Origin of the sequence: Pseudomonas anguilliseptica (assembly GCF_900105355.1) — a bacterium.
Lineage (GTDB): Bacteria > Pseudomonadota > Gammaproteobacteria > Pseudomonadales > Pseudomonadaceae > Aquipseudomonas > Aquipseudomonas anguilliseptica.
On sequence record NZ_FNSC01000001.1, the window covers coordinates 3511246 to 3567641 of the forward strand.

Consider the following 56396-nt stretch of genomic DNA (forward strand, 5'->3'; position numbering starts at 1 on the left):
AAAAAGGCCCAGCAGCGCGACAGTTTGATGCGCCTGACTGCGCCGGTAGACGGCACCGTGCAGCAATTGGCCATTCATACCAATGGCGGCGTAGTCACTGAAGCCCAGCCATTGATGGTCATTGTCCCCAGTGACCAGCCAGTGGAAGTGGAAGCCATGCTGGAGAACAAAGACATTGGCTTTGTAAGGCCAGGGCAAACCGTAGAGATCAAAGTCGAGACGTTTAGCTTTACCAAGTACGGCGTGGTGGACGGCACTGTGGTCAGCATTTCCAACGATGCCATCGAAGACGAACGCTTAGGGCTGGTTTACAGCGCGCGGATACAGCTTAAGAAGAACACGATCCAGGTGGGTGAGAATCTGATCGCGTTATCACCGGGCATGGCGGTTAGGGCGGAAGTGAAAACAGATAAGAGGAAGGTGATCGACTACTTCCTTAGCCCACTCCAACAGCACACGGCAGAAAGTTTAAGCGAGCGATGATTTTTCGAAAAATTCTAGGAGAGGTTATGAGCACAAATACTGGTCAGTATAAAAATAGTTATTATGTGGATTCGAACGGTCTGCATTTTACGGATACCCAAGGTTATAGCGCTCACTATGGAACTGATGGGGTTGTAAGATTTTTCGATAATAATGGTTTTTCAGTTGATGTAAGTAGTAATTCTGCATCTGCTACTTATGGTTTTGGTTCTTCTTCTGTTTCGGTTGATGCGAGTAATCAAATTGTTATGTCTACGGATGTAGGGGGTGGGGAGATAAGAACAATTTCACAAGTTGGTGCTGATGGTAATTTGTATGTAAAGGAAGTGTCTATAAGTGGGGCTGCTGTTCAGTATGGAACTAGATTGCTTTCAGTCGAAGTTGGGACTGAGCTTAAATGGACGCCGAATGGCTGGGCGAGCGGAGTTGATGGGCAGATTGCAGTTGCAGGAGTGACTATTACTGATATTGCAGAATTTGCTATTACTTCAGTCGAAAATTCTTCGGTCAGCGAGCTATTTAAGACTCGAAGAGAGTGGCAGGAATCGGGGGCTGGTGACTCTCATAAAGAGTGGTTGAGGAAGAGAAACATGCCTCGCATAGATCCTTCTTCTAATGACAAATTCAAAACTGCGCTGAGATTCGTACAGGTCTATGATCCGCTTGCTCTTGACCTTGATAGTGACGGTATAGAAACCGTATCCAGTGATGCCGGTATAACTTTCGACTTCGATGGCGACGGCCTGAAAACAGGCACCGGTTGGGTCAAGGGTGACGACGGCTTTCTGGTGCTGGACCGCAATGGCAACGGCAGCATCGATACCGGTGCCGAGCTGTTTGGCGTGGACACCGTCAAAGCCAATGGCCAAAAGGCCAGCAACGGCTTTGATGCCCTGCGCGATCTGGATGGCAATGCCGATGGCGTATTCGATGACCAAGATGAACAGTTCGCCAATGTCCGCGTTTGGCAGGACCTGAATCAGGATGGTGTCGCCCAAGTCAATGAGCTGAAAAGCCTGGCCGAGCACGATATTACCGCCGTCAACTTGGGCTCCACCGCCACTAACCAAAACTCCAACGGCAACTTGATCAGTGCTGTGGGCACTTTTGTACGTGGCGATGGCAGTGAGGGTTCGGTTAACGGCAACCAGAGCCTGGCCGCTAACCTGGATCTAGCGACTAACCCGTTCTACCGCGAGCACACCGATACCATTGCCCTTAGCGATAGCGTTAAGGCCTTGTCTGATATGAAAGGCTCCGGTGCTGTGCGTGACTTGCGAGAAGCCGCGATGCTTAGTAGCCAGCTTCAGTCGCAGTTGAGCCAGTATAATCAAGCCAGTCGACCGGATCAGGTTGGTATGCTTGATACGCTTCTACGTACTTGGGCTGCGACTGCGGACTATCGTACCTGGGATCAGCGTATTGGTGATCTGGGTAACGATATTGTCGAGGTCAGTTTTGCTTATTCTTGGGAGCGTGCCACAACCGATGGAATTGGCAGCGGAGCTAGCAGTAGCGGCAGTCAGGCTGAGATAGGCTCGGCTAAAGAAGATACTGGGCCGACGGCAGAACAACTCGAAAAACAGCAGTTGCTGGAGCGTGTTAAGATTTTAGAAATATTTAATGCGCAGAATTTCTTCAATTTTTCGCGTGACGAATCATCCACCGATTCTGGTGGCGATGCTTTAGTCGCTTTTTCTCTTTCCTCTGGGGCAAATACTCGATCGAGATCGATGTCTGCCGGTGGCCGAGAAGTTGTGCTGACCGAGGAAGATATTAGTATCAATGCCGGTCAGGCTGAGTTGTTGAATAAGTCCTACGAAAGTCTACTACATTCTTTATATAAGGGGTTGGTTGTACAGGCTCATCTGAAACCTTATCTCGATGTTATTGGGTTGGTGTTTAGTAATGCCGAACCTGTTTTGGATTTCTCAGCCACTCAGCAATTATTCCTGCAAAACGCCGAGCAGAACCCTGCAGAGACCATGCTGGATATAGCAGACTTTATGAGTTACATGAAGTTTACGGGCAAGGACATGCTCAATTGGGGCAGTTTTACTGACCGTATGTTGACCTCATTAAGTGAGGCTGATGCCGTGGAGTTCTATCGTCAAGTTTCTTTGCTTCCATTACCCGATGAAGATGAAAGTGTGCGATTCGGCACCCATAACAGCGATAGTTTCAAAGTAAGCGCTCCATAAACCTCATCTACAAATGATCCGCAGGCCAGGGCGGTTGCAGGAGCTGAGTGCAACACGGTTATTGAATTGACGCTGGCGCATCATGCCGCATAGCCATGGCTTCTTGCATTACTTCGCTCATGACTTCGATCGGGCACTTGAAGTCGAAGCGCTTACGCGGCCGCATATTCAGTTGCAGTGCAATGGCATCCAACTGTTCTTGGCTGTGTCCCGACAAGTCTGTGCCCTTGGGCAGGTACTGGCGAATGAGGCCGTTGATGTTTTCGTTGCTGCCGCGCTGCCAGGGGCTGTGTGGGTCGCAGAAGTAGATCGCTATGCCGGTTCTCTGGGTGATCTCGGCGTGCCGCGCCATCTCCCGGCCCTGGTCGTAGGTCATGCTCTTACGCATCGCCAGCGGCATACGATTGAGTGCGGCGCTGAAACCTTCCATCGCCGAGGTCGCCGTCGCATCGTTCATCTTGATCAGCATCAGGTAGCCACTGGTGCGTTCTACCAAGGTGCCGACCGACGAGGCGTTGGCCTTGCCCTTGATAAGGTCGCCCTCCCAGTGGCCCGGCATCAGGCGGTCTTCAATCTCCGGCGGGCGCACGTGAATACTGACCAGCTCCGGGAGCTGGCCACGTCGATCCACGCCGCCAGAGCGCGGCCTGCGCGTCGTCTTGCTTTGGCGCAGGCAGATAATCAGCTCCTTACGCAGCTCGCCGACCGGCAAGGCATAGATCGCGGTATAGATCGTCTCGCGACAGACGTAGGCATCTCTGAGGCTGGGTATGTTCATGCTGCGCAGCTTGCCGGCAATCTGCTCGGGAGACAAACGCTCACGCAGCATATGGGTCACCAACTCGAAGCGTTCACTACCGGGCAGCAGCTTTCGCTTGGGCCGGCAGACTTGGCGCCGGGCTCTCATCTGCTGCTGCGCCGCACGGGCCGAGTAACGACCGCAGACCTCTCGATTACGGCGCAACTCGCGACTGATAGTCGAGGGGGATCGGTTGATCAGGTGGGCAATCTTGCGCAGGCTAAAGCCTTGGGCATGACCGATTTGAATAGTGGCGCGCTCTTCAACGCTGAGTTCGGAATAAGACATAGGGGCAGCACCGTATCGGAAAGATCAGGTGTTGCACTCAGTTTTTGCCGCCGCCCAGCCAATGCTGAGCTCCAATTTCTTTCTGGAGCCAGCCGTCATGATGCGCCCCGACGCCAAAGTCGAAAAAGTCTATCTATACCCCAAGCCGGTGGATTTCCGAAAATCCATCGATGGCCTGGCCGCCCTGGTCGAGCTGGATATCAAGGTGGCGGTGTTCGACCCGGTGCTGTTCGTCTTCCTCAACCGCGCGCGCAGCCGGGTGAAGATTTTGTATTGGGAGCGCAACGGCTTTTGCCTGTGGCTCAAGCGATTGGAGGCTGAACGCTTCAAGTCGCATCCGGAACCTGGCGAAGATGCGATCGTGCTGACGGCCCAGGAGTTGAACTGGTTGTTGGACGGTATCGACCTGTGGCGCAACCGGCCGCACCAGGTTTTGACCCCTAGGTTCGTCACCTGAGCCGGTATAATCCACGGCATGATTTCTGTGCCCGAAACCCTTCCTGATGACCCCGCCGCGCTCAAGCAATTGCTCGCTGAGGTGTTGTCGTCGGCGCAGGAATTGGCCAAGGACAAGGATGGGCAGATCGAGCGCCTGCGCGAACAAAACGCGCTGTTGATCCAGCGCCTGTTCGGCCGTAAATCCGAGCAGAGCAGCGACCCGGATTCACCGCAGCTAGAGATGTTCAACGAAGCGGAAAGCCTGGCCGAAGCGGCGGCTGAAGCTCCGGCCGCTGAGGTCGAGGAAGAAGTCGTTGCGCCGACCAAGTGCCGCGGCAAGCGCAAGCCGTTACCGGCCGAACTACCGCGTGTCGAGGTCATCCACGAACTGCCCGAACACGAACTGACCTGCGAATGCGGTTGCCGCAAGCAGGCCATCGGCGAAGAAACCAGCGAGCAGCTGGAAATCATCCCGATGCAGGTTCAGGTGATCCGCCACGTTCGCAAGACCTATGCCTGCAAGGCCTGCGAAAGCGCGCCGGTCACCGCTGACAAACCGGCCCAACTGATCGAGAAAAGGCTGGCCAGCCCGAGCGTGCTGGCGATGCTGCTGACCAGCAAATACGCCGACGGCATCCCACTGTATCGCTTCGAAAAGATGCTCAGTCGCCATGGCATCGACATCCCCCGGCAGACCCTGGCGCGCTGGGTGATCCAGTGCGGCGAACTGCTACAACCGTTGCTCAACCTGATGCGCGACAGGCTGCTGGACAGTCCGGTGATCCACTGCGATGAAACCCGCGTGCAGGTGCTCAAGGAGCCTGGGCGCGATCCGAGCAGCCACTCCTGGATGTGGGTGCAGACCGGTGGCCCGCCTGGCAAACCGGTGATCCTCTTCGACTACACAACCAGCCGCGCGCAGGAGGTGCCGCTGCGCCTGCTCGACGGTTATCGCGGCTACCTGATGACCGACGATTACGCCGGCTACAACGCCGTGGCCGCACAACAAGGTGTTGAGCGCCTGGCCTGCTGGGCGCATGCGCGGCGCAAGTTCGTCGAAGCGCAAAAGGTGCAACCGAAGGGCAAAACCGGGCGTGCCGACATCGCGTTGGGGATGATCAACAAGCTCTACGGCATCGAGCGCGAACTTAAGGATGCCAGCGATGAACAGCGCTACCGGGGCCGCCAGCAGCACAGCCTACCGCTCCTCGATCAGCTCAAGACCTGGCTGGAGAAAACCCAGCCGCAGGTCACGGCGCAGAATGCCCTGGGCAAAGCAGTGAACTACCTGGCGAGCAACTGGAGCCGACTCGAACGCTACATCGAGGCTGGCCACCTGCCGATCGATAACAACGCTGCCGAGCGCGCGATCCGGCCCTTCGTCATAGGTCGCAAGAACTGGCTGTTCAGCGACACGCCGAAAGGCGCGACCGCCAGCGCCCAACTCTACAGCCTGGTGGAAACCGCCAAGACCAATGGCCAGGAGCCCTACGCCTGGCTGCGCCATGTCCTCGAACGCCTGCCGCTGGCCAACAGCGTTGAAGCCTACGAAGCGCTGCTGCCTTGGAACTGCCAACCAACGACGCCACTGTAAAACGCAAAACCTCTCCAGAGGGAGGTGGGGTCTATGGAGCGCTTACCATAGGACTCTATCTCGCCTTTAAACATCAGGGTCTTCGAGGCCCGCGTAAAGCGCTTGCTGCGCTCGCCGAAACAGTCTTCCTCAAGTATTTCCCGATAAAGAGCCTTGCGCTCCTCGGTATTTAGATTGGTTATATCCTGGTAAACCCGCACCGGCTCAGTCATCGTCGCACCCTATATAGTCCGCAAGTTTTTCATCCGCATAGTCGCGACCCTTCTCAAGAAGCTCATCTGGAATGTACTCGGTGATATCGATATCCAGACCAAGCTCTACATTAGGCATCTTTTCCGCCAACTTCTGAAACTGCTCGACGGCCGCCCCGGTATCGCGCATCAGCCGTTTAATATCAGCTCTATCGGCTGCTGAATACTTCAACGCCGTTAGCACTTGCTCGGCCATTGCTTCCTCATCGAATAGCCCTTCACCAAATAACGGGCTGATAAAGGCATTGCCGGTATAGTCGCCACTGACCGGGAAAGTCTTTTCCTTAACTTGGCTTGCCGCACTGAAACCAGGTGCCTTCTTTAGTCGCTTCTTGGCCGCGTCGAAGTAGGTCCCCTCATCATTGGGTATTTTCGTCCGGGTGGGTATGCCATTGCTGATGCGGGCACAAGGGTCAGGTCTTGCCTTTTGCCTTCGCTATTATTCTGCTTACACGCGAATAATGCAGACCAAAGTAATTGCCTATTTCCTTCATGGTGTAGCCGCCACTTGCGTAAGCTGACTTCACGGCATCATCACGTGTGGCGCCTGACTTTTCGTACCAATCCAGCGGCTTGGGCATCGGGCGCCTTTGCGATGAGGGTATTTCGCTGAGCTCTTGATCGGCCTCTATTTTTGCCTGCATTGTTGAGACAAATTGATCTGAACCTAAATAAATTTGATTTTTTAGCTGCTCCCATGGCGAAGGTTGCTCCTTCCCTTCTGCGATGAACAGCTTATAGCCCGTTACAGCATCAGATAAGTACGAGCCGAAGGCCGATAGCATCCAGTTAACGGTTAACCATCGCGGCGCCTCGAAAAAGCCGGCTGTTGCACGATAACTACTCCAGGGCCAGTCCTGAGCGGTGCGTACCATCCGGGCTCTGACGGGATTCAAGACGATATAACGCGACAGCTCCAGCAAATAACTATCTTTCTCAACCAGAATGGCTTTATAACGCCCTTGAAAGACGTGCCCTACCCGACTCTGCGCTTGGTTGAAACGCTGCGTATAAACACCATTAAGCTGACGCATACCTTGTGCAAGATTCGCATCTGGCGTTTCAATAAGTAGGTGGTAATGATTACTCATCAAACAGTAAGCATGGCAATGCCAATTAAACCGCTGGCACACCTCACCAAAAACAGACAAAAAAAGCTCTCTGTCATGATCAGACAAGTAAATATCTTCACGCCCATCTCCACGAGACGTTACGTGATAGAGCGCACCGGCAAATTCAATTCGTAGGGGACGGGCCAAAACTCGTATCCATCATCAACCAAACAAGAACAACCTCGCTTAGCCAAAGCCTAGTAAAGATAAAGCAAAAGGCAAGACCTGACCCCTATTTCTCCAACTGCGCCGCCACCTAACCCCAGTGGTTACCGGCTTAGTTCATCTGCCACGCACGAGTGATCGTGTTTGCAGCGCTACTCGAGTCTTGCGTAATTCGCGGGCAGCCCACTCTCCTACAATCCTTGCCTAGCCCAGATTAAATTCGTGAAGCGCTCGTTTAACATCCGACGAGAAACCAGGGGTGGCGGGATTCACGGGCAAGCCAACGCCAGCTCAGCATTCGAGCTAAGTAAGCGCTCCATAGACCCCACCTCCCTCTGGAGAGGTTTTGCGTTTTACAGTGGCGTCGTTGGTTGGCAGTTCCAAGGCAGCAGCGCTTCGTAGGCTTCAACGCTGTTGGCCAGCGGCAGGCGTTCGAGGACATGGCGCAGCCAGGCGTAGGGCTCCTGGCCATTGGTCTTGGCGGTTTCCACCAGGCTGTAGAGTTGGGCGCTGGCGGTCGCGCCTTTCGGCGTGTCGCTCAACAGCCAGTTCTTGCGACCTATGACGAAGGGCCGGATCGCGCGCTCGGCAGCGTTGTTATCGATCGGCAGGTGGCCAGCCTCGATGTAGCGTTCGAGTCGGCTCCAGTTGCTCGCCAGGTAGTTCACTGCTTTGCCCAGGGCATTCTGCGCCGTGACCTGCGGCTGGGTTTTCTCCAGCCAGGTCTTGAGCTGATCGAGGAGCGGTAGGCTGTGCTGCTGGCGGCCCCGGTAGCGCTGTTCATCGCTGGCATCCTTAAGTTCGCGCTCGATGCCGTAGAGCTTGTTGATCATCCCCAACGCGATGTCGGCACGCCCGGTTTTGCCCTTCGGTTGCACCTTTTGCGCTTCGACGAACTTGCGCCGCGCATGCGCCCAGCAGGCCAGGCGCTCAACACCTTGTTGTGCGGCCACGGCGTTGTAGCCGGCGTAATCGTCGGTCATCAGGTAGCCGCGATAACCGTCGAGCAGGCGCAGCGGCACCTCCTGCGCGCGGCTGGTTGTGTAGTCGAAGAGGATCACCGGTTTGCCAGGCGGGCCACCGGTCTGCACCCACATCCAGGAGTGGCTGCTCGGATCGCGCCCAGGCTCCTTGAGCACCTGCACGCGGGTTTCATCGCAGTGGATCACCGGACTGTCCAGCAGCCTGTCGCGCATCAGGTTGAGCAACGGTTGTAGCAGTTCGCCGCACTGGATCACCCAGCGCGCCAGGGTCTGCCGGGGGATGTCGATGCCATGGCGACTGAGCATCTTTTCGAAGCGATACAGTGGGATGCCGTCGGCGTATTTGCTGGTCAGCAGCATCGCCAGCACGCTCGGGCTGGCCAGGCTTTTCTCGATCAGTTGGGCCGGTTTGTCAGCGGTGACCGGCGCGCTTTCGCAGGCCTTGCAGGCATAGGTCTTGCGAATGTGGCGGATCACCTGAACCTGCATCGGGATGATTTCCAGCTGCTCGCTGGTTTCTTCGCCGATGGCCTGCTTGCGGCAACCGCATTCGCAGGTCAGTTCGTGTTCGGGCAGTTCGTGGATGACCTCGACACGCGGTAGTTCGGCCGGTAACGGCTTGCGCTTGCCGCGGCACTTGGTCGGCGCAACGACTTCTTCCTCGACCTCAGCGGCCGGAGCTTCAGCCGCCGCTTCGGCCAGGCTTTCCGCTTCGTTGAACATCTCTAGCTGCGGTGAATCCGGGTCGCTGCTCTGCTCGGATTTACGGCCGAACAGGCGCTGGATCAACAGCGCGTTTTGTTCGCGCAGGCGCTCGATCTGCCCATCCTTGTCCTTGGCCAATTCCTGCGCCGACGACAACACCTCAGCGAGCAATTGCTTGAGCGCGGCGGGGTCATCAGGAAGGGTTTCGGGCACAGAAATCATGCCGTGGATTATACCGGCTCAGGTGACGAACCTAGGGGTCAAAACCTGGTGCGGCCGGTTGCGCCACAGGTCGATACCGTCCAACAACCAGTTCAACTCCTGGGCCGTCAGCACGATCGCATCTTCGCCAGGTTCCGGATGCGACTTGAAGCGTTCAGCCTCCAATCGCTTGAGCCACAGGCAAAAGCCGTTGCGCTCCCAATACAAAATCTTCACCCGGCTGCGCGCGCGGTTGAGGAAGACGAACAGCACCGGGTCGAACACCGCCACCTTGATATCCAGCTCGACCAGGGCGGCCAGGCCATCGATGGATTTTCGGAAATCCACCGGCTTGGGGTATAGATAGACTTTTTCGACTTTGGCGTCGGGGCGCATCATGACGGCTGGCTCCAGAAAGAAATTGGAGCTCAGCATTGGCTGGCCTGCGGATCATTTGTAGATGAGGTTTATGGAGCGCTTACGTCCTATGAACAGGGGCTGGACGATGAGGCGGAACTGGGCGGCCGGCGCGAGAACGACCTGACCCATCTAGTGCCTGCCTATCTGTGTCTGGCATCGCCCGAGGTATCGGTGGATTTTTTTGCGCAGATACTCGGTCGCTACAATAAAGCTGTGCAAACGAGCGTAGCCGGCCAAATTGTCGTCTACCTAGATGGCGGTCCGAGCCTGAGTGAGGCGTACTTCTCTAGACTGCAACATATGCTCCTGGCTTTGGGGCGCCTGGCCCCCATTGATTCGCTGATTGGCGGCCTAAGCGAGGATCGAGTGATCAGAATGTTCAATCGATTCCTCTCTCGAGTCAGCTATGAGGCGAACAGCAGCCGTTGTTTATGGCCGCTGTTCTCTGATCAATTCGATAAGGAATTTGCCGCGCTACATAAGCAGTTTGGCAATCGTGAGGAGGATATTATTGTACTTATGCAAGGCCTGTTCGGCAGTGCACCCAATCACCCGGATGCCTATACCGATGCCGGTTTTATAAACTTCTGTCAGCGATATTTTTCCCGCACCTTTAGCCCTGAATTTCTGGCCTATCTGGACGGGCTGTATTTCTCGATCGCCGAAGATAAAAGGATTGTCTGGGGTGGAAGCAAGATTCTATCTGCTGCTGAGTGACCTGGATGCGGCGCTGCGCAGGGAAGTAGGGCTATATAGGGTGCGAGGATGATGACTGAGCCGGTGCGGGTTTACCAGGATATAACCAATCTCAATACCGAGGAGCGCAAGGCGCTCTACCGGGAGATACTCGAGGAAGACTGTTTCAGCGAGCGCGGCAAGCGCTTTGCGCGGGCCTTGAAGACCCTGGTGTTCAAGGGCGAAATAGAGTCCTATGAGCAATGGTTTAAGGATGAGGAGGAACTGAGCGGCCTGCGCGAGAACGATCTGACCTCCTTGTTACCTGTTTACCTGTGCCTGGCTTCGCTCGAGGTGTCGGTGGATTTTTTTGCACAGATACTCGGCCGCTATGATAAAGAATCGCAAACGAGTATAGCCGGCCTAATTGTTTCCTACCTAGATAGCAGCCCCGACCTGAGCGAGGCGTACTTCATAAGAGTGCAGCATATTATGTTGGCCTTGGAGCGCTTGGCACCCGTCGATTCACTGGTTTGCGGGCTAGTGGCCTGTCTGGTTAATCCAATAACTCATTCCGAATTACAGCCAGCTTTGCTCGATGCACGGAGCTGATAATCGACTCAGCCGTTTTGCTCCAGCGGAACGGCTTAGCCGAATGTTCGTTATGAGCCTCAATGAAGCGACGTATCGCCGCTCTCAGGTCAGCCACGCTGCTGAAGGCATCACGATAAAGCGCCCGTCTTTCCAGTTGCGCAAACCAGCCCTCCACGGCGTTCAGCCACGAGGCGCTGGTCGGTGTGAAGTGCAGCTTGAAACGGGGATGCTTCTCCAGCCATTCCCTGACGGCAGCGGTCTTGTGAGTCGAGCTGTTGTCCAGAATTACATGCAGGTCCAGCTCGGCGGGAGTGCTGCGGTCGATCTGTCGAAGGAACTCCAAAAACTCCTTGGCCCTGTGCCGCTGGGTGATACGGCCGATGACCTTACCCGTCAGGATGTCAAAGTCTGCGTACAGACTGGCCGTACCGTGGCGCTTATAGTCATGCGTCCGCCGCTCAATCTGCCCGGGCTTGAGCGGCAGCATGGGCTGTGTGCGGTCCAGCGCCTGGATCTGTGTTTTTTCGTCAACAGATAGCACCAGGGCGTTGTCGGGCGGATTCAAATAGAGCCCGACGACATCGACCACTTTGTCTGCAAAGTGCGGGTCGTTACTGATCTTGAAGGTTTTCAACCGGTGCGGCTTGAGGTCGGCAGCAGCCCACACCTGTGCGACCTGCCAGATGCTGCCCCCAGCGTACTTGGCCATCAACCGTAGGCTCCAGTGGGTAGCTTCGCGCGGGACTCGCTGGGTCGTCAGCGTCAGGATTTCCTTGATCTTCGCTTCGTTGAGCTTGCGAGGCGCTCCACTGCGCCGCAGGTCACTCAGCCCCTCCAGACCGGTCTCCTGGTAGCGTTTACGCCATTTGAAGACCACTGGCGCAGAGACTTGCAGCTGCTCGCTGATCTCCTTGGGCGTGAGACCGTTGGCCAGCAGCAACAGAATTCTGGCCCGCTGGCCGATGCTCTGAGGCAGCGATCCCATGCGTAACCAGCCTTGCAGCATGTCGGCATCACTGGGACTCAAGAAGAATGGGGCTGCTGGCCGGGCCATATGGGAGCTCAATTCATGACGATAGAGCGCGCAGTATACTGGCTCGGCATTGGATTAACGAATTTTACAGACAGTTCGCTAGGCGAGGACAACTTGATCAGAATGTTCAATCGATTCCTTTCCCGAGTCAGCTATGAAGCCAATAGCAGCCGTTGTTTATGGCCACTGTTCTCCGATCAGTTCGATAGGGGCTTTGCCGAAGTGCATAAGCAGTTTGGCAAGAATGATAAGTACATCCTTGCACTTATACAGGAATTGTTCGGCAGTGCACCCAATCACCCGGGTGCCTATGTCGATACCGGTTTTATAGACTTCTGTCAGCGTTATTTTTCCCGCACCTTTAGCCCTGAATTTCTGGCCTATCTGGACGGGCTGTATTTCTCGATCGCCGAAGATAAAAGGATTACCTGGGATGGAAGCAAGATTCTATCTGCTGCTGAGTGACCTGGATGCGGCGCTGCTCGCGGAAGTAATGCACAGCCTGAGTGCGGAGAAGGCAGTTTTCGTCGAGGAGGTGGCCGCCGAATGGCAGGCCTTATACCTGGCCCTCGAGTACATCGAACTGCCGTCCAGTATTATCCCGCTGGAACCGGACAAGCTGGTGCTCGGTTGGGACACCAACTTCGACCATGAGGAGCTGAGTGCCCTCGCACAGCCCTTCTCGGAGGCCAATTTGCAAGTGGCGCTGCTGCTACTGGTGCTTGAAGATGGCAGCAGCATGCGGGTGCTCTCCCTCGACCCCGAGGCCTGGGAGGATTACAGCGCGCTCAGCTCCTTAAGCGCGTCGTTGCTCAGTGAATCGGCCGTCACCGAGTGGCTGCAGGCGGCAGTAATCAGCGGGTGAGCGAGGTGTTGTGGCTGAATTGGCCTAAGCCGCGCGCTGGCCTTGTTCGCGGATAGGCGCGGGTTTGTGCAGTCTTGCTTGACTGATTGCAGCAGGCTGAGGGTTTACGCCACAACCTATTGAGCTGTTCGACTTATACTGCGCAGCAGCCTGCCAGCAGTGCGCTGGCAGGCCTTTTTTCATACCTCTAGTGAATTGCGCAATGGACCCCGTCAAGCTTTCCGCCATTACCCCTGACCTGCTTGATTCGCCCGGTGAGGCCGCTGATGCGCGGCGTTTGCCCTTTGCCTTCGCCAAGCGCCATGGCGTGCTGCTGATGGCCACGGCCAATGGCGTGCACCTGGCGTACCGGCCGGGCACTTCGGTTACTGCCTTGGCTGAGGCGCAGCGTTTTGCCGGGCAGGTGCAGGAGATCGTGCCACTGGAGTTGGAGGCCTTCGATCAGGCGCTTAGTGATGCCTACCAACACAACTCCTCGGCGGCGATGCAGATGATCGAGGAGCTGGGCGATGAGTTGGATCTGGAAAGCCTGGCCGAGCGCCTGCCGGAAACCGAAGATCTGATGGAGCAGGAGGGTGATGCGCTTATCATCCGCTTGATCAACGCCATCCTGTCCGAGGCGGTGAAAGAAAACGCCTCGGATATCCATGTAGAAACCTTCGAGAAGCGCCTGGTCGTGCGCTTTCGCATCGACGGTATTCTGCGCGAGGTGGTGCGCCCGCGTCGTGAGTTGGCCGGTTTGCTGGTTTCGCGAATCAAGGTGATGGCCAAGCTGGATATTGCCGAAAAGCGCATCCCCCAGGACGGGCGGATTTCCCTGCGTTTGGCCGGCCGTGAGGTGGATATCCGGGTTTCCACCCTGCCATCATCCAATGGCGAGCGGGTGGTGCTGCGTTTGCTCGATAAGCAAGCAGGTCGCTTGTCGCTTAAGCATTTGGGAATGTGCCGGCGCGATATGGCATTGATGCAGGAAACCCTCAGCAAGCCCCATGGCATCTTGCTTGTCACCGGCCCTACTGGTTCCGGTAAGACCACCACGCTGTATTCCAGCCTGGTCACTCTGAATGACGACACACGCAATATCCTCACCGTCGAAGATCCCATCGAATACAACCTCGAAGGCATCGGCCAGACCCAGGTCAACACCAAGGTCGATATGACCTTCGCTCGCGGCCTGCGCGCCATCCTGCGTCAGGACCCGGACGTGGTGATGGTCGGCGAGTCTTGAGTGGTTAATTGGCGCTTTGGCGTTTGAGAGCAATGGCGAGGCCAATACCAATAGAGTTGTGCGGGGGCTGTAACCCATCATGGCGCGCGATGATCAGCCGCTAGGGGTTAGCGCGGATACAACGGAGGTAATGCGCTGGTTTCAGGACTCGCAGGACTTTCCGGGTCTTCTGCAGTCGGTAGGCTGCGTATCGCTAGCCACAGGTTGCGTCCCTGCCAGTGTTGGCCGCTTTCGCTGTAGAGGGCGCCATTAAGGCCATCTAATGCATCTGACAGCGGGGTGAAGCGTGCAGCCATCTCAGCCAGGGTTTCTGGCTGTTGCCGTGCCCAGGCGTCGAGGGCGTGGCGAGTGGCTTGCGAGTCGTTGACCAGGCAGCTGCGCTTGAGGTCGTCAAGCAGGTCGCGCGGGCTGGGCCCCGTCTGCTGCGAGGGTATGACGGCAGGCTGACGGAGGGCGCGCCACCAGAGGGTGAAGCCGAGCAAGGTGGTCAGGCTCAGTACTGCGCTACTCAGCTGCCAGGGCCAGAGTCGTATAGTGGCGCTGTCGTTTGATGCTGCCTGCTCGGTTTCAATCGGTAGGCTCTCCAGGTTCGGGTTGGCGGCCACCTGCAGGTTACGCGCTGGCAAGCTGCTGCGTTCGAGTTGATCGGTCGTGGTGTTCCACCACAGTACTTCGATCGCCGGTAAGGCAATCATGCCCTCGCGACTGGCCACCAGTGCTTCGCGTTCTTCACGGCTGGCCACCAGCCCGTTATCGCTGGCCTGGTTGGCCAGTTGCGGTTGATCGGGATAACGGCGCAGGCCGGCAATCTGGGTGGCCGGCAAGGGCGGCAGTTGTGCACTGGCCAGCCCTTCAGCCTTGAGCAGCAGGCTGCGGGTCAGCGAGTCACCGACGCGGGCGGTTTCCGGCTGCGGGCTCCAGACTTCACTCAGGCTGAGGGCGCGCGCTGGCAGCCAGGGAGCGTCTGCCGGGTAGCTGGCAGGCTTGGCCTTTACCGTCAGCGGAATTTCCGGCGAGCGGACTCGCACCACCTTGCCCGGACGCGGACCGAACGGGTTGTAGGCATTGCTGGCGGAGCGATCAACCGCCGTGGCGGTAAAGGCCTGCGAGGGGATCAACAGTTCGCCACTTTCCTGAGGGAAGATCGCGTAACGCAGTTCAATCACGCCATGGCGCACGCCGTTGATGTCTTTCTCATAAGTGCGTGGCTTACCCAGGGCTTCAACGCGCGCCAGGGGCATGTCCAGTTGGGTCAGGCTGCTGTCGTCGTACAGTGAAACGGAGTGGTAGATGCGCAGTGTCAGCACGGTTTGCGCCTGCACGTAGACGCTTTCCTGGTCCAGACTGGTGTCGATGAACACTGGCGCCAAGCGGCTGTCATCGGCACTGACGGCCTGTTGTACGTGCAGGGTAATCGGATCGCTTTGCAGTTGGCCGAGGTTCAGCGGCGGTATCACCACATAGCCACTGTGCTTGGGCTGCAGAGTAACGATCCAGCGCGTGCTGGCCTGGGCGCCATTGCTGCCGCTGGTCAGGCGGTTGACCTGGCGGGTACCGAGCACCTCAAACAGTTCGTTGAGCGGCTGCAGATCGGGCTTGCCGAACAGTGTGGCGTCATTCGATTCCAGAGTCAGCTCAACGCTCTCACCGGCATCCAGGCGGGTGCGGTCGACGCTGGCGGTCAGGCTTTGCGCGCTGACATTCAGGGCCAGCAGGCCAAGCAGAAGGGTACAGAGCAGTCGGCTCATTGCAGTTGTTCCTGGCGCTGTTGTTCCAGCCTGAATTTACGCCGCAGCAGCTCGCCCGGATCATCGGGAATCTGCCGCAGCCATTGTTCCAATGCCTGACGCCGCTCGCCGTCGAGGGTCGGTTCGGCACTGGCGATCTGCTCTTCGCCGTTGTTGCTGTCGTCTTCTTCTGGCGTTTTAGGCGGTGTATCCGCGTCTTCTTCGGCACCAGGTTGTGCGGGTTTCTCGCTCTCAGCCTTGTCTTCAGACTCTGGCGGTTTGGCCGGCGATTGCTCGGCCTGCGGCTGGGCGTCTGGATCGGACTGGCCGGCTTGCGGCTGGCTGCTGGGCTGATTCTGCTGCTTGTTGGATTCTTGCGAGTTGTCGCTTTGATTCTGCTGTTGTTGCTGGTTCTGGCGGAGCAGTTCTTCGACCAGGGCTTTGTTCTTTTGCGCCTGGGACAAGTCGGGTTGCAGTTCCAGTGCCTGGGTGTAGGCGTCCACGGCGGCTTCCAGTTCATTGCTGCGCGCCAGGGCGTTGCCACGGTTGTAGTGGTCGCTGGCGCTTTCGCCATTGGCAAAACGTTCGGCGGCCGCGGCGTAATCGCCGGCCTGGTAGAGCGCCTGGCCTTGCCAGCGCGGATCCTTGAACCGTTGCGCGGCTTCCGCCGGTTGTTGCGCCTCCAGCAGGCGCTGCCCTTGCTGATCGGCACGCAGCCAGAGGTCATCGAAACTGAAGGCGTAGCTGTTCTGCGGCAGGCTCAGCAGCAACAGTGGTAAGCACAGCAGCCAGCCGCGGCGGGCGGCGCAGGCGGCCAGTAACAACAGCGGCAGAAGCAGCCAGTGGCTCTGATCTGCCCAGGCTTGCAGCTGGGTCAGCTCGCCGTCACGACGCAGCTGTTGCGGCGCATCGAGCAGGCCCAGGTTGCGCAGGTCGCGTTCATCCAGCGTCACCCCCTGATACTGACCACCTAGTTCATTGGCAAAACGCTTGAGGCCTTTGCTGTCCAGGCGCGGCAGCAAGATGGTGCCTTGGGCGTCCTTGAGAAATGAGCCATCCTCCTGAATGATCGGCGCGCCCTGGGTGCTGCCAATACCGAGAATGCGCAGGCGCTCGCTGCGGCGGCCTAGGGCCTGGCTGATCGCCTGGCGTTGGGTTTCATCGAGGCTGCTGGTCAGCAGCAGGAGGCGGCCATTGCCCTGGGCGCCCTGTTCGAGCAGTTGCAGGGCCTTGGCCACGGCCAGGTCGGCGCGCTTGCCAGGCTCGGGCATGATCTCTGGGCTCAACACATCGAGCAGGTTGCGGCTGGTGGCCAGGTCGTCGGACAGCGGCACCAGGGTATGTGCGCTGCCGGCATACACGACGATGGCGGTTTGCGCATCCTGGCGTGCCTCCAGCAGGTCGAGCAGCTTGCGCTTGGCCTGGGCCAGGCGATTGGGCGAGGCATCGCTGGCGAGCATCTCAGGGGTCAGTTCGAGGAGTACCACCAACGGGTCGGCTGGCTTGGGGTTCTGCTGCTCGATGCGTTGCCAGCTGGGGCCGAGCAGCGCCAACAGGGCCAGTAACCAGGCTAGGCCGAGGGCGAGCCAGGGCAGGCGACTGTTGCGCCCGCCTGTGGCGGTCAGCAGCGCGGTCTGGAACGCGGCCGGCAGCAACGCTTGCCAGCGGCCACTGCGTTTCTCCCGGTGCCAGAGCTGCCAGAGCAGAAAACCCAGCAGCGGTATCAGCAACAGCCAGAAGGGTCGCTGCCAGTGCGGCCAGAGGCTGGTCAATTCGTTCATGACTGTTTCCCCCGCAGCCGTGTCAGTTGATTGCGCCAGCGTTGTTGCAGGCTCGGCCAGAGTGTCTGGCTGACCAGCAGCAGGCTGAGCAGTAAGGCCAGGCCCAGTGGCCAGGGATAGAGTGGCAAGGTTGGCCGCGCTAGAGTTGGCTTCTGCGCCACCGGCTCGAGGCGGTCGAGGGTGGCCTCGATGGCTTGCAACTCTTCGCTGTCGCGGGCGCGGAAGTATTCACCGCCGGTGGCCTCGGCAATCGCACGCAGGCTCGGCTCGTCCAGATCGATGCCCGGGTTAAAGCCAAGCATGCCGAGCACGCCACCTTGCTCAGGGTCGGCACCGATGCCGATCGGGTAAATGGTAATGCCTTCCTCGGCGGCCAGGCGTGCGGCGGTCATGGGATCGATTTCACCGGCGTTGTTGGCACCATCGGTGACCAGTACCAGCACGCGGCTCTGCGCCGGACGCTCGCGCAGGCGTTTGACCGCCAGGCCAATGGCGTCGCCGATGGCGGTCTGTGGCCCGGCGATATTTTTCTGCGCCTCATCCAGCCAGGTGTGCACGGTCTGTCGGTCGAAGGTCAGTGGCGACTGCAGGTAGGCGCGGCTGCCGAACAGGATCAGGCCGACCCGGTCACCCTGGCGGCCGTCGATAAAGTCGCCGAGCAGGTGCTTGACCAGGCTCAGGCGACTGACTTCCTGGCCTTCCCAGAGCATGTCGGCGTAGTCCATGGAGCCGGACACATCTACCGCCAGCAGCAGGTCGCGGCCGCTGGCCGGCAACGGTAGCGGTTCACCCAGCCATTGCGGGCGCGCGCTGGCGAGTAGCAGTAACAGCCAGATCAGTGCAAACGGCGCCTGTTGCCGCAAGGCCGGCAGTCGTAAGCGGGCGCGGCGTCCGCTCAAGCCTTCGAGCTCCGCCAGAAGGCTGATTTTCAGCGCCGCTTCGCCGCTGTCCGCAGGCGGCAGCCAGGCGCGCAGCAGCCAGGGTAGGGGAGCGATCAGGAAGACCCAGGGCCAGGCAAACTCAAACATGTTTGCGAATCCAGATCGACACCGCCTGGTTGAGGCCGGCGATGGCCTTGTCATCCAGGCTACAGCGCGGGCGATAAGCACCCTCCACCAGGATCATCCAGCGGGTCAGACCGGCTGCTGGGCAACGGCTGTCGAGAAAGGCCAGCCAGGCACGGCTGCTCAGAATATGGCTGTTACTTTGTGGGTAACGCTCGCGGCACAGGCGTTTGAGAATGGCGTTGAGTTGCTGCAGCCAGGGGCCGGCATCGACGCCGTCATAAGGTTTGCTCAGAAGTTCGAGTTCGCTCAACGCGGCCTGGCGCAGAGGATCAAGCGGCGCTTCGGTCGACTGCCCAGCCGCTTTGCGCGGCAGGTGTTTAAGCAGCTTGAAAGCAGCCCACAGCAGCACGGGCAGCAGTAGGGCGAGTAGCCACCAGCCTGGTGCCGGCGGCCACCAGCTGATCGGCGCAGGAGCGATTAGGGGTTCGAGCTGGTCCAGCGGGTTCACAGGCTTTTCCTTGGCCGCTGAGCATTCAGGTGTTCACGCAGCTGCTCGATCATCTCGCTCTGGGTGTTCAGGGCCAGCAGCGGTACGCCGAGCTTCTGCGCCAGGCGTTGCCAGCGCGCCTGGCGGGCATCGGCCAGGCTGCGGTAGGCCTGGCGCAGTTCGGCGTCCTGGGTGTCCAGCTCCAGTTGCGCACCGTGCTCGGTAAAACGCAGCAGCCCGGCATTGGGCAGGGCGTGGTCGAGTGGGTCGGACAGCGGCAGCAACAGTAGGTCGGTATGCCGCGCGAGCAGCAGCAACTGCTGTTCGCTGCTGTCGTTCAAGGTGCGCTCATCACACAGAATCACCACCAGACTGCCGGGGCGCAGCACCTCGTGGGCACGGCGCAGAGCCAGGCCGAAGCTATCGCGGCCGCCCTGGCTGTCGTTGCTCAGCACCTGGTTGGCTTTGGCCAGACGGCTGAGCAGTTGCAGCAGGCTTTGCTTGCTACGCCGGGGTTTGATTTCGTGGTGTTCCAAATCACCAAATACCAGGCCGCCGATGCGGTCGTTGTGACCCAGAGCGGCCCAGCCGATCAGGCTGGCGGCCTGGGCGGCGAGCACCGATTTGAACATCAGCCCGGAGCCGAAGAACAGCCGTTTGCTCTGCTCGACCATGATGTAGATCGGCCGCTCGCGCTCTTCATGGAACAGCTTGGTGTGCGGTTCTTGAGTGCGTGCGGTCACTCGCCAATCGATGGTGCGCACGTCGTCGCCGGGCTGATACACGCGCACCTGGTCGAAGTCCACGCCGCGCCCGCGCAGCTTGGAGTGGTGCAGGCCAATCAGCGGGCTGCGCCGCGCCGGGGTGGAAAACAGCTGCACCTCACGCACACGATGGCGCATCTCGATCAGTTCACCGAGGCTGACGCGAATGCCGGGCTGCGTGGGTTGGTCGTGCATGGTGGTTAGGCGACCGCCACGACGTCGAGAATGCGCTGCACCACGCGGTCCTGGTCGATGCCGGCGGCTTCTGCCTCGAATGACAGAATGATGCGGTGGCGCAGCACGTCGAACAGCACCGCCTGGATATCTTCCGGGCTGACGAAATCCCGCCCGGCCAGCCAGGCGTGGGCCCGTGCGCAGCGGTCGAGGGCAATCGAGCCGCGCGGGCTGGCGCCGTAGGCAATCCACTCGGCCAGTTCCGGGTCGAACTTGGCCGGGGTGCGCGAGGCCATCACCAGTTGCACCAAATACTCTTCCACCGCATCGGCCATATACAGGCCGAGGATTTCCTGGCGCGCGGCAAAGATCGCCTGCTGGCTAACCAGCTGCTCTGGCTTGGTTTCGCCATTCAGCGCTTCACCACGGGCTTGGGCGAGGATCTTGCGTTCCACGCTGGCGTCGGGGAAACCGATCTTCACGTGCATCAGAAAACGGTCGAGCTGTGCTTCGGGCAGCGGGTAGGTGCCTTCCTGCTCAATCGGGTTCTGCGTGGCCATCACCAGAAACAGTGGCGACAGGTGATAGGTGCTGCGGCCCACGCTTACCTGGCGCTCGGCCATGGCTTCGAGCAGCGCCGATTGCACCTTGGCCGGAGCGCGATTGATCTCATCGGCCAGCACCAGGTTGTGGAAGATCGGTCCCTGCTGGAACACAAAGCTGCCGGTTTCCGGACGATAGATTTCGGTGCCGGTGATATCCGCTGGAAGCAGGTCAGGGGTGAACTGAATGCGGTGGAATTCGGCCTCAATGCCTTCGGCCAGCTCCTTGATCGCCTTGGTCTTGGCCAGGCCGGGAGCGCCTTCGACCAGCATGTGGCCATCAGCGAGCAAGGCAATCAGCAGCCTTTCGATGAGTTTTTCCTGGCCGAGGATCTGACTTGAAAGAAAATGTCGCAGCGCGACAAGCGCTTCACGGTGTTCCATCGTTAAGCTCATCCGGCAAATGTGACCAGCGAGTCTTGAATCTCGCCAGAGTTAAGTGGCAGCCACTTTAATGCAATCGCTGCCTCCTAGACTAACGTTGAACAACAAGGTTGTGGCGAAGGTCATTACTCGCGACTGCCTTGATCGAGTCCCCTGACGAATAACAAGCCAAACGGAGCAAACCCATGGCGTTCTTTACGGCGGCCAGCAAAGCCGATTTTCAGCACCACCTGCAAACGGCGCTGGCGCAGCACGTCAGTGAACAGGCTCTGCCACAAGTAGCCCTGTTCGCCGAGCAATTCTTCGGCATCATCGCCCTCGAGGAGCTGACCCAGCGTCGCCTCTCTGACCTGGTCGGCTGCACCTTGTCGTCCTGGCGGCTGCTGGAGCGTTTTGAACCGACCAAGCCCGAAGTGCGGGTATTCAACCCCGATTATGAAAAACATGGCTGGCAGTCCACCCACACTGCCGTAGAAATTCTGCACAGCGACATTCCGTTCCTGGTCGATTCGGTGCGCATGGAGCTCAACCGTCGCGGCTACAGCATCCACACCCTGCAGAACAGCGTGTTCAGCGTGCGCCGCAACAAGAGCGGCGAGCTGCAGGAAATCCTGCCCAAGGGCGCCCAGGGCAAGGATGTGCAGCAGGAAGCCCTGATGTTCCTGGAGATCGACCGCTGCGCCAACGTCGGCGAGTTGAAGACCCTGGAAAAAGACCTGCACGAAGTATTCAGTGATGTACGCCTGAGCGTCGCCGACTTCCAGCCGATGAAAGCCAAGGCCAAGGAACTGCTGGCCTGGCTGGATAAGGCCAAGCTCAAGGTCGAAGGCGCCGAGCTGGAAGAGATCAAGGTATTCATGAACTGGTTGCTCGACGACCACTTCACCTTCCTCGGCTATGAAGAATTCACCGTTGCCGACAGCGCCGGCGGCGGCAGCATGGTCTACGACGAAAAGTCCCTGCTGGGCATGTCCAAGCGCCTGCGCACTGGCCTCAAGGCTGATGAACTGCATATCGAGTCTGAAGCCGTCGCCTACCTGCGCGAGCCGCAGTTGCTGTCCTTCGCCAAGGCCGCGGTACCCAGCCGCGTGCACCGTCCGGCGTACCCGGACCTGGTGTCGATCCGCGAACTGGACGCCAAGGGCAAGGTGGTCAAGGAATGCCGCTTTATGGGGCTGTACACTTCGGCGGTGTACGCTGAGAGCGTGTGGAACATTCCGTATATCCGCCGCAAAGTGGCGGTGATCAAGCAGCGCTCCGGTTTCGACAGCAGCGCGCACCTGGGCAAGGAGCTGGCTCAAGTCCTGGAAGTGCTGCCGCGTGATGACCTGTTCCAGACTCCGGTGGACGAGCTGTTCAACACCACCATGGCGATCGTGCAGATTCAGGAGCGCAACAAGATTCGCGTATTCCTGCGCCGCGACCCTTATGGCCGTTTCTGCTACTGCCTGGCCTATGTGCCGCGCGATGTGTACTCCACCGAAACGCGGATGAAGATCCAGCAGGTGCTGATGGAGCGTCTGCAGGCTACCGATTGCGAATTCTGGACCTTCTTCTCCGAATCGGTACTGGCGCGGGTGCAGTTCATCCTCAAGGTTGACCCGAAGAACCGCGTGCAGATCGACCCGCTACGCCTGGAAAAAGAAGCCATCCAGGCCTGCCGTTCGTGGAAGGACGATTACACCAGCCTGATCGTCGAAAGCCTCGGCGAAGCCCAGGGCACCGAAGTGCTCAGCGAATTCCCCGGCGGCTTCCCGGCTGGCTATCGCGAGCGTTTCGCCCCGCACTCGGCGGTGGTGGACATGCAGCACCTGCTTAGCCTGAACAGCGAGCGCCAACTGGTGATGAGTTTCTACCAGCCGCTGACCCAGGGCGAGCAGCAGCTGCACTGCAAGCTGTACCACGCCGACACGCCGCTGCCGCTGTCGGACGTGCTGCCGATTCTGGAAAACCTCGGTCTGCGCGTGCTCGGTGAGTTCCCTTACAAGCTGCGCCGCGCCGATGGCCGCGAGTTCTGGATTCACGACTTCGCCTTCACCTATGCCGAAGGCCTGGATGTCGACATCCAGCAGCTCAACGACACCCTGCAGGGCGCTTTCGTCAATATCGTCGGTGGCGCGGCGGAGAATGACGGTTTCAACCGTCTGGTGCTGATGGCCGCCATGCCGTGGCGCGACGTGGCGCTGCTGCGTGCCTACGGCCGTTACCTCAAGCAGATTCGCCTGGGCTTCGACCTCAGCTACATCGCCAGCACCCTGGTCAACCACGCCGATATCGCCAAGGAACTGGTGCGCCTGTTCAAGACGCGCTTCTACCTGGCGCGCAAACTTACCGTTGATGATCTGGAAGACAAGCAGCAGAAGCTCGAGCAGGCGATTCTCGCCGCGCTGGACAACGTTGCGGTGCTCAACGAAGACCGCATCCTGCGCCGCTACCTGGACTTGATCAAAGCCACCCTGCGCACCAACTTCTACCAGACCGATGCCAGTGGTGCGCCGAAGAGCTACTTCAGCTTCAAACTCAACCCGCGGGCGATTCCAGATATTCCTCGACCGACGCCGAAGTTCGAAATCTTCGTCTACTCGCCGCGTGTTGAAGGCGTGCACCTGCGCTTTGGTGACGTAGCCCGTGGTGGCCTGCGCTGGTCGGACCGTGAGGAAGACTTCCGCACCGAGGTGCTGGGCCTGGTCAAGGCGCAGCAGGTGAAAAACGCGGTCATCGTACCGATGGGCGCCAAGGGCGGCTTTATTCCACGGCGACTGCCGGTCGGCGGCACCCGTGATGATGTGCTGGCCGAGGGCATTGCCTGCTACCGGATATTCATCAGCGGCCTGCTGGATATCACCGACAACCTGAAAGACGGCGCCGTGGTGCCCCCGCAGAACGTGGTGCGTCACGATGGCGACGATCCGTATCTGGTGGTGGCGGCCGACAAAGGCACCGCGACCTTCTCCGATATCGCCAACGGCATTGCTGCCGAATACGGCTTCTGGCTGGACGATGCCTTCGCCTCGGGCGGCTCGGCGGGTTATGACCACAAAGGCATGGGCATCACCGCCAAGGGCGGCTGGGTTTCGGTACAGCGCCACTTCCGTGAACGTGGCATCGACGTGCAGAAGGACAATGTCACCGTAATCGGTATCGGCGATATGGCCGGCGACGTATTCGGTAACGGTCTGCTGCTCTCGGAAAGTCTGCAGCTGGTCGCGGCCTTCAACCACATGCACATCTTTATCGACCCCAACCCGGATGCGGCGAAGAGCTTTGTTGAGCGTCAGCGCCTGTTCGATCTGCCGCGCTCCAGCTGGGCCGATTACGATGCCAAGCTGATTTCCGCCGGCGGCGGGATCTTCCTGCGCAGTGCCAAGAGCATCGCCATCAGCCCGCAGATGAAAGAGCGCTTCGATATCAGCGCTGACAAGCTGGCGCCTAACGAACTGCTGAACGCCTTGCTCAAGGCTCCGGTGGATCTGTTGTGGAACGGCGGCATCGGCACCTACGTGAAATCCAGCAAGGAAAGCCACGCCGATGTCGGCGACAAGGCCAACGACCTGCTGCGCGTAGACGGTCGCGAACTGCGTGCCAAGGTAGTGGGTGAGGGCGGTAACCTTGGCATGACCCAGCTGGGTCGCGTCGAGTACGGCCTCAATGGCGGCAAGAGCAACACCGACTTTATCGACAATGCCGGTGGTGTGGACTGCTCCGACCATGAGGTCAACATCAAGATTCTGCTCGGCGAAATCGTCGGCGCTGGCGACATGACCGGCAAGCAGCGCAACAAGCTGCTGGTGGAAATGACCGATGCGGTGGGTGGCCTGGTGCTGGGCAACAACTACAAGCAGACCCAGGCACTGTCACTGGCTGAGCGCCGTGCGCGTGAGCGGGTAGGTGAGTACAAACGTCTGATGAGTGCTCTGGAAACCGCCGGCAAGCTGGACCGCGCCCTGGAGTTCCTGCCCACCGACGACGAGCTCAATGAGCGCGCCGCCAACGGTCTGGGCCTGACTCGTCCGGAGCTGTCGGTGCTGATCTCCTACAGCAAGATCGACCTCAAGGAATCGCTACTGAAATCCCTGGTGCCGGATGACGAATACCTGGCGCGGGAAATGGAAACCGCCTTCCCGCCGTTGCTGGCGAAGAAGTTCGGTGAGCCGATGCGTCGGCATCGCCTCAAGCGCGAAATCGTCAGCACGCAGATCGCCAACGATCTGGTCAACCATATGGGCATCACCTTCGTGCAGCGCCTGAAGGAGTCCACCGGCATGAGCGCGGCGAATGTTGCCGGCGCCTATGTGATCGTGCGTGATCTGTTCCGTCTGCCGCACTGGTGGCAGCAGATCGAGGCGCTGGACTACAAGGTGCCTGCCGAACTGCAACTGCAGTTGATGGACGAGCTGATGCGTCTGGGCCGCCGCGCTACCCGCTGGTTCCTGCGCAGCCGCCGCAACGAGCAGGACGCGGCCCGCGATGTGGCGCATTTTGCGCCGCGCATCGAGGCACTGGTTGGCCGACTCGACGAATTGCTCGAAGGCCCGGCCCGTGAACAGTGGCTGGCGCGCTTCCAGGGGTATGTCGAAGCCGGCGTGCCGGAAGAGCTGGCGCGTGTGGTCGCCGGCACCAGCCATCTGTACACCCTGTTGCCGATCATCGAAGCGTCGGACGTGACCGGACAGGAACCGGATCGCGTAGCAGCGGCGTACTTTGCCATCGGCGGGTCGCTGGAGCTGTCCTGGTACCTGCAGCAGATCACCAGCTTGCCGGTGGAAAACAACTGGCAAGCACTGGCCCGTGAAGCCTTCCGTGATGATCTGGACTGGCAGCAACGCGCCATCACCGTGTCGGTACTGCAAATGGCCGAAGGCCCGGCAGATATCGAAGAGCGGGTCGGCGTGTGGCTGGACCAGCACCGCCGTTTGGTAGATCGCTGGAAGGTCATGCTCGGCGAGCTGCGTGCGGCCACCAACACCGATTACGCCATGTATGCTGTGGCTAACCGCGAGTTGATGGACCTGGCGCAAAGCGCCTGATAGAAACAGCGCAGGCCGGACCTGCGCTGTTTCCGCCCTAATAAAAAGCCCCGCCAAGTGCGGGGCTTTTTATTGGGGCAGATCTGGTGTCGGTGAAATTACGTTTGTTCTAGATCTAGCGAGCTAGAGTCCTGTAGGCGCTACGTTAGTAACAGCCTCCGGCTGGTCAAAACAGACGAGAAATGCAGCGAAGCGAAGTAACAGCCGCAGGCTGGCCCGAAGGGTGAGCATAGCGAATCAAGCGGAGTGTACTTTTGTACATGAGCATTACTCGTTTCACTCGCCCTTCGGGTCGCACTGACGCGCGTTAGCCATAGTGGCTTGCCGAGTCTGTTTTTAACGCCGCAGGGCCGACGCGCAGCAGATCGTTGTCTTGCACCTACTTAGTCGTCGAAATCCATCCAACCGCCCATCTCCTTCCAGCGATTGACGATGCCGCAGAACAGCTCGGCGGTCTTCTCGGTGTCGTAACGGGCCGAATGTGCTTCCTTGCCGTCGAAATCGATGCCAGCAGCCTGGCAGGCCTTGGCCAATACGGTCTGACCATAGGCGAGGCCGGCCAGGGTGGCAGTGTCGAAGCTGGAGAACGGATGGAACGGGTTGCGTTTGATGCCGCAGCGCGCCACGGCCGCATTGAGGAAACCCAGGTCGAAGCTGCTGTTATGCCCGACCAGAATTGCCCGTTTGCAGCTGTTCGCTTTCAGCGACTTGCGCAGGCCCTTGAAGATCTCGCCGAGGGCATGCTCTTCACTCACCGCCATGCGCAATGGGTGATCAAGTTTGATGCCGGTGAAGTCCAGCGCGGCCTGCTCGATATTCGCGCCTTCGAATGGCTCGATGCGGAAGAAGTGGGTGTGCTCCGGATAGAGAAAACCGCCTTCATCCATGCCGATGGTGGTGGCAGCAATTTCCAGCAGAGCATCGGTGGCGCAGTTGAAGCCACCGGTTTCCACGTCCACGACTACCGGCAGGTAGCCACGAAAGCGTGCCGCCATTGGGTGGCGCGGGCCGGAGTGGCTGCCGCTTTCAGCTTCGTCGTCGTACAGGTCTTCACTCACGCTTGGCGCTCCAGCAGACGCCAGCGCAGGGTTTCACCGGCGCGCAGCGGGATAACGGTTTGCTCGCCCAGCGGCAGGCTGGCAGGTGCGGTCCAGTCTTCACGCACCAGGGTGATGCTGTCGCTGTTGCGCGGCAGGCCGTAGAAGTCCGGACCGTTCAGACTGGCGAAGGCTTCCAGCTTGTCCAGCGCGTTGCGCTGCTCGAAGGCTTCGGCATACAGCTCGATGGCCGCATAGGCGGTGTAGCAACCGGCGCAGCCGCAGGCGGCTTCCTTGGCATGCTTGGCGTGCGGCGCCGAGTCGGTGCCGAGGAAGAACTTTACATTGCCGCTGGTGGCCGCATCCAGCAGAGCGTCCTGGTGGGTGTTGCGCTTGAGAATCGGCAGGCAATAGAAGTGCGGGCGAATACCACCCACCAGCATATGGTTGCGGTTGTAAAGCAGGTGATGGGCGGTGATGGTGGCGCCGACGTTGGCCGAAGCGCCTTGCACAAACTCCACCGCATCACGGGTGGTGATGTGCTCGAACACCACTTTAAGGGGCGGGAAGCGCTCGACCACCCGGCTCAGGTGCTCGCCGATAAAGATCTTCTCACGATCGAATACATCGATCTCGCTGCGTGTCACTTCACCGTGTACCAGCAGCGGCAGGCCGACTTCGGCCATGGCTTCGAGCACCGGGAAAATTTTGTCGATGCTGGTTACGCCAGAATCGGAGTTGGTCGTCGCGCCGGCTGGGTAGAGCTTGGCCGCATGCACAAAGCCCGAGGCTTTGGCCGTGCGCACATCGTCAGGCTGGGTCAGGTCGGTGAGGTACAGCACCATCAGCGGCTCGAAGCGGCTACCAGCAGGGCGGGCATTGAGAATGCGCTGGCGATAGGCATCGGCTTCGCTGGCGTTGCGTACCGGCGGCACCAGGTTGGGCATGATGATGGCGCGGCCAAAGGTGCGGGCTACATCGGCGACGGTATGCGGCAGAACGCCACCGTCGCGCAGGTGGATGTGCCAGTCGTCGGGACGCAGCAGGGTAAGGCGGTCAGTCATGGAAGCTTCCAGGCGGGCAAAACGTGGCGAGAATGCTACCGGAAAAGCCCCGTGGCAGCACGCTGAAAGCGGGCGCGGCAGGTAAAGCTGACTGAAGGCGGGATTGATTTATGGCCCGACCTATAGAAGAGGCATAAAGCGCTGCTCAAGTTTTTCGCCGTGGCACCGATAGACAGAGGGTAAGCCGTATTCCCTGGAGTCTGTCGTGCGCCCTTATTCACTCGCGGTGCTTTGCCTGCTGGCAAGCCAGCCCGTCCTGGCCATCAGCTTCCAGACTCGTCTGGAGAAGATCGAGTGGCAGGTAGAGGGCGATCAGTTCGAGTGCCGATTGTCGCAACCCATTACCGATTTCGGTTCGGGGGTGTTTGTACGGCGGGCGGGAGAACAGGTCACCTTCAGCCTGAAAGCCCGTGAGCGCTGGCTGGGTGCCGGTAATGCCACCTTGCTGGCGGCGGCGGCGCCCTGGCAACCGGGGCGCGGTGATATCAATCTGGGTTCGGTCAGTGTGGTGCCGGCCGAGGTGCTGTTCAACAGCTCCCAGGAGCAAGGTACGCGCTTGCTAACCGGTCTGCTGGAAGGTCGTAGCCCCTTGGTACGGCACCGTGCGGCGATGGGCGGTGACGCGGTTGAGGTGCGTCTGCTGCCGGCCAAATTCAACAAGGCCTACAACGAGTACCTGGATTGCACGGCCAAGCTGTTGCCGGTGAGTTTTGATCAGGTGCGCAAGAGCCAGGTCGGCTTTCCGGGTGGTGGGGTGGCGCTGGAACCGCTGGCCCAGGCCAAGCTGGATATCATTTTGAGCTTTCTCAAGGCCGACCCCAGCGTCAATCGCATCCAGCTCGATGGTCATGCGGATAACAGCGGCAATCGTCTGACCAATCGCGACCTATCGCGCCGCCGTGCGTTGGCGGTGATGGAGTACCTCAAGGCCAACGGCATTCCTGCCGAGCAGATCACCATGCGCTTTCACGGTGAACGCTACCCGGTGGCACCAAACAGCAATGAAGCCAATCGGGCGAAGAATCGTCGGGTCACCATTCTGCTAGATCGGGTGCCAGAAGCGGCAGAGTCGCCTGCGCCGGCAATGGATCCCGCACCTGCTGCTGCGGAGCCAGCGACTACCTCCTAGCACCTGCTATTCGTCTGTTGTCCAACAATTATCCGTCGCTTGGTCGTCACAAGCTGTCGCGCCTCTGTGAATCAGACGGCATGGGCAGTAGAATCGTCGGTTTTCCCGCACAACCCCGTGGAGTTGATGGCATGGCCGACGTAAACAAGGTAGTCCTGGCATATTCCGGTGGCCTGGACACTTCGGTGATTCTCAAGTGGCTGCAAGATACCTATAACTGCGAAGTGGTGACCTTCACTGCTGACCTCGGCCAGGGTGAGGAAGTCGAGCCGGCCCGTGCCAAGGCCCAGGCCATGGGCGTCAAGGAAATCTACATCGACGACCTGCGCGAAGAATTCGTGCGTGATTTCGTCTACCCGATGTTCCGCGCCAACACCGTCTACGAAGGCGAGTACCTGCTGGGCACCTCCATTGCCCGTCCGCTGATCGCCAAGCGCCTGATCGAAATCGCCAACGAGACTGGTGCTGACGCCATCTCCCATGGCGCCACCGGCAAGGGCAACGACCAGGTACGTTTCGAGCTGGGCGCCTACGCGCTCAAGCCCGGCGTAAAAGTCATCGCCCCATGGCGCGAGTGGGATTTGCTGTCGCGCGAGAAGCTGATGGACTACGCCGAGAAGCACGCCATCCCAATCGAGCGTCACGGCAAGAAGAAGTCGCCGTACTCCATGGATGCCAACCTGCTGCACATCTCCTACGAAGGCGGCGTGCTGGAAGACACCTGGACCGAGCACGAAGAAGACATGTGGCGTTGGACCAAGTCGCCAGAAGCCGCGCCGGATACCCCGACCTATATCGAGCTGACCTACCGCGCCGGTGACATTGTCGCCATCGACGGCAAGGCCATGAGCCCGGCCACCGTACTGGCTGAGCTGAACCGCATCGGTGGTGAGAACGGTATCGGTCGTCTGGACATCGTCGAGAACCGTTTCGTTGGCATGAAATCCCGTGGCTGCTACGAGACTCCTGGCGGCACCATCATGCTCAAGGGCCACCGCGCCATCGAGTCGATCACCCTGGATCGCGAAGTTGCCCACCTGAAAGACGAGCTGATGCCGAAATACGCCAGCCTGATCTACAACGGCTTCTGGTGGAGCCCAGAGCGTCTGATGCTGCAACAGATGATCGACGCGTCCCAGGTCAATGTGAACGGCGTGGTGCGCATGAAGTTGTACAAGGGCAACGTGATCATCACCGGTCGCAAGTCTGATGACTCGCTGTTTGACGCCAATATCGCCACTTTCGAAGAAGATGGCGGCGCTTACAACCAGGCTGACGCTGGTGGCTTTATCAAGCTCAACGCTTTGCGCATGCGCATCGCCGCGGGCAAAGGGCGCAAGATGCTCTGATAGACTTGAGCGCCTGAGCCACACCAAACCCCGGCCATAAGCCGGGGTTTGCATTTATAAGCCCGCAAGATGGGCAACGATGAGGAGATACCTGATGAGACTGCTGCATACCATGCTGCGCGTCGGCGATATGGATAAATCCATTGCGTTCTACACCGAAGTGCTGGGCATGACCCTGCTACGTCGCAAGGACTACCCCGAAGGGCAGTTCACCCTGGCATTCGTTGGCTACGGTGACGAGGCGCACAACAGCGTGATCGAGTTTACCCACAACTGGGGCGTGGACAGCTACGAATTGGGCACCGGCTATGGCCATATCGCTTTGGAAGTCGCGGATGTGTACAAGGCCTGTGAAGACATCCGTACTCGCGGCGGCAAGATCACCCGCGAGCCGGGGCCGATGAAACACGGCACCAGCATTCTGGCGTTTGTTGAAGACCCGGACGGTTACAAGATCGAGTTGTTGTCGCCTTCGCGAGCTGACTGACAGCTGCTGATGGCTAAAGATGCGCAACGAAAAGCCCCGCAGAAGCGGGGCTTTTCGTTGCGGGCGGGCTTAGAGGTCGAAGTCGTATTCGGCCAATTGCTTGTGCAAGCGGCGCTCTTCGAGGAAGTTGTCGATGATGCGGCGCTTGGTCAGGTTGGTCTTGGCAACCTCTACCGGCGCCTCGGTGTTATCCGCTTCTTCGGCAACAAAGTCTTCGTCGAGCTCAAGTTCTTCTTTATCAGTGCTCATAGATTCACTCCAGGCTACCAGGGCCATTCAGCTGCTGTGAAAACTACTGCGCTCGGCCATGCTGCGTTGGAAACCGGCTCACACTGCTCATTTACAGCTCGTAAACTCCGCGTGTTCGCCTATTTCCGCCTTGCCTGACCTTCGCTCGCTACGTTTTCACACAACCTGATTTGCGCACCTTATAGCGACAAAACCTGGGCGGGTAAAAAAGATTTTTTCAATCAGCTTATTGAGCTGCTGAATAGCGGCTCAATCGTCGGAGGTTTTCTGTTTGTATTCGCACAGATCTTCGATGCGGCAGCTGCCGCAGCGCGGCTTGCGCGCCTGACACACATAGCGGCCATGCAGGATCAGCCAGTGGTGTGAGTCGAGGAGAAATTCCTTGGGCACAAACTTCATCAGCTTCTTTTCCACCTCCAGCACGTTCTTGCCAGGGGCGATGCCGGTGCGGTTGCTGACGCGGAAGATGTGAGTGTCCACCGCCATCGCCAACTGGCGGAACGCGGTGTTGAGCACCACGTTGGCGGTCTTGCGTCCAACCCCGGGCAGCGCTTCGAGGTCTTCGCGGTTGTCTGGCACCTGGCTGCCATGTTTCTCGATCAGGATGCGGCAGGCCTCGATGACGTTCTTCGCCTTGCTGTTGTACAGGCCGATGGTCTTGATGTATTGGCTCAGTCCCTCCACGCCTAGGGCGTAGATCGCCTCCGGGGTATTGGCCACCGGGAACAGCTTGGCGGTGGCCTTGTTGACGCTGACATCGGTGGCCTGGGCGGACAGGGTGACCGCTACCAGCAGCTCGAAGGGCGTGCTGTAGGCCAGTTCGGTCTTCGGCTCGGGGTTGTCTTCATGCAGGCGGCGGAAGATCTCGTAGCGCTTGGCGGCGTTCACTCGATCACTCCGGTCACCCGTACGCGGCGGCTCTGTGCCGGTGTGTCGACCTGCTGCGCTTTGGCCCGCTCAGCCAGCACCTCGTCCACACGGTTTTTGCAGGCAATCAGCAAGCCCAGCATGATAAAGGCGCCCGGTGGCAGGATGGCCAGCAGGAAGCCCTTGTACTCGGGGATCAGCGTCAGCTGCCAGTTGGTGGCGATGGGGCCGAACAGCAAATGCATATTGGCAAACACTGCGCCGGTGCCGAACAGCTCGCGCAGCGCGCCGATCATCACCAGTACCACGCCAAAGCCCAGGCCCATCATCAAGCCGTCATAGGCGGCGCGGCCCGGGTCGTTCTTCGCGGCGAAGCCATCGGCGCGGCCGAGGATCACGCAGTTGGTGGTGATCAGCGGGATAAAGATGCCGAGAATCTGGTACAGCTCGTAGGTAAAGGCCTGCATCAGCAGTTCGATGCAGGTGGTCAGTGCGGCGATGATCATCACAAAGGCCGGCAGTCGCACGGCGGTGTTGACCACGCTGCGTACCAGCGACACCGCTGTACCGGAACAGATCAGCACCACAGCGCTGGCCAGTGACAGCCCTAGGGCGTTGACCGCCGAGTTGCTCACTCCGAGCAGTGGGCAGAGGCCGAGCAGTTGCACCAGCGCCGGGTTGTTCTTCCATAGGCCGTTAAGCGTGATTTCGCGGTAGCTGGGACTAGCCATTGGACTTCACCTGGACTGCGAACAGTTGCTCTTGATGGGCATCGAAATACTGCAGGGCCTTGTGCACCGCCTTGACCACCGCGCGCGGGGTGATGGTGGCGCCGGCAAACTGATCAAACTCGCCACGATCTTTCTTCACCGCCCAGCCATCCTCGCCGGGATTGCTCAGTGACTTGCCATCGAAGCTACGAATCCAGGCGCTTTTGGCCAGCTCGATCTTGTCACCCAGGCCCGGGGTTTCCTTGTGGCCGAGTACGCGCACGCCGGCCAGGCGACCATCAGCCTGGATACCGATCAGCAAATGGATCGCGCCACTGTAACCGTCCGGCGCTGTGGCGCGCAGAATCACCGCGCTGGGCTTGCCGTCTTTCAGGGCGATATAGGCGGTCTGTGGCGATTTACTGCCGAGCAGCGGATCGTGCAGCTGAATGCTGTTGTCCAGCAGGTGGTTGTCATAGCTGCCCTGGGGCAGGATTTCGCTTAGGGCGCGCACCTGGGCTTCGCGCTCGGCGTTGGCAATGCGCCCAGCAGTGGCTTGTTGCAGCACGGCGACCAGGCCCACGGTGGCGATGGCAAACAGCCCGAGCACCAGAGCGTTCTTCAGCATCGAGCGGCTAATTTCAGGCAGGGCCACGGTTACTCTCCCAACTTGAAGCCGCGAGTCGGCTTGCGGTGGCCGTAGGTGCGCGGCCGCGTGTAGTAGTCGATAGTCGGGGCGGCCAGGTTCATCAGTAGCACGGCGAAGGCAACGCCATCCGGGTAGCCGCCCCAGGCACGAATCACGTAAACCAGCACACCCACGCCGATGCCGAAAATCAGCCGGCCGAGGTTGCTGGTGGCGCCGCTGACCGGGTCGGTGACGATAAAGAAGGCGCCGAGCATGGTTGCACCAGTCAGCAGATGAAACAGCGGCGATCCATGGGAGTCCGAGCCCGAGCCGTTCCAGAACAGCAGGCTCATCAGCGCTAGGGCGGCGAGCATGCCGACCGGTGCATGCCAGGTGAACAGGCGCTTGTGCAGCAGGTACAGGCCGCCGGCGAGGAAGGCCAGGTTGACCGCTTCGGTGGCGGCGCCACCGAGGTAGCCGAACGCCGGATTCTGCGCCCACAGCTCGTCGATGGTCAGGCTCTTGTTGACCTTCAACGCATCCAGCGCAGTGGCTTGCGCCCAGCCGTCGGGCAGGTTGGCGATGCCGAGAATCTGCTGCAGCCCTTCAAGCAGGCCGACCGTATATGGCGCTGGCCAGCTGGTCATCTCTACAGGGAAGGAAATCAGCACCACCACATAGCCGAGCATGGCCGGGTTGAAGGGGTTTTGCCCAAGGCCGCCATACAGCTGCTTGCCGAACAGCACGGCAAATCCGGTGGCCACCAGCGTCAGCCACCAGGGTGAATAGGGCGGCAGCGCCAGGGCCAGCAGCACGGCGGTGACCAGTACGCTGTAGTCCTTGAGGAAGAACAGTACTGGGCGCTTGCGCAGCGCCAGAATGGCGGCTTCAACACCGAGGGCGCAGACGCTGGCCCACAGCAGATTGATCAGGGTGCCGGCGCCGAACAGCCAGGTCAGGGCGAGAATCCCCGGTACCGTAGCCAGCAGCACCTGCAGCATCACTTGCTGGGTGCGGTTGCTGCCCTTGGCGTGGGGCGATGTGATACGGGGCAGGGCCATTGGCGCTCCGGTTGTTGGGTTGGCTACGCAGGGCTGTGATCAGCTGCCTGCGTGTTCCTGTAATTGGCGTTCGGCGTCGGTCAGGCGTTGTCGCGCGGCGGCCAGGGCGTCGGCTGCACTGCTGTCATCACGCTCCAGTTTGCGCAGATCGGCGCGGGCAAAGGCCACTTCGGTCTTTAGCGCCCGGGTGGTTTCGTCGATCGGCTGCTTGTCGGTGCGCACCAGCTCAGGAGCTGGCTTACCGGATGCATCCTCGGCCTGGTGCAGCACCTGCTCGGCGGCGCTCAATGCTTCGCGCAAGCTGCCAAGCGTGGCTTCATCGCTGCCGGCTTTCTCGGCCTTTTTCAGTTCGGCGCGTTTCATTGCCAGTTCGATCTTGGCTTTTTTCAGCGGATCGGGGGCATCTGCATCAGACACTTTGGCGGCAGCGGCAGCGGCAGCGGCAGCGGCAGCGGCTGGCGCCTGGGCTTCCAGGCTGGCCAGGAGTTTTTCGGCGGTTTCCAGCTGGTTGCGCAGCTGCTGCAGTTCGCCTTGCTGCTCGTCGCTGGGAGCTTCAAGTTTTTCCAGCTTGCGCACTTGGGCGCGGATCATGGCAGCGTCGATTTTGGCTTTTTTCAGTGCTCCATCGTCGGCAGCGGGTTTGGCGGCAGGTACCTGCGCCTGGGCTTCCAGGCTGGCCAGGAGTTTTTCGGCGGTTTCCAGCTGGCTGCGCAGTTGTTGCAGTTCGCTTTGCTGCTCGGCGCTTGGCGCTTCGAGCTTTTCCAGCTTGCGCACCTGGGCGCGGAGCATGGCAGCGTCGATCTTGGCCTTTTTCAGTGCGCCATCGTCGGCCGCAGGTTTGGCAGCCGGTGCCGGTGCCGGCGCCTGGGCTTCCAGGCTGGCCAGCAGTTTCTCTGCGGCTTCCAGCTGGTTGCGCAGCTGCTGCAGTCCGCCTTGCTGCTCGTCGCTGGGCGCTTCAAGTTTTTCCAGCTTGCGCACCTGGGCGCGGAGCATGGCTGCGTCGATCTTGGCTTTTTTCACTGCGCCATCGTCGACTGCTGGCGCTGCAGCTGGTGCCGGTGGGTTGGCGGCCATGGCGCTGTCGAGCGCTTGCTGGGCGATGGCTGCCGCGCTGCGCAGTTCGTCGACCTGGGCCTGTAGTTCGGGGCTGGCGTGGGTGGCCAGCTGCTTCTCGGCTTTCTTCAGAGCGACCTGGGCCATGCTGGCTTCGATCTTGAGTTTCTTCTGCTCGTCACTCAGGCCGGGTTTCGCCGGTGGCACAGCGCTGTCCGCTGCCGCCGGTGCGATTTGCGCCTGGGCAGCTTTGGCGGCGCGGGCCTGGCGTTCGGCTTCCTTCTGCTCTTCGGCGCGGCGCAGGCGTTCCTGGCGCAGCTCGAAGCGCTGTTTCGACTGTTCGGCCTTGAGCTGCTTCTGCTCCAGTTCGCGAATCTCGCCTTTGGCCGCGCGGTAGTACTGCACCAGCGGAATGCTCGACGGGCAGACATAGGCGCAGGCGCCACACTCGATGCAGTCGAACAGGTTATGCGCCTTGAGCTGTTCGTGTTCCTGACCGATGGCGAAGAAGTGCAGCTGTTGCGGCAGCAAGCTGGCCGGGCAGGCTTCGGCGCATTCGCCACAGCGAATACAGGGCATGGCTGGTGGCGGCGGTGGCAGCTCGGCGGTGGTCGAAGCCAGCAGGCAGTTGGTGGTCTTGATCACGGGTACGGCAAAGTCGGGCAGGGTAAAGCCCATCATCGGCCCGCCCATGATCAGGCGGTTCAGCTTGCCCTGATCGAGACCGGCAAACGCCAGTAATTCACCCGCCGGGGTGCCGAGCAGCACCTCGACGTTCATCGGTCGGGCCAGGGCTTCGCCGGTGAGGGTGGTGATGCGCGAGATCAGCGGTTTGCCATGGATCACCGCGTTGTGGATGGCCACGCAGGTGCCGACGTTCTGGCAGAGCATGCCGATATCCGCCGGCAGGCCACCGCTGGGCACTTCCACGCCGGTAAGAATCTGGATCAGCTGCTTTTCACCACCGGAAGGGTACTTGGTGGGAAATACCTTGAGCTGATAGCTGCGCTCGTTCAGCGCGCTGCGCACGGCGGCAATGGCTTCGGGTTTGTTGTCCTCAATGCCGATCAGCACCTGATCTGGCTGAATCAGCTGCACCAGAATGTCGATGCCGCTGATCAGCTCGTTGGCGCGCTCGCGCATCAGCAGGTCGTCGGCGCTGATATAGGGCTCGCACTCGGTGCCATTGATGATCAGCGTGTGGATCTTCTGCGTCGGCCGCGCATTGAGTTTCACTGCCGTAGGAAAGCCCGCGCCGCCCAGGCCGCTGATCCCCGCCTGGCGAATCAGCTCAACCAGAGTGCTGCTTTCCAGGTGACGATAGTCTGGCTGTGGCGTCAGCTCGATCCACTCATCCAGCCCATCGCTGTCGATAACGATGGCTGGGGCGAGCATGCCGGATACGTGCGGGTAAGGCTGCGGGCCGATAAAGCTCACGGTGCCGGAGGTTGGCGCATGCACGGGCACGCTGACAAAACCATTGGCGGCGGCGATCAGCTGGCCTTTGCGCACGCGCTCACCCACGACGACCACCGGTTCTGCAGGCGTGCCGATATGCTGGTTGAGTGGCAGGGTCAGGCGCCCCGGCAGCGGCGCCGGCTGGATCGGCGTGCGGTTGGACAGCTCCTTGCGCTCGGCCGGGTGAATGCCGCCGGGAATATCCCGGATACGTTCCTGCGCACTCATGCCGCTTGCTCCCGGTCGCTGGCAATCAGTTGGCCGGGTAGCAGGGGTTTTTCCCATTTCCAGCTTTGCACGGTGCTGCCCACTTCGATCATGTCGATGCAGTCCACCGGGCAGGGCTCGACGCACAGGTCACAGCCGGTGCATTCGCTGACGATCACCGTGTGCATCTGCTTAGCCGCGCCGACGATGGCGTCCACCGGGCAGGCCTGGATGCACTTGGTGCAGCCGATGCATTCGGCTTCGCGGATATAGGCAACCATTTGCGGTTTTTCGCCTTCCACGGCGTCCAGCGGTTCGGCTTCAAGGTCGAGCAGGTCGGCAAGGGCCTGGATAGTCGCTTCGCCGCCGGGTGGGCATTTGTTGATCTTGTCGCCGCCGGCAATTGCCTCGGCGTAGGGCTTGCAGCCCGGATAACCGCACTGGCCGCACTGAGTTTGCGGCAGCAGGGCGTTAATCTGTTCGGCAATCGGGTTGCCTTCGACCTTGAAGCGCACCGCGGCGAAACCAAGGATGGCGCCGGCCACCAGGCACAGGGCGAGCAGGGCGAGAACCGCGATCAGTACCAGGCTCATAGCTTGATCAGTCCGGTAAAGCCCATAAACGCCAGAGACATCAGCCCGGCCGTGATCATGCCGATGGCCGCGCCCTGGAATGATTTCGGCACGTCGGCGATGGCGATGCGTTCACGCATAGCGGCGAACAGCACCAGTACCAGGGAGAAGCCGAGACCGGCGGCAAAGCCGTTGGCGGTGGCGGTGATAAAAGTGAATTCGGCCTTGTTTGCATTCAGCAGGGCCACGCCCAGAACGATGCAGTTGGTGGTGATCAGCGGCAGGAAGATGCCGAGCACGCGGTACAGCAGCGGGCTGGTCTTGTTCACCACCATTTCGGTGAACTGCACCACTACTGCAATCACCAGAATAAAGCTGATGGTGCGCAGGTATTCGATATCCAGCGGCTTCAACACGTACTGCTGCACCAGGTAGCTGCACATGGCGGCCAGGGTCAGCACGAATGTGGTGGCCAGTGACAGACCGATAGCCGTCTCGATTTTCTTCGAGACGCCCATAAAGGGACACAGGCCAAGGAACTGGACCAACACGAAGTTGTTGACCAGGATGGCGCTGACCATGATCAAGGCGAGTTCGGTCATTGCGGGTTCCATTGATGGACGGGCAAAGGCCGCAGGAAAGGGGTGGCTATTATCGGTAAGCCGAACCAGCCATACAAGCCGGATCAGCCTTCCTGAGGTGCTGCCATAAGGCTAGCGCAGCCAGGCCTGGCCGGCTGCGCTAGTGGGTCGCAGGGCTATTTGACCCGCTGGCCCGGTTTGGCACCGCTGTCCGGGCTGAGCAGGTAAATCTCTTCACCGCCAGGGCCGGCCGCCAACACCATGCCCTCGCTGACGCCGAACTTCATCTTGCGCGCGGCCAGGTTGGCCACGTACAGGGTCAGACGGCCTTCCAGTTTGCTTGGGTCCGGGTAGGCGCTCTTGATGCCGCTGAACACGTTGCGCTTGGCATCGCCGATATCCAGGGTCAGGCGCAGCAGCTTGTCGGCGCCCTCAACGAATTCGCACTTTTCGATCAGGGCGATACGCAGATCCACCGCTGCAAAGGCGTCGAAGGCGATCTCGGCGGCCAGTGGGTCTTTTGTCAGTTCGCCATTGCCAGCTGCGGCTGGAGCGGCTTCGCTGGCGGCCAGGTCTTCTTTGGAGGCATCGATCATGGCGTCGATTTTCGCAGGCTCGATACGGGTCAGCAGGGCGCTGAACGGGTTCAGCTGGTGGTTGGCCAGCAGTGTTTGGTGGTCATTCCAGGTCAACGGCGCGACATTGAGGAAGGCCTCGGCGTCGCTGGCCAGCTGCGGCAGCACCGGTTTGAGGAAGATCACCAACTGGCGGAACAGGTTTACGCCCAGGGCGCAGATGGCCTGTACTTCGTCTTGCTTGCCTCCAACCTTGTTCAGCGACCAAGGCGCTTTATCGGCGATCCAGGCGTTGGCGCGATCGGCCAGGGCCATGATTTCGCGCATGGCGCGGGCAAAGTCGCGCGCTTCATAAGCTTCAGCGATGCTCGGGGCGGCCGCTTGGAAGGCGTCGGTCAGTTCAGGCGCGGCATTACCGGCCACCAGCAGGCCGTTGTTGCCTTTGTGGATAAAGCCAGCGCAACGGCTGGCGATATTGACCACCTTGCCAACCAGGTCCGAGTTGACCTTCTGCACGAAGTCTTCCAGGTTCAGATCGAGGTCATCGACGCCACGGCCCAGCTTGGCCGCGTAGTAGTAGCGCAGGTACTCGGGGTTCAGATGGTCGAGGTAGGTGCGCGCCTTGATAAAGGTGCCGCGCGACTTGGACATCTTCTGCCCATTGACAGTCAGGTAGCCGTGAACGGCGACGGCCGTAGGCTTGCGGTAGCCCGCGCCTTCGAGCATGGCCGGCCAGAACAGGGTGTGGAAGTTGACGATGTCCTTGCCGATAAAGTGGTACAGCTCGGCGGTGGAGTCCTTGCCCCAGAACGCATCGAAGTCCAACTCTGGCGTGCGTGCGCAGAGGTTCTTGAAGCTGGCCATATAGCCGATCGGTGCGTCCAGCCAGACGTAGAAGTACTTGCCCGGCTCGTCGGGGATTTCAAAACCGAAGTACGGCGCATCACGGCTGATGTCCCATTCCTGCAGGCCGGAATCCAGCCACTCGGCGATTTTGTTGGCCACGGCATCTTGCAGGGCGCCGCTTCGGGTCCATTGCTTGAGCATGGCTTCGAAGTCCGGCAGCTTGAAGAAGAAGTGCTTGGAGTCACGCAGCTCCGGCACCGCGCCGGAGATGGCGGAACGCGGGTTCTTCAGCTCGGTCGGCTCGTAGGTGGCGCCGCACTTTTCGCAGTTATCACCGTACTGGTCTTCCGCCGCGCACTTGGGGCAGGTGCCTTTGATAAAACGGTCGGCGAGGAACATGCCCTTTTCGGGGTCGAAATACTGGGTTACCGAGCGGGTGGCGATATGGCCTTTGTCGCGCAGGGCGAGATAGATCGAAGACGCCAGCTCGCGGTTCTCTTCCGAATGGGTCGAATGGTAGTTGTCGAAATTGACCCCGAAGTCGGCAAAGTCGGCGGTGTGTTCGGCCTGGACATTGGCGATCAGCTGTTCCGGGGTGATGCCTTCTTTCTCGGCGCGCAGCATGATCGCCGAGCCATGCGCATCGTCGGCGCAGACGTAGATAGCCTGGTTGCCGCGCAGCTTCTGGAAACGCACCCACATGTCGGTCTGGATGTACTCGAGCATATGGCCAAGGTGGATCGAACCGTTGGCGTAGGGCAGGGCGCTGGTGACGAGAATCTTGCGGACTTGGCTCATGGGATCGGCTGCACTGGTAACTCAGGGAAGCCGGCAACTATATAGGGGCGGCGGATATTTTTCACCCTTGCGCGGGCAATGCCTGCTGGTGTGACCCGATGCGGTTGGCCTGGGGTAAGATGCCCGCCTGCTTTACTCAGTCTTTCGGAGCCTTCCATGAGTGTCGTTACCCGCGCAGCGGTCGAAGCCGCCCTGTCCCAATACACCGATCCGCACCTGAATCAGGACCCTGTCAGCGCCGGTTGTCTGCGTGAGGTGGATATCCAGGGCGGGCAGGTCAAGGTGCGTCTGGTATTGGGTTATGCCGCCGGTTTGTTCAAAAGCGGCTGGGCGCAGATGCTGCAGATGGCCCTGGAAAACCTTGATGGCGTCGAGCGTGCCCAAGTGCAGGTCGATTGCGTGATTGAGGCGCACAAGGCGCAGGATCAGGTGCCAGCCCTGGCCAATGTAAAGAATGTGATCGCCGTGGCCTCCGGCAAGGGCGGAGTGGGCAAATCCACCACAGCTGCCAATCTGGCGCTGGCGCTGGCCCGTGAGGGGGCCAAGGTCGGCATTCTCGATGCGGATATCTACGGGCCGAGTCAGGGCATCATGTTCGGTATCCCGGAAGGCACGCGGCCCCAGGTGAAAGACCAGAAGTGGTTTGTGCCGCTCAAGGCTCATGGCGTGGAAGTGATGTCCATGGCCTTTCTCACCGACGAAAACACCCCGGTGGTATGGCGTGGACCGATGGTCTCCGGCGCGCTGCTGCAGTTGATTACCCAGACCGCCTGGGACGACCTGGATTACCTGGTGGTCGATATGCCGCCAGGCACCGGCGACATCCAGCTGACCCTGGCACAGAAGGTGCCGGTCGCGGGCGCAGTGATCGTCACCACGCCGCAGGATCTGGCCCTGCTGGATGCCAAGAAGGGCGTGGAGATGTTCCGTAAAGTGAATATCCCGGTGCTCGGCGTGGTGGAAAACATGGCCGTGCACATTTGCTCGAACTGCGGGCATGCCGAGCATCTGTTTGGCGAGGGCGGCGGCGAGAAGCTGGCGGCGCAGTTCGGTGTCGATCTGCTGGCTTCCTTGCCGCTGTCGATGGCCATCCGCATGCAATCCGATGGCGGTAAGCCCACTGCTATTGCCGATCCGGAAAGCCAGATTGCGATGATCTACCAGGAAACTGCACGTAACGTCGGTGCGCGGATTGCTCAGAGCGGGGCGCAGCAGGCGATGCCTTCTATTGTGATCAGCGAAGATTGAGGATTGCTTCCACGCGCTCTGCGCGTGGCGCTTTCCATCCGAAAGGTAGATGCCAGGGATGAGCGGCCACAAAAATGCCGGGAGCACTTTTGCTCGCTAGCCCCAAAGGGGTGAGGCACATGGATGTGCTGAGCACAAAAAAGCCCCGCACTAGGCGGGGCTTTTTCTCAAGCGGGTTAGTGCAGGTTAGACAACCTGAACTTCCTCAGCTTGCATGCCTTTCTGACCACGGGTGGCCACGAAAGTCACTTGCTGGCCTTCTTTCAGGCTCTTGAAGCCATCGCTATGGATAGCTTTGAAGTGTACGAACAGATCGTCACCGGATTGTGGAGTGATGAAGCCGTAGCCTTTCTCATCGTTGAACCACTTAACGGTGCCAGTTTGACGATTGGACATGTGAATGTCTCCTAACAAAAGTAATAACAGCCCTGGAAAAGCCCAGGCCGGGACTGAGTGCAACGAGTACTAGGAGTCGGACGATGTTTGATCGAAATCTAGGCATCAAGTAGCGATTCGCGGTGACACATGCAGCACAGTGGGCCCACCATACCCGCTTTTGGCGCTAAGCGCGAATGCTCTGTGCATCTTTCTGTTATTTAGCGACAGACAGGCGCTTTAACGTTTTGCGCCTGGCACTGGCTCAAGAGCCTTTGAACCCAGCAGCCGGCCCCGGTAAGATGCGTGCACTTTTCACCCTTCGCCATAAGCAGGACACCCGCCATGAGCATCAAATCGGATAAATGGATTCGCCGCATGGCCCAAGAGCACGGCATGATCGAGCCTTTCGTCGAGCGCCAGGTACGTGCCGAGGGCGCGCAGCCGCTGATTTCCTATGGCGTTTCCAGCTACGGTTACGACGTGCGCTGCGCTGATGAATTCAAGGTGTTCACCAATATCAACTCGGCCACAGTCGACCCGAAGAACTTCGACGAGAAGAGCTTTGTCGATGTGAAGAGCGACGTCTGCATCATTCCACCGAACTCCTTTGCCCTGGCTCGTACTGTGGAGTTTTTTCGGATTCCCCGTGATGTGCTGACCATCTGCCTGGGCAAGAGCACTTACGCGCGCTGCGGCATTATCGTTAACGTCACCCCACTGGAACCGGAGTGGGAAGGTCACGTGACCCTGGAGTTCTCCAACACCACCACCTTGCCGGCGAAGATCTATGCCAACGAGGGTGTGGCGCAGATGCTGTTCCTGCAGTCCGATGAGGCCTGTGAAGTGTCCTACAAGGATCGTGGCGGTAAGTATCAGGGCCAGCTGGGTGTGACCCTGCCTAGGGCCTGAGTCACTTCAGTCGATCCATAGAAAAGCCGGGCATTGCCCGGCTTTTCTATTTTTACCTCGGGTAAGGGAACCGACGGCATCAACTGCTGCACGCCCTTTCTGGCTGTTCTGTGCGGATCATACCTGCGAGCTTTTCTGTTGTTGGGTGTAGTGCTTGACCACGTCGCCGAGTGCGGTAGTCATTACCGAGGTGGATACGCCGAGCATCAGGATGCCGTTGGCGGCCTCTATCGGGCTGAGCAGTTGCCGTGCTGGTGAGAGGACGAGGTCGCCGTAGCCAACGGTGGTGAAGGTTACGCCGGAGAAGTACAGCGCTTGGGAAAAACTCTGAAATTCATCCAGCGCGATAAACAGCCCAGCCCAGATAGCCATCTGCACAAAATTACCCACCAGAAGCAACAGCATCACCAGGCTCAGAATCAAGATGGTGCTGCCCAGCGAGGGCTGGTTAAGGCTACGCCGGTACTTGGCATAGCGGCGCAGGCTGAGAGCGACCATCACGGTCTGCAGAAGCAGGCATAGCAGCATTAACGGCAAGCCGATCATCAGGCTCATAAGCATGGCTTCTCCTTGGTTGGCCTTTAGGCGTGCCGATGCTTATTCGCCATCCTGCGGGCCGGTCGCCCTGTCCGCGAGTGGCGTGTCGACCCACTGCCAGAACAGCTTGTAGCCCACCGCCAGGAGCACCGGGCCGATGAACAGGCCGATGATGCCGCCGGTCACCATGCCGCCCAGGGCGCCGATCAATACCACCGGCATCGGTACATCCACGCCGCGCCCCAGCAGTAGTGGCTTGAGCACATTGTCGGCGAGGCCGGCGACGAAGCTGTAGATGGCGAAGATGATGCTGGCCAGGGTGGCGCCTTCGCTGAAGAAGACGAAGGCGATCACCGGCAGGGTGATCAGCGTGGCCGGCAACTGCATGATGCCCAGCAGCAACACGGCCAGAGCCAGCAGGCCGGCGCCGGGAACGTCCATGAAGACGAAGCCGGCGCCGGTCAGCAGCATCTGGATAAAGGCAATACCTATCACCCCCTGCGCCACCGCGCGGATGGTCGCGGTGCATAGCTCGACCAAGGCGTCGCTGCGTTCAGCTTCGATCACTCGTGCGGCAATGCGTCGGGCGCTGTGGTGGCCCATTTCGCCGTAGGCCATGATGATGCCGGCAATCATCAGTGCGGCGATGAACACCAGCATACCGACGCCAATCCCGGCGATCTTGCCGAGCAGGCCCAGGGTCATATCCTTGAAATGCGGTGCCAGGCGTTGCAGCACCCCGGTCAGATCGGTAGCGGCTTGCGCCCAGAACCCATGCAGGCGCTGGCCGATCAGCGGCCATTGGGCGACCGCATCCGGTGGCGGCGGAATGTGTACGGCGCCGGATTTGACCGTGGCAATGGTTGCCTGCACCGACTCAGTCAGCGAGGTACCGAGCAGGTAGATGGGGATCAGCAGAATGGCGATCGCCAAGACCACGAACAGCGTGGCGGCGCGGCTGTCACTGTGGCCCAGGCGTGCCTTGAGCAGGATGTGCAACGGGTAAAGGGTGACGGCGAGGATCAGCGCCCAGAACATCAGGTTGAGGAACGGGCTGAACACTTGGAAGCAGGCGACCACCAGGGCAGCGATCAGGCCCGCACGGATCAGGGTGTCGAGCAGGGTGCGGGTGAATATCCGCTCTGGCGTGGCGTTCGGCGACATGGGCTTTCCTTTCCTGAAGTGGCTTAGGCCTGCCCGGCCTGAGTGGCCGGGCTGTTACTTCAAAAAAGCGTAGCTTGCCGCGGGCATTCCAGCCCGCGGCATAGGCGCTCAGGGCACCAAGGGCAGTTCGCGCTTGTGCCGGGTGTTGTCGTAGGTACGCACTATGGTGGCGTAAGCCTGCTCGCTGACCGCCTGGCCATGCAGGAAGGCGTCGATCTCGGCGTAGCTGACGCCGTGAGCTTCCTCGTCCGGCTTGCCCGGGCGCAGTTCTTCCAGATCGGCGGTGGGCATCTTGAACACCAGGCTCTCCGGGGCGCCCAGGTGTTTGGCGATGGCCCGTACCTGGCCTTTGACCAGGCCGCTGAGCGGGGCGAGGTCGCAGGCGCCGTCGCCGAACTTGGTGAAGAAACCCATCACCGCTTCAGCAGCGTGGTCAGTGCCGATCACCAGGCCGTTGTTGGCGTTGGCGATGGCGAACTGGGCGACCATGCGGATACGTGCCTTGATATTGCCGGTGACAAAGTCGCGACGGGCATCGCTGAGCTTCTGCAGATGAGTCACTTGCTCGCCGAGGCCTGTCACGCTGTCCGCAATATTCACCGTGTCTTCTTCATCGGCGCGTATGAATTTCAGCGAGTCCTGGGCGTCCTGCTCGTCGTGCTGAGTGCCGTGGGGCAGGCGCACAGCGATAAAGCGATAGGCCTGATCACCGGTTTCAGCCCGCAACTCTTCTACGGACAACTGGGCCAGACGGCCGGCGGTCAGCGAGTCGACGCCGCCGCTGATGCCCAAAACCAGCACCTTGAGACCGGAGCTGCGTAGGCACTGTTTGATAAAGGCCTTGCGTTTGTCGATCTGCGCCAGCAGTGCGGCGGTATCGGCGAAGGGCGCGACCACATCAAGGGCGGCGGCGATTTCGGCTTGGCGATTGCTCATTTCAAAGTCCTCACTGGGCGTCGCTGACGCGAAAAACATGTTTTAGATAGCTGACAAAGTTGTCGTCGCGACATTGGGTCTTACCCGGGGCATCGGAAATCTTGGCAACCGGTTGACCATTACAGGCGGTCATCTTGATCACGATGTTCATCGGTTCGACCCCGGGAATGTCGCAGGTCAGGTTAGTGCCGATGCCGAAGCTTACGTTGATCCGTCCGTAAAGTGCACGGTAGAGCTGTAGCGATTTCTCCAGGGTGAGTCCGTCGGAAAACACCAGGGTCTTGCTCTTGGGGTCGATGCCGAGCTTTTCGTAGTGGGCGATGGCCTTTTCTGCCCAGCGCAGTGGATCACCGGAGTCGTGGCGCAGGCCGTCGAACAGCTTGGCGAAGTACAGGTCGAAGTCGGCCAGGAAGGCATCCATGGTGATGCAGTCGGTCAGGGCAATGCCAAGCAGGCCGCGGTATTCGCGCACCCAGCAGTCCAGCGCGGCACTCTGGCTGTCGATGAGTCGCGGGCCCAGCTGCTGATGCGCCATCAGCCATTCGTGGGCCATGGTACCAATGGGCTTGAGGTCGAACTCGCGGGCCAAGTGCACGTTGCTGGTGCCGACAAAGCGGCCGGGGAAGTCGCGCTTGAGAATGTGCACCATCTGTTCCTGCACCCGGTAGGAGAAACGCCGGCGGGTGCCGAAATCGGCGATCTGGAAACCTTCCAGTTCGGCGGCCGAAGCCTCGCCTTTGAGCCAGTAGAGCTTCTGGTACAGGCGCTCACTGGCCTGCTCCAGCACCACTTCGCGGTAGCGATAGCGGTTGCGCACTTCGCTGACGATGGCCAGCAGCGGGATTTCGTAGAGGATCACATGCAGCCAGGGTCCGCGCAGGCGGATGCACAGCTGGCCGTCTTCAATGCTGGTGTGCACGTAGCGCAGGTTGAAGCGGAACAGGCTGAGGAAGCGGATGAAGTCCGGCTTGATGAACGCAATGCGTTCGAGGAAGGCCAGCTGGTCAGCGGTCATGCTCAGTTCGCTCAGGCGCTCGATCTGATAGCGGATCTCGGCCAGATAGGGCGTCAGGTCCTCGGCATTGCGGTAGCGGAATTCCCACTCCACCTCGGCGTTGGGGTAATTGTGCAGCACCGCCTGCATCATCGTCAGCTTGTAGAAGTCGGTATCCAGCAGGTTCTGCACGATCCGCTCGGCAAATACGCTTTCACCCATGATCAAATCCTCTTGTCCGTGTTGAGGGCCGCGTCCAGCTCGTCCAGGCTGGCGTACAGCTCGATGCCTGCTGCGCACATCTCGCTGCAGGCGTTTTGCGCGGTTGCTTCGGCAATGGCGCGGCAGGCCGGCAGATAGACGCCGACCTCGAAACCGGCACGGCGTAGTTGCAGGGCGGTGGTCTTCACGCAGTAGTCGAGGGCCAGGCCGCCGACCAGTACGCGCTGTACGCCATTGTGCAGGAGAAACTCGATGGCGCCCGTGCTGCGTTTCTCGGCCAGGTCGTGGTAACAGGCGCCGTAGGGGTGCAGGTCCGGTTCGACGCCTTTCCACACGAAGTAGTCGTAGTCCAGCGGCAGTGGCAGTTCATCCAGCAGCTCGAATCCAGGCGTGCCCGGCACGCAGTGGCTGACCCAGCTGAGATCGGCGTTGACCAGCGGCAGTGGTTTGAGCATTTGCGCATGGCTCGGTGCGATCCAGGCGGCGTGCGGGCTGTGCGCATCCTTGCTACCCAGGCGCAAGTGGGCGCGGCTGGCCAGCTCATTCAGAGCGGGTGCGATCTGCTCGCCACCGGCCACTGGCAGCTCATCTGGACACAGCGGGGTGAAGCCCTTTTGTGCGTCGACGTCAAAGCTGGCGATTTTCATGGGTAGCACTCCTTGTTGCGCGTTCGCATGGCTACATATTTCACCTGATGTAATATGTGGTCAAGCGCTTTTCTTCGAAATACGTGAATTTCGTCGGGTTATTGGTCAAGATGAAATAAGTCGAAGGGATTGGAGGGATGATGGCTTCTGCAGAAGTGCTGGCCAGCGTGGATATTGTTGCGCTGCGTCTGAGCGGGGCGGGCGAGTTGGAACTGTTACTGATTCGTCGCGCCCAGGCACCGTTCGCCGGACAGTTGGCGTTGCCCGGTGTGCTGGTCAATGGTCGCTGCGCCGACCTCAGTCTGGATGCTGCCGCGACTCGTGCGCTGCAGGAAAAGGCGCGGGTGCAGCCGCAGCATCTGGAGCAGGTTGCAACGGTGGGTAATGCGCTGCGTGACCCGCGCGGTTGGTCATTGAGTACCTTCTACCTGGCGCTGTTGCCCGCCGATACAGAGTTGCCGGGCGATGATTGGTGTTTTGTCAGCCTGACGCAGGTGCTTGACGAAGGGTTTCCGCTGCCATTCGACCATGTGCAACTGGTGGCGCAAGCGCGGGAGCGGCTGGCCAGCAAATCGGTGTATACCTCGCTGCCGCTCTATCTGCTGGCCCCGCGCTTTACTGTGACCGAGGCGCTGCTGGCGTTTCAGGCCAGCCTTGGCCAGGCGGTCCAGCACACCACCCTGCGTGGACGTCTGGAAAAGATGAAGCAGCAGGGCTGGATCAACGATACCGGCGAGAAGAACTACCCGAAGATGGGGCGGCCTCAATCGCTTATGGCACATCAGCCTCAGGCGTCTGGAGTTTTCACCTTCGATCGCAGTCTGCTGAGTTAAATTGCGGGCCAAAAAATACCTGGAGCAGTTTTTAACGTCGCGAAGCGATGGCCTGAAGGGTGGCTGCCATAGATGGCAGGCATAAAAGAAAGGGCGCCAGAGGCGCCCTAAAACGATGATGTGTGGAGTAAGTCCACTTTATCTGAGCGGCAACCGCTGAATTGGTTCAGCGGTTGCCGACGAACGGTCTTCGGCCTGTAAGGCGGCTCAGTTGCCTGGCATCAGCAGCAGGCGCTTGTTGCCATAGATCTTGTCGAGGTTCTGTGGCTGGAAGGGGAAGCTCATGTAGCTGCCTTTAAGCCAGGCGTCGATACCGTCAGCGTAATGCTTACTGGCCGGATTACCGGATTGCCCGGAGCTGTTGAGGCCGATCAGCGGTTCTTCGCGGCCGAAGTCGACGACGATGCGCATGGCAGGGATCAGCCAGGTATTGAAGTTCTCCCCCCATTTGTAGGCCGCAACGTTCAGCGTGCCGTGATCGCCGCCGGCCGGGTAGGGGCCACGGTCGAGATAGCCCTTGATGGCGTTGATACCGGTGCGTTGGCTAGCGCTCATGTACTGCGCCAGTTGGGTGGTCTCGGTGGTCCAGTTGTAGGTGTGCAGCTTGCCCCACTGCCAGGAGCTGCGCTCACTGCCCAGTTTGCTCTCCAGCAGAGTCACGGCGCCTGCCAGGCTGCGCGCGAGGATCGCGGGTTTGTCTTCGCGTTGTGTGGTGCGGGTGTCATTCCAGAATGGGCTGTCTTCGCGGCCCAGCAGATGATCCGCCTGGGCCGAATAGGAGTTGTTGGCGGTATCGACCAGCGCCTTCCAGGCCGGGCTGCTTTCCGGGCCCAGTTCGTCGAGGAAGGTGTCTCGCGCGCTTTGGTAGAGGAAGGCACTGTATAGCGCGGCATCCGCCGAGCTGGCGGCCATCTTGCCGTCGAATTTCATCAGGCGGGCATAGGCCTCGCGGGCATTATTGCGTTCGGCTACTGGCAGGGCATCGATAGCCGCTTTCAGGCCTTCAGCCATGCCGGGTGCGCTGAACATATTCTGCAGTTTGGCCACGAAGGGCGAGGTTTGGTCGTACTGCATTGCAATCATGCTTTGTGTGTCATGTCTGCCCGTTGCTGCCAATGTGGCGATCCGTTCGGCACGCTCAGGGTAGAACCAGGAGTTGGACAGCTGCATGCCGTAACCCCGTGGCACCGTGCGGTGGTTGGCGGTACCCAGCCAGCCTTGCGGCGGGTCCTGATCGTAGGGGTGCAGCATCGGGTCGGCGAAGCCGTCCCAGGCGTACTGGCTGTCCCAGCCCGGCGAGGGCATCAGACCCAGGCCTGCACGGCGGTTGGGGAAGCGCCCGGTAATTTGCCAGCCGATATGCTGCGCATCGGCGAAGACAATGTTCAATGGCATGGCGCGCACTTCGCGGGTGGCCTCGAAGGCCTGTTCAACCGATTGCGCCCGCGACAGGTCGAAGAAGGCGTCCAGGGTCTTGTCGGCTTCGAACTGGGTGGTTTTCAGGGCCAGACCGTAGCGACTGCTCAGCTGCATGGGCTGCAGCATGTGTTTACGCTCGCCCAGTACCGAGTTCAGCAAGGGGCCGTGGCGGGTTTCGAAAATGGTTTCGCGGATCGGCCGCTGGCCTTTGATAAAGAAGGTTTCCTGGCGTTCCTGTGCGGGCAGCCATTTGCCGTCGGCCAGGTAGTGCAGACGGCCGCCTTGCTGCTTGACCTGCTCGAGGAACAGATCCTGGTTGTCGCCCATGACCATGGTCATGCCCCAGCCTAGTTTGCCGTTGAAGCCCGCCACTACCGCCGGTACACCGGCAATCGATACGCCTGCGGCCTGGTATTTCGGCGAGCGGATCTGTACGAAATTCCACACCGATGGCATCGACAGCGGCAGGTGGGTGTCGTTGGCCAGTAGGCTTTTGCCGCTGCGGGTGCGTTGCGGGGCTAAGGCCCAGTTGTTGGATGCCGCTACGCCGAGCATATGGGCGTCGGCAAATTGGCTGACGGCGGAACTAACGGCGTTCAGGCCGGCGAGTTGACCCTTGAGATCGAGGCCTTTGAGTTTGTCGGCCTCGTCAAATGGCAACGGCTCGTCGGGGTAGGTAGGCAGCAGCCAGGCAAGCTGTTCGCTACCGACTTTCTGCGCGAGCACCAGAGAAGCGATTTCCTCCTGCAGATTGACCGCCAGACCGAAATTCAGCAGGCAGAACACCAGCACCGAATCTTCGGCTTTCCAGTAGGGTGGGCGATAACCGGACTCGGCCAGGTCCATCGGCAGCTTGTCGCGGTAGCGGAACAGGTAGGCGTTGACACCGCGGGCATAGACTTCGAATAACTTCTTGATCCGCGGCGAGGCATTGCTGTAGAGCACCTCGGCGCTTTTCTTGAGGTTGACCGCGCGCATGAAACGGTCCATTTCCAGCACGCCGGGGCCGGCCATTTCAGCCAGTCGACCTTCTGCCATCAGGCGCAGGCCGACCATCTGGCTGAGACGGTCGCTGGCATGCACATAACCCAGGGCGAATAGCGCGTCGTGGAAGGTGGTGGTTTCGATCAGTGGCATGCCCAGCGGGTTGCGGCGAATCACCACGCTTTGCGCCAGTCCCTTGACCCGTACGATGCCCTGGTCCGGGTGCACGCTGTCGCTGTAACGGCTGTTCAGCAAAGATTGGCAGCCCGTGAGCACGACCATGGCCGTGAGTATGGCAGCGAGGCTGAGGTGGCTCATGGGGCGTAACGCGCGCGCTAGCATGCAGCAGGCTCCTTGCGGGTGGAAAACGGTCGGTTGGGGTGTGCGCTTTCCGACCGGGGCGTGGGCGCGCAGGTGCGGACGTACTACGTTAGCCAGCCACCCTGCGCCTGACAAGGCACAGGGGGAGGGAATCAGGCGCTTTGGCGCAGTGGCGGCAGAGCCTCATCAAGCAGCCAACGGGCGGCGGCGCGAGCAGCTGCCTTGTGCTGCAGCTCAAGTTCGCTGAAACGCTGCTCATGCTGGCGGCGCACGCTTTTCTCCAGAGCCTTCCACTCTGCGTGGGTAGGCACCTGGGCGGTTGCCGCGAACAGCAGGTGAAAAACCTCACAGCGCTGATCCTGACTGAGGCTGCTGTCGTAGTTATCCAGCAGCACCTTGATCCGAATGGCGCCCTCGATCAGTGGTAACTGCCCTTCGAGCAAACTGCTGGCGAGGATATGCAGATCGCCGCCGATACGTTCGCGCTGAGTATTGAGCGCCTCTGTCTGGGCTTTTTCCTGAGCCCAGACACGTCGCCACAGCTGCAGGGCGTACAGCGCTAGTGCGGCAATCAACACGCAGCTGCCGATCAGGGCGAACAGGGTGAGGTTATTCATCGCAGGCTTATGCGCCGTGGCATTTCTTGAATTTCTTCTCACTGCCGCATGGGCAGGGGTCGTTGCGACCAACGTCTTTCAGGGCGTTGCGTGCAGGTTCCTGATGGCCGTGATTGCAGTGCGGGCCATGCACGTGGCCGTGATCATGGTGGTGTGCGTGATCGTGGTCGTGATTGCAGTCAGGGCCGTGGACGTGTTCTTGCTGGGTCATGCGAGTTACTCCGGGATGTAATCGCCGGGAATTATCTCGCCATTGCGCGACATGTGCACGCTCTGTCCGAACAACCAGCCGGTTTTTACCGCACCTTGCAGGCGATAGGGGATGGGTTGATCAGGTTTTTCCAGGGCCTTGACGATCTGCCGCAAGTGGCGCCAGAGGTTGGTGCGCACCGGGATGGAGAAGTTATGGTGGCCGTGAGCAGGCACAGTGAACGAAACGCTGGATTCGCCTTCAGCCAGTTTGACCTGGTTCAGATACACCAAGTAATCCATCCCGCGCACCGGCAGGCTGAAGCTGTTGGGATTATCGATGCGAAAGCGCAGCGTGAAATGCTGCTCCAGCAGTTTGGCTTTTACGACGTCGACTTTAACGAGGCGTACTTCGGGCGACTTAAGATCGCCAGGAGAGGAGCAACCGCTAAGGCCCGACAGGAGGCCAAAAAACATCAATAGGCTGAGAATTCTTATCGTTTGCGCCTGATAAAACATTGCATACTCCGAATGACGCATCAGTGTAACAAGCAAGTGCTTGGCTGCAACCTGTTGTGACGGTAAAAAAACCTGCGCCATACTGAGCAACGAATAGGACAGGAGTATGACCATGGCTCGCTACGAAATTGCCTTTAGTGCGCAGTTGGTTCCGGGTGCCCAACTGGAGTTGGTGAAAGCTAACCTGGCCAAGCTGTTTCAGGCGGATGAGCAGCGGCTGGCGCTGCTGTTTTCGGGGCGTCGCATTGTGATCAAAAGCAATCTGGATGCGGCTGGGGCGGAAAAATACCGTTCGACCCTGGAGCGCGCTGGCGCTGTTGCCGAAGTGACCTGCCTGGATGATGAGATCGAAGAAATCGAGTTGACCGCGCCGCCTGTTGTGGCGACACCAATTGCCACACCGGTTACAACACCGGCCAGCAGTCAACCGGCGGGGCGCCTGCAGGTAGCGCCGCGTGATGAATATATGGCCGCGTTTGCGGAAGTGGATGCCCCTGATTTTGGCATTGCGCCATTGGGTGACGATGTACAGGATGACAGACCACCGGTGCAGGCACCGGCACTGGATTTGTCGCAATTCAGCCTGGCACCGCCCGGTAGCGATATGGGCGAGGCGAAAAAAGCTCCAGCAGGGCCGCCACCGGATATTTCCCATCTGAAATTGCAGGATTAGTTTGAGCGTGCAGAAAGTACTGTAATGCTGCTTTCTGCGCGAACATCCGCCTCAGTTGTTAGAAATAGCTGGCACAGCACTTCTTGAACTTCAGTCCGCTGGCGCAGGGGCAAGCGTCGTTGCGACCAAGTTTCAGCTCAACGGTCGGGTCAATGAAATACCAGTTGCCGTTATTGCGTACGAAGGCCGAGCGTTCGCGGTGGCTGTGTGCACCGCTCTCATCACGCCAGTGGGCAGTAAAAGTGACGTAGGCGTGCTGCGGTTCGCCATCGATCAGCTGCGTTTCATCAACCTCAAGTCCCAGCCAGGTACTGCCCAGGCTCCACGCGCGAATAGCCTCGTGGTCGAGGCCTGCTTGCTGGGCTGGTAATGTGCTGTGCAGCAGATAGTCGATAAGCCCCAGGGCATAGGCGCTGTAACGCGAACGCATCAAGGCTTCGGCACTAAGCGCCGGAGTACCTGCGTGGTAAAGGCCGCAGCAGGCTGCCAGCAGTTGGCCGCTGCCGCATGGGCAGGTTGTGCTGCTCATGGGCTTACCACCAGTACTTGCCGAAATTTTCCGGGTTGGCCCAGAACTTGGCGTTCAGCCAGTCGGGTACTTGTTTGTAGTCGAGCAGGTCATAGGTGAACAGGTTAAGTGTCTGTTCATCGCGCTGGAAACACTCACTGGCCTGCAGGGCCAGGGCAAAGAAGTCGGTCTCCTGCCAGTCACAGGCGTGCAAATCGACCAGTACAGCCATGCGGCTGGCATTCAGGTTGCGAATACCACCGAGCAGCTCTAGCCCGGTGCGTTTCGGCAAGTGCTCAAGGCAGTCGACAATCAGCGCCAGATCGAAACGTTGGGCGGCCACTTCATTAGATAGGGCGCCTGCATCCGCGTGCACCAAATGGCAACTTGGATGGGCCTGGATAAATGCGTCAATCGCAGGTAGTTTTCGGCTACCGACTACCAACAGGCGTTCTGGCGTGTAGCGTGCCAACAGGGCAGCAAGGGCTTGCTGGGGTGTTCGGGTGGACGGGGTTGCAGGCATAACGGCTCCTCGCTCAAGTGCGCAAAGACTAAGGATGGTCTGAAGTAGCCATGTATTTCTGGCTGACTTCAGCCCCCGCCGATTTTGAAAGCGGCAAATCGATCAAAAACGATCAGATTACCCATTCATTTCTGTGTTTTTAGCCGCCGCGAGTAGCTCGCGGCAGCCATTTCCCGCATTACAGGCGCACCTCTCCTGCATTGGTCAGTAAATGTCGGCGTGCCATCCACAGGTTCGACAGCGCGAACAGCGTCACCAGTTGCGCCGTGTTCTTGGCCAAGCCACGGAAGCGTGTCTTTACATAACTGAACTGACGCTTGATCACCCGGAACGGGTGCTCAACCTTGGCGCGCACCTGGGCCTTGGCCTTCTCGATCTTGCGTTTGGCTTTGTACAGCGGGCTGCTCTTACCCAGCTTCTTATAGGTGCTGCGGCGGGCAGCAACCTGCCAGATCACCTCGCGCCCATCATGTTCGGGGCGCTTTTCGACACCGGTATAACCCGCATCGGCGCACACCACGTTTTCCTCGCCGTGCAGCAACTTGTCGACCTGAGTGACATCCGCCACGTTGGCCGCCGTGCCTACCACGCTGTGTACCAGCCCCGACTCGTCATCCACGCCAATGTGCGCCTTCATGCCGAAGTAGTATTGGTTGCCCTTCTTGGCCTGGTGCATCTCTGGGTCGCGTTTGCCGTCCTTGTTCTTGGTCGAACTCGGCGCATTGATCAGCGTGGCATCGACGATGGTGCCTTGGCGCAACGACAGGCCACGGTCGCCAAGATAGCCATTGATGACGGCCAGGATGCCGGCAGCCAACTCATGTTTCTCCAGCAGACGACGGAAGTTGAGGATGGTGGTTTCGTCGGGGATACGTTCCAGACTCAGCCCGGCGAACTGCCGCAGGATAGTGGTCTCGTACAGCGCTTCTTCCATCGCCGGGTCGCTGTAGCCGAACCAGTTCTGCATCAGGTGCACACGTAGCATCGCCATCAGCGGATAGGCCGGCCGACCGCCTTCACCCTTGGGGTAATACGGTTCGATCAGTGCGATCAAACCCTTCCACGGCACCACCCGATCCATCTCGATCAGGAACAACTCTTTGCGGGTCTGCTTGCGTTTGCCGGCGTACTCGGCATCGGCGAAGGTCATTTGCTTCATCGGAAAACTCGGCGGGTGGCGTCCGGGCATTTTGCCAAAATCAGGAAGTCTTATTCAGGATTTCCCTAACGTGCTGCAGCAGTGCGGCCTAGTGCGGATCGTGCTAGTAATGTGTTTGCATATTCTCTGGCATATTTTGTTACTGGCGTCTTTACTTCGTCAGTATCGGTTTTTGCCGATTTACCAATAGGAGACGTATATATGAGCATCACCAGGAAAGCATTACCCCTGATTGTCGCGAGTACCTTTTTGACCGGTTGTGCCGGGCTGCAGAAAACGGATTGGCCAACCTGTGCCGCGATCGGCGGTGTGGGCGGTGCTGCTCTGGGCGCTATTGAAAGCTCTACCTGGGCTGGCGGTGGTGCAGTCGTTGGCGCGGGCATGGCCGCTGCGTATTGCTGGGTGCATGGTGCCAGTGATGAGCAGGTTGTTATGGTTGAAGAAGTGGTTGAAGAAGTAGTCGTTGCCGAACCAGCCGAAGCTGTACGTGTAGAGCTGGACGTCAAGTTCGACTTCGACAAGGCTCAGGTCAAACCAGAAAGCTACGGTGACATCAAAAACCTGGCTGACTTCCTGACTCAATATCCACAAACCACCACTGTGGTTGAAGGTCATACCGACTCCGTCGGTAGCGATGCTTACAACCAGACCCTGTCCGAGCGTCGTGCCAATGCGGTGCGTGATGTACTGGTTAATCAGTACGGCGTAGGTAGCGATCGTGTTAACGCTGTGGGCTATGGCGAAACTCGCCCAGTTGCGGACAACGCCAGCGCTGATGGCCGTGCTGTCAACCGTCGCGTAGAAGCAGAAGTAGAAGCTCGTCCTTGATTGTCTGACTCCAGGCTTTCTGAAGAAAACAAGCCAGACCCTCCGGGGTCTGGCTTGTGCAGCTTGAAGGGTAGGTCTTTACTCCTTAGTTACCGGCAGTAGCCGGCATTACAGGAGATTTCTACCATG

Annotated in this window: 52 protein-coding genes and 2 pseudogenes (1 of these 54 running past the window's edge); 18 read left to right on the forward strand and 36 right to left on the reverse strand. The window is 59.7% G+C overall.

Features of this window, described 5'->3' with window-relative positions:
• Together BLW24_RS17165 and BLW24_RS17170 are read left to right on the forward strand one after the other, a co-directional pair.
• Window positions 1-483, forward strand: partial view of an HlyD family type I secretion periplasmic adaptor subunit gene (locus BLW24_RS17165; protein ID WP_090384625.1) — the final stretch only. The gene continues 933 nt to the left of window position 1, outside the view; the window shows 483 of its 1416 coding nt (coding positions 934-1416); its start codon lies beyond the left edge, outside the window; its stop codon occupies window positions 481-483.
• A gap of 26 nt (window positions 484-509) precedes the next feature.
• Complete coding sequence (locus BLW24_RS17170; RefSeq protein ID WP_139272689.1) at window positions 510-2684, forward strand: hypothetical protein; 2175 nt, start codon at window positions 510-512, stop codon at window positions 2682-2684.
• Between the two features lie 58 nt (window positions 2685-2742).
• Here BLW24_RS17170 and BLW24_RS17175 read toward each other — a convergent pair whose 3' ends face one another.
• On the reverse strand, window positions 2743-3771 hold the full coding sequence (locus BLW24_RS17175; RefSeq protein WP_090375993.1) for an IS30 family transposase: 1029 nt from the start codon (window positions 3769-3771) through the stop codon (window positions 2743-2745).
• A gap of 61 nt (window positions 3772-3832) precedes the next feature.
• On the opposite strand from BLW24_RS17175, the gene tnpB (BLW24_RS17180) reads away from it, so the two are divergent.
• Together tnpB (BLW24_RS17180) and tnpC (BLW24_RS17185) are read left to right on the forward strand one after the other, a co-directional pair.
• Window positions 3833-4228 carry an IS66 family insertion sequence element accessory protein TnpB gene (tnpB, locus tag BLW24_RS17180; protein ID WP_244161054.1) on the forward strand — a complete coding sequence of 132 codons (396 nt, stop codon included), beginning with the start codon at window positions 3833-3835 and terminating at the stop codon, window positions 4226-4228.
• A gap of 18 nt (window positions 4229-4246) precedes the next feature.
• Window positions 4247-5803 (forward strand): IS66 family transposase, encoded by a 1557-nt coding sequence (gene tnpC / locus BLW24_RS17185; RefSeq protein ID WP_090384538.1) that lies wholly within the window; start codon window positions 4247-4249, stop codon window positions 5801-5803.
• A gap of 204 nt (window positions 5804-6007) precedes the next feature.
• On the opposite strand, the gene BLW24_RS17190 is transcribed toward tnpC (BLW24_RS17185), so the two are convergent.
• From BLW24_RS17190 to tnpB (BLW24_RS17205), 4 genes are all read right to left on the reverse strand, one after another.
• Complete coding sequence (locus BLW24_RS17190) at window positions 6008-6250, reverse strand: hypothetical protein (RefSeq protein ID WP_090384637.1); 243 nt, start codon at window positions 6248-6250, stop codon at window positions 6008-6010.
• Window positions 6251-6467: 217 nt separating this feature from the next.
• Window positions 6468-7313, reverse strand: coding sequence for an REP-associated tyrosine transposase (locus tag BLW24_RS17195; protein ID WP_090384643.1), 846 nt, complete (start codon window positions 7311-7313; stop codon window positions 6468-6470).
• A gap of 371 nt (window positions 7314-7684) precedes the next feature.
• Window positions 7685-9241: an IS66 family transposase gene (gene tnpC, locus BLW24_RS17200; protein WP_090384647.1), complete on the reverse strand. Its 1557-nt coding sequence runs from the start codon at window positions 9239-9241 to the stop codon at window positions 7685-7687.
• Between the two features lie 18 nt (window positions 9242-9259).
• Entirely contained in the window at window positions 9260-9655 is a 396-nt protein-coding gene (gene tnpB, locus BLW24_RS17205; RefSeq protein ID WP_244161054.1) for an IS66 family insertion sequence element accessory protein TnpB, read from the reverse strand.
• 117 nt (window positions 9656-9772) lie between these two features.
• Here tnpB (BLW24_RS17205) and BLW24_RS17210 point away from each other — a divergent pair, with 117 nt between their 5' ends.
• Together BLW24_RS17210 and BLW24_RS17215 are read left to right on the forward strand one after the other, a co-directional pair.
• The gene (locus tag BLW24_RS17210) at window positions 9773-10357 is read left to right on the forward strand and encodes a hypothetical protein (RefSeq protein WP_139272690.1); all 585 of its coding nucleotides are present in this window, start codon (window positions 9773-9775) and stop codon (window positions 10355-10357) included.
• Between the two features lie 51 nt (window positions 10358-10408).
• Window positions 10409-10927, forward strand: coding sequence for a hypothetical protein (locus tag BLW24_RS17215; protein WP_139272691.1), 519 nt, complete (start codon window positions 10409-10411; stop codon window positions 10925-10927).
• Here BLW24_RS17215 and BLW24_RS17220 read toward each other — a convergent pair.
• Window positions 10872-11963 carry an IS630 family transposase gene (locus tag BLW24_RS17220; RefSeq protein ID WP_090384666.1) on the reverse strand — a complete coding sequence of 364 codons (1092 nt, stop codon included), beginning with the start codon at window positions 11961-11963 and terminating at the stop codon, window positions 10872-10874. The genes BLW24_RS17215 and BLW24_RS17220 overlap by 56 nt on opposite strands.
• A 15-nt stretch (window positions 11964-11978) precedes the next feature.
• Here BLW24_RS17220 and BLW24_RS17225 point away from each other — a divergent pair, with 15 nt between their 5' ends.
• The 3 genes and pseudogenes from BLW24_RS17225 to BLW24_RS17235 form a co-directional block, all read left to right on the forward strand.
• On the forward strand, window positions 11979-12407 hold the full coding sequence (locus BLW24_RS17225) for a hypothetical protein (protein ID WP_139272692.1): 429 nt from the start codon (window positions 11979-11981) through the stop codon (window positions 12405-12407).
• The gene (locus BLW24_RS17230) at window positions 12376-12807 is read left to right on the forward strand and encodes a hypothetical protein (RefSeq protein WP_090384677.1); all 432 of its coding nucleotides are present in this window, start codon (window positions 12376-12378) and stop codon (window positions 12805-12807) included. Before BLW24_RS17225 ends, BLW24_RS17230 begins: the two co-directional genes overlap by 32 nt.
• Window positions 12808-13009: 202 nt before the next feature.
• Window positions 13010-14029, forward strand: a pseudogene (locus BLW24_RS17235) (GspE/PulE family protein); the annotation flags it as partial.
• Window positions 14030-14142: 113 nt separating this feature from the next.
• On the opposite strand, the gene BLW24_RS17240 reads toward BLW24_RS17235, so the two are convergent.
• The 6 genes from BLW24_RS17240 to BLW24_RS17265 are packed head-to-tail and all read right to left on the reverse strand — an operon-like array spanning window position 14143 to window position 20961.
• Entirely contained in the window at window positions 14143-15783 is a 1641-nt protein-coding gene (locus tag BLW24_RS17240; RefSeq protein ID WP_090384682.1) for a BatD family protein, read from the reverse strand.
• Complete coding sequence (locus BLW24_RS17245; RefSeq protein WP_244161187.1) at window positions 15780-17543, reverse strand: VWA domain-containing protein; 1764 nt, start codon at window positions 17541-17543, stop codon at window positions 15780-15782. Before BLW24_RS17245 ends, BLW24_RS17240 begins: the two co-directional genes overlap by 4 nt.
• Window positions 17540-18571 carry a vWA domain-containing protein gene (locus BLW24_RS17250; RefSeq protein ID WP_090384687.1) on the reverse strand — a complete coding sequence of 344 codons (1032 nt, stop codon included), beginning with the start codon at window positions 18569-18571 and terminating at the stop codon, window positions 17540-17542. The genes BLW24_RS17245 and BLW24_RS17250 overlap by 4 nt, the downstream gene beginning before the upstream one ends.
• Window positions 18564-19058, reverse strand: coding sequence for a DUF4381 domain-containing protein (locus tag BLW24_RS17255; RefSeq protein ID WP_090384690.1), 495 nt, complete (start codon window positions 19056-19058; stop codon window positions 18564-18566). Before BLW24_RS17255 ends, BLW24_RS17250 begins: the two co-directional genes overlap by 8 nt.
• Window positions 19055-19996: a DUF58 domain-containing protein gene (locus BLW24_RS17260; RefSeq protein ID WP_090384693.1), complete on the reverse strand. Its 942-nt coding sequence runs from the start codon at window positions 19994-19996 to the stop codon at window positions 19055-19057. The genes BLW24_RS17255 and BLW24_RS17260 overlap by 4 nt, the downstream gene beginning before the upstream one ends.
• 5 nt (window positions 19997-20001) lie before the next feature.
• A complete protein-coding gene (locus tag BLW24_RS17265; protein WP_090252347.1) occupies window positions 20002-20961 on the reverse strand; it encodes an AAA family ATPase in 960 nt (319 codons plus the stop codon).
• 185 nt (window positions 20962-21146) lie between these two features.
• Between BLW24_RS17265 and BLW24_RS17270 the strand changes: the two genes are divergently transcribed.
• Window positions 21147-25988: an NAD-glutamate dehydrogenase gene (locus tag BLW24_RS17270; protein ID WP_090384695.1), complete on the forward strand. Its 4842-nt coding sequence runs from the start codon at window positions 21147-21149 to the stop codon at window positions 25986-25988.
• A gap of 383 nt (window positions 25989-26371) precedes the next feature.
• Here the strand turns inward: BLW24_RS17270 and rnt are convergent, their stop codons facing one another.
• Entirely contained in the window at window positions 26372-27046 is a 675-nt protein-coding gene (rnt, locus tag BLW24_RS17275) for a ribonuclease T (RefSeq protein ID WP_090384698.1), read from the reverse strand.
• A complete protein-coding gene (pyrC, locus tag BLW24_RS17280; RefSeq protein WP_090384701.1) occupies window positions 27043-28089 on the reverse strand; it encodes a dihydroorotase in 1047 nt (348 codons plus the stop codon). The genes rnt and pyrC overlap by 4 nt, the downstream gene beginning before the upstream one ends.
• A gap of 205 nt (window positions 28090-28294) precedes the next feature.
• Between pyrC and BLW24_RS17285 the strand changes: the two genes are divergently transcribed.
• The 3 genes from BLW24_RS17285 (at window position 28295) to gloA (ending at window position 31054) form a co-directional block, all read left to right on the forward strand.
• Window positions 28295-29218, forward strand: a complete 924-nt coding sequence (locus tag BLW24_RS17285; protein WP_090384707.1) for a flagellar protein MotY — start codon at window positions 28295-28297, stop codon at window positions 29216-29218.
• A 131-nt stretch (window positions 29219-29349) separates the two neighbouring features.
• Window positions 29350-30567 carry an argininosuccinate synthase gene (locus BLW24_RS17290; RefSeq protein ID WP_090384711.1) on the forward strand — a complete coding sequence of 406 codons (1218 nt, stop codon included), beginning with the start codon at window positions 29350-29352 and terminating at the stop codon, window positions 30565-30567.
• A gap of 94 nt (window positions 30568-30661) precedes the next feature.
• Window positions 30662-31054 carry a lactoylglutathione lyase gene (gene gloA / locus BLW24_RS17295; protein WP_090384714.1) on the forward strand — a complete coding sequence of 131 codons (393 nt, stop codon included), beginning with the start codon at window positions 30662-30664 and terminating at the stop codon, window positions 31052-31054.
• 69 nt (window positions 31055-31123) lie between these two features.
• On the opposite strand, the gene BLW24_RS17300 is transcribed toward gloA, so the two are convergent.
• The 9 genes from BLW24_RS17300 to metG all read right to left on the reverse strand — a co-directional run bounded on the left by BLW24_RS17300 (window position 31124) and on the right by metG (window position 40659).
• Window positions 31124-31303 (reverse strand): PA3496 family putative envelope integrity protein, encoded by a 180-nt coding sequence (locus BLW24_RS17300; RefSeq protein WP_090384717.1) that lies wholly within the window; start codon window positions 31301-31303, stop codon window positions 31124-31126.
• Between the two features lie 249 nt (window positions 31304-31552).
• A complete protein-coding gene (gene nth, locus BLW24_RS17305; RefSeq protein ID WP_090384721.1) occupies window positions 31553-32191 on the reverse strand; it encodes an endonuclease III in 639 nt (212 codons plus the stop codon).
• Complete coding sequence (locus BLW24_RS17310) at window positions 32188-32901, reverse strand: electron transport complex subunit E (protein ID WP_090384724.1); 714 nt, start codon at window positions 32899-32901, stop codon at window positions 32188-32190. The genes nth and BLW24_RS17310 overlap by 4 nt, the downstream gene beginning before the upstream one ends.
• Window positions 32894-33508 carry an electron transport complex subunit RsxG gene (gene rsxG / locus BLW24_RS17315; protein WP_208600237.1) on the reverse strand — a complete coding sequence of 205 codons (615 nt, stop codon included), beginning with the start codon at window positions 33506-33508 and terminating at the stop codon, window positions 32894-32896. Before rsxG ends, BLW24_RS17310 begins: the two co-directional genes overlap by 8 nt.
• Before the next feature lie 29 nt (window positions 33509-33537).
• Window positions 33538-34569, reverse strand: a complete 1032-nt coding sequence (locus BLW24_RS17320; protein WP_090384729.1) for an RnfABCDGE type electron transport complex subunit D — start codon at window positions 34567-34569, stop codon at window positions 33538-33540.
• A 39-nt stretch (window positions 34570-34608) separates the two neighbouring features.
• Window positions 34609-37308 (reverse strand): electron transport complex subunit RsxC, encoded by a 2700-nt coding sequence (rsxC, locus tag BLW24_RS17325; RefSeq protein ID WP_090384732.1) that lies wholly within the window; start codon window positions 37306-37308, stop codon window positions 34609-34611.
• Entirely contained in the window at window positions 37305-37880 is a 576-nt protein-coding gene (rsxB, locus tag BLW24_RS17330; protein ID WP_090384735.1) for an electron transport complex subunit RsxB, read from the reverse strand. The genes rsxC and rsxB overlap by 4 nt, the downstream gene beginning before the upstream one ends.
• Window positions 37877-38461, reverse strand: a complete 585-nt coding sequence (rsxA, locus tag BLW24_RS17335; protein ID WP_090252381.1) for an electron transport complex subunit RsxA — start codon at window positions 38459-38461, stop codon at window positions 37877-37879. Before rsxA ends, rsxB begins: the two co-directional genes overlap by 4 nt.
• Before the next feature lie 155 nt (window positions 38462-38616).
• Window positions 38617-40659 (reverse strand): methionine--tRNA ligase, encoded by a 2043-nt coding sequence (gene metG / locus BLW24_RS17340; protein ID WP_090384744.1) that lies wholly within the window; start codon window positions 40657-40659, stop codon window positions 38617-38619.
• 156 nt (window positions 40660-40815) lie between these two features.
• Between metG and apbC the strand changes: the two genes are divergently transcribed.
• Entirely contained in the window at window positions 40816-41907 is a 1092-nt protein-coding gene (gene apbC, locus BLW24_RS17345) for an iron-sulfur cluster carrier protein ApbC (protein ID WP_090384751.1), read from the forward strand.
• Window positions 41908-42093: 186 nt separating this feature from the next.
• Here apbC and BLW24_RS17350 read toward each other — a convergent pair whose 3' ends face one another.
• Window positions 42094-42303: a cold-shock protein gene (locus tag BLW24_RS17350; RefSeq protein WP_090384757.1), complete on the reverse strand. Its 210-nt coding sequence runs from the start codon at window positions 42301-42303 to the stop codon at window positions 42094-42096.
• A 324-nt stretch (window positions 42304-42627) separates the two neighbouring features.
• On the opposite strand from BLW24_RS17350, the gene dcd reads away from it, so the two are divergent.
• The gene (dcd, locus tag BLW24_RS17355; RefSeq protein ID WP_090384763.1) at window positions 42628-43194 is read left to right on the forward strand and encodes a dCTP deaminase; all 567 of its coding nucleotides are present in this window, start codon (window positions 42628-42630) and stop codon (window positions 43192-43194) included.
• Between the two features lie 117 nt (window positions 43195-43311).
• Here dcd and BLW24_RS17360 read toward each other — a convergent pair whose 3' ends face one another.
• The 5 genes from BLW24_RS17360 to BLW24_RS17380 all read right to left on the reverse strand — a co-directional run bounded on the left by BLW24_RS17360 (window position 43312) and on the right by BLW24_RS17380 (window position 47694).
• The gene (locus BLW24_RS17360) at window positions 43312-43749 is read right to left on the reverse strand and encodes a potassium channel family protein (RefSeq protein ID WP_338062074.1); all 438 of its coding nucleotides are present in this window, start codon (window positions 43747-43749) and stop codon (window positions 43312-43314) included.
• A 42-nt stretch (window positions 43750-43791) separates the two neighbouring features.
• Complete coding sequence (locus BLW24_RS17365; RefSeq protein WP_090384773.1) at window positions 43792-44895, reverse strand: AI-2E family transporter; 1104 nt, start codon at window positions 44893-44895, stop codon at window positions 43792-43794.
• A gap of 108 nt (window positions 44896-45003) precedes the next feature.
• A complete protein-coding gene (gene nadE, locus BLW24_RS17370) occupies window positions 45004-45831 on the reverse strand; it encodes an ammonia-dependent NAD(+) synthetase (RefSeq protein ID WP_090384777.1) in 828 nt (275 codons plus the stop codon).
• Window positions 45832-45841: 10 nt separating this feature from the next.
• Entirely contained in the window at window positions 45842-47047 is a 1206-nt protein-coding gene (pncB, locus tag BLW24_RS17375) for a nicotinate phosphoribosyltransferase (protein WP_090384782.1), read from the reverse strand.
• 2 nt (window positions 47048-47049) lie between these two features.
• On the reverse strand, window positions 47050-47694 hold the full coding sequence (locus BLW24_RS17380) for an isochorismatase family protein (RefSeq protein WP_090384787.1): 645 nt from the start codon (window positions 47692-47694) through the stop codon (window positions 47050-47052).
• 140 nt (window positions 47695-47834) lie between these two features.
• Between BLW24_RS17380 and BLW24_RS17385 the strand changes: the two genes are divergently transcribed.
• Window positions 47835-48527 (forward strand): NUDIX hydrolase, encoded by a 693-nt coding sequence (locus BLW24_RS17385; protein ID WP_090387780.1) that lies wholly within the window; start codon window positions 47835-47837, stop codon window positions 48525-48527.
• A gap of 207 nt (window positions 48528-48734) precedes the next feature.
• On the opposite strand, the gene BLW24_RS17390 is transcribed toward BLW24_RS17385, so the two are convergent.
• The 4 genes from BLW24_RS17390 to BLW24_RS17405 form a co-directional block, all read right to left on the reverse strand.
• On the reverse strand, window positions 48735-51248 hold the full coding sequence (locus tag BLW24_RS17390; protein WP_420875003.1) for a penicillin acylase family protein: 2514 nt from the start codon (window positions 51246-51248) through the stop codon (window positions 48735-48737).
• A 155-nt stretch (window positions 51249-51403) separates the two neighbouring features.
• On the reverse strand, window positions 51404-51868 hold the full coding sequence (locus BLW24_RS17395) for a DUF2489 domain-containing protein (RefSeq protein ID WP_090384795.1): 465 nt from the start codon (window positions 51866-51868) through the stop codon (window positions 51404-51406).
• A gap of 7 nt (window positions 51869-51875) precedes the next feature.
• Window positions 51876-52079 (reverse strand): SEC-C metal-binding domain-containing protein, encoded by a 204-nt coding sequence (locus tag BLW24_RS17400; RefSeq protein ID WP_090384798.1) that lies wholly within the window; start codon window positions 52077-52079, stop codon window positions 51876-51878.
• Between the two features lie 5 nt (window positions 52080-52084).
• Window positions 52085-52576: an LEA/WHy family protein gene (locus BLW24_RS17405; RefSeq protein WP_090384801.1), complete on the reverse strand. Its 492-nt coding sequence runs from the start codon at window positions 52574-52576 to the stop codon at window positions 52085-52087.
• Between the two features lie 112 nt (window positions 52577-52688).
• On the opposite strand from BLW24_RS17405, the gene BLW24_RS17410 reads away from it, so the two are divergent.
• A complete protein-coding gene (locus BLW24_RS17410; RefSeq protein ID WP_090384806.1) occupies window positions 52689-53249 on the forward strand; it encodes a hypothetical protein in 561 nt (186 codons plus the stop codon).
• A 58-nt stretch (window positions 53250-53307) separates the two neighbouring features.
• Here BLW24_RS17410 and BLW24_RS17415 read toward each other — a convergent pair whose 3' ends face one another.
• The 3 genes from BLW24_RS17415 to BLW24_RS17425 form a co-directional block, all read right to left on the reverse strand.
• Window positions 53308-53778, reverse strand: coding sequence for a YchJ family protein (locus tag BLW24_RS17415; RefSeq protein WP_090384812.1), 471 nt, complete (start codon window positions 53776-53778; stop codon window positions 53308-53310).
• A 4-nt stretch (window positions 53779-53782) separates the two neighbouring features.
• Window positions 53783-54280 (reverse strand): DUF6231 family protein, encoded by a 498-nt coding sequence (locus BLW24_RS17420; RefSeq protein ID WP_090384819.1) that lies wholly within the window; start codon window positions 54278-54280, stop codon window positions 53783-53785.
• 178 nt (window positions 54281-54458) lie between these two features.
• On the reverse strand, window positions 54459-55439 hold the full coding sequence (locus BLW24_RS17425; RefSeq protein ID WP_090375425.1) for an IS5 family transposase: 981 nt from the start codon (window positions 55437-55439) through the stop codon (window positions 54459-54461).
• A 474-nt stretch (window positions 55440-55913) separates the two neighbouring features.
• On the opposite strand from BLW24_RS17425, the pseudogene BLW24_RS26615 reads away from it, so the two are divergent.
• A pseudogene (locus tag BLW24_RS26615) lies at window positions 55914-56267 on the forward strand (OmpA family protein); the annotation flags it as partial.
• Between the last annotated feature and the right edge of the window lie 129 nt (window positions 56268-56396).

Coding starts and splice junctions, on each gene's coding strand:
- BLW24_RS17385 (WP_090387780.1), top strand. CDS start 47,835: ATGGCTTCTGCAGAAGTGCTGGCCAGCGTGGATATTGTTGCGCTGCGT.
- tnpC (WP_090384538.1), top strand. CDS start 4,247: ATGATTTCTGTGCCCGAAACCCTTCCTGATGACCCCGCCGCGCTCAAG.
- BLW24_RS17365 (WP_090384773.1), bottom strand. CDS start 44,895: ATGTCGCCGAACGCCACGCCAGAGCGGATATTCACCCGCACCCTGCTC.
- BLW24_RS17270 (WP_090384695.1), top strand. CDS start 21,147: ATGGCGTTCTTTACGGCGGCCAGCAAAGCCGATTTTCAGCACCACCTG.
- BLW24_RS17225 (WP_139272692.1), top strand. CDS start 11,979: ATGACGATAGAGCGCGCAGTATACTGGCTCGGCATTGGATTAACGAAT.
- BLW24_RS17230 (WP_090384677.1), top strand. CDS start 12,376: ATGGAAGCAAGATTCTATCTGCTGCTGAGTGACCTGGATGCGGCGCTG.
- BLW24_RS17380 (WP_090384787.1), bottom strand. CDS start 47,694: ATGAAAATCGCCAGCTTTGACGTCGACGCACAAAAGGGCTTCACCCCG.
- tnpB (WP_244161054.1), top strand. CDS start 3,833: ATGCTGAGCTCCAATTTCTTTCTGGAGCCAGCCGTCATGATGCGCCCC.
- BLW24_RS17290 (WP_090384711.1), top strand. CDS start 29,350: ATGGCCGACGTAAACAAGGTAGTCCTGGCATATTCCGGTGGCCTGGAC.
- BLW24_RS17245 (WP_244161187.1), bottom strand. CDS start 17,543: ATGAACGAATTGACCAGCCTCTGGCCGCACTGGCAGCGACCCTTCTGG.
- BLW24_RS17250 (WP_090384687.1), bottom strand. CDS start 18,571: ATGTTTGAGTTTGCCTGGCCCTGGGTCTTCCTGATCGCTCCCCTACCC.
- rsxG (WP_208600237.1), bottom strand. CDS start 33,508: ATGCTGAAGAACGCTCTGGTGCTCGGGCTGTTTGCCATCGCCACCGTG.
- tnpC (WP_090384647.1), bottom strand. CDS start 9,241: ATGATTTCTGTGCCCGAAACCCTTCCTGATGACCCCGCCGCGCTCAAG.
- BLW24_RS17420 (WP_090384819.1), bottom strand. CDS start 54,280: ATGCCTGCAACCCCGTCCACCCGAACACCCCAGCAAGCCCTTGCTGCC.
- apbC (WP_090384751.1), top strand. CDS start 40,816: ATGAGTGTCGTTACCCGCGCAGCGGTCGAAGCCGCCCTGTCCCAATAC.
- rsxC (WP_090384732.1), bottom strand. CDS start 37,308: ATGAGTGCGCAGGAACGTATCCGGGATATTCCCGGCGGCATTCACCCG.
- pncB (WP_090384782.1), bottom strand. CDS start 47,047: ATGGGTGAAAGCGTATTTGCCGAGCGGATCGTGCAGAACCTGCTGGAT.
- nadE (WP_090384777.1), bottom strand. CDS start 45,831: ATGAGCAATCGCCAAGCCGAAATCGCCGCCGCCCTTGATGTGGTCGCG.
- BLW24_RS17360 (WP_338062074.1), bottom strand. CDS start 43,749: ATGAGCCTGATGATCGGCTTGCCGTTAATGCTGCTATGCCTGCTTCTG.
- BLW24_RS17265 (WP_090252347.1), bottom strand. CDS start 20,961: ATGGAACACCGTGAAGCGCTTGTCGCGCTGCGACATTTTCTTTCAAGT.
- BLW24_RS17350 (WP_090384757.1), bottom strand. CDS start 42,303: ATGTCCAATCGTCAAACTGGCACCGTTAAGTGGTTCAACGATGAGAAA.
- BLW24_RS17240 (WP_090384682.1), bottom strand. CDS start 15,783: ATGAGCCGACTGCTCTGTACCCTTCTGCTTGGCCTGCTGGCCCTGAAT.
- tnpB (WP_244161054.1), bottom strand. CDS start 9,655: ATGCTGAGCTCCAATTTCTTTCTGGAGCCAGCCGTCATGATGCGCCCC.
- BLW24_RS17260 (WP_090384693.1), bottom strand. CDS start 19,996: ATGCACGACCAACCCACGCAGCCCGGCATTCGCGTCAGCCTCGGTGAA.
- dcd (WP_090384763.1), top strand. CDS start 42,628: ATGAGCATCAAATCGGATAAATGGATTCGCCGCATGGCCCAAGAGCAC.
- rsxB (WP_090384735.1), bottom strand. CDS start 37,880: ATGAGCCTGGTACTGATCGCGGTTCTCGCCCTGCTCGCCCTGTGCCTG.
- metG (WP_090384744.1), bottom strand. CDS start 40,659: ATGAGCCAAGTCCGCAAGATTCTCGTCACCAGCGCCCTGCCCTACGCC.
- BLW24_RS17415 (WP_090384812.1), bottom strand. CDS start 53,778: ATGAGCAGCACAACCTGCCCATGCGGCAGCGGCCAACTGCTGGCAGCC.
- BLW24_RS17175 (WP_090375993.1), bottom strand. CDS start 3,771: ATGTCTTATTCCGAACTCAGCGTTGAAGAGCGCGCCACTATTCAAATC.
- BLW24_RS17170 (WP_139272689.1), top strand. CDS start 510: ATGAGCACAAATACTGGTCAGTATAAAAATAGTTATTATGTGGATTCG.
- rsxA (WP_090252381.1), bottom strand. CDS start 38,461: ATGACCGAACTCGCCTTGATCATGGTCAGCGCCATCCTGGTCAACAAC.
- BLW24_RS17405 (WP_090384801.1), bottom strand. CDS start 52,576: ATGTTTTATCAGGCGCAAACGATAAGAATTCTCAGCCTATTGATGTTT.
- BLW24_RS17320 (WP_090384729.1), bottom strand. CDS start 34,569: ATGGCCCTGCCCCGTATCACATCGCCCCACGCCAAGGGCAGCAACCGC.
- BLW24_RS17425 (WP_090375425.1), bottom strand. CDS start 55,439: ATGAAGCAAATGACCTTCGCCGATGCCGAGTACGCCGGCAAACGCAAG.
- BLW24_RS17310 (WP_090384724.1), bottom strand. CDS start 32,901: ATGGCTAGTCCCAGCTACCGCGAAATCACGCTTAACGGCCTATGGAAG.
- gloA (WP_090384714.1), top strand. CDS start 30,662: ATGAGACTGCTGCATACCATGCTGCGCGTCGGCGATATGGATAAATCC.
- BLW24_RS17220 (WP_090384666.1), bottom strand. CDS start 11,963: ATGGCCCGGCCAGCAGCCCCATTCTTCTTGAGTCCCAGTGATGCCGAC.
- BLW24_RS17400 (WP_090384798.1), bottom strand. CDS start 52,079: ATGACCCAGCAAGAACACGTCCACGGCCCTGACTGCAATCACGACCAC.
- BLW24_RS17190 (WP_090384637.1), bottom strand. CDS start 6,250: ATGGCCGAGCAAGTGCTAACGGCGTTGAAGTATTCAGCAGCCGATAGA.
- BLW24_RS17390 (WP_420875003.1), bottom strand. CDS start 51,248: ATGAGCCACCTCAGCCTCGCTGCCATACTCACGGCCATGGTCGTGCTC.
- pyrC (WP_090384701.1), bottom strand. CDS start 28,089: ATGACTGACCGCCTTACCCTGCTGCGTCCCGACGACTGGCACATCCAC.
- BLW24_RS17300 (WP_090384717.1), bottom strand. CDS start 31,303: ATGAGCACTGATAAAGAAGAACTTGAGCTCGACGAAGACTTTGTTGCC.
- BLW24_RS17215 (WP_139272691.1), top strand. CDS start 10,409: ATGACTGAGCCGGTGCGGGTTTACCAGGATATAACCAATCTCAATACC.
- BLW24_RS17410 (WP_090384806.1), top strand. CDS start 52,689: ATGGCTCGCTACGAAATTGCCTTTAGTGCGCAGTTGGTTCCGGGTGCC.
- BLW24_RS17395 (WP_090384795.1), bottom strand. CDS start 51,868: ATGAATAACCTCACCCTGTTCGCCCTGATCGGCAGCTGCGTGTTGATT.